Below are 56,663 nucleotides of genomic sequence, written 5' to 3'. Positions count from 1 at the left end.
GCATCTTGGCCTCATCGGCCCAGCCCAGCATCATCTGGTCGAATTCGGACAGCGGATGGCGCACATCCATCAGCAGCACCAGGCCCCGCAGCGACTGGCGGTTACGCAGGTAGTTGGACAGATGGGACTGCCACTCGCGCTTCACCTTGTCCGGCACCTTGGCATAGCCATAGCCGGGCAGGTCGACCAGATGGCGGCCCGTTTCACCGATGGTGAAATAGTTGATCAGCTGGGTGCGGCCGGGGGTCTTGGAGGTACGGGCCAACGCCTTCTGCGAAGTCAGCGCATTGATGGCGCTGGACTTGCCGGCATTGGAGCGACCCGCGAAGGCCACTTCGGCACCCACGTCCGTCGGGCACTGGGCCAGAGTCGCGGCACTGATCAGGAAGCGCGCCTGACGATAATGGAGCTTGGGGGTCGAAGGAGCTGATTCGGCCATGAGAGTTCTGAATACCTGTTGAAGGCGGACGTCTCGCCCGCGCGACATCACGAGAGAGCAGAAGAAACGACCGGTGTAACGAAAAGAGTGCCGCACGCCCTGTCATCGGCGCTGCAACTTGCCGACGACAGCGGGAAGATGCACTGGATTACTGCGATGACACGACTGGCGACAGGCACGCTCACGCGCCCTGAGGGGATTCGCTATACTGCCTGCAAGGTCAGCATGGCGATCATGAGGCCTAGTGTACCACCCCGCTCTCACGGGCTGCGAGAGTGGGGTGCACTTCTCACCGCGCGCAGCACGGCGCGGGCACCGGGGAAATGACAGAGGCCACCATCCACGCCGGATGATACAAGCCCCGAACGGGCCTCTTCGTGAAACAGGGACCAGTGAAATGGATGAGCTGATGAGACCAAGGCAGACCCCCGAGCGCCCCTTGCGCCTGCTGCTGGCAATTGCTGCCACGACGTTGGCCGCCACCTTGCCGACGGGGGCCGCCGCCGAGTCGCTGGTCGGCGATGCCGCGGCAGGCAAGGCCAAGGCTGCCGTCTGTGCTGCCTGTCATGGCGCCCAGGGCATCTCGCCGACGCCGGCCTTCCCCCATCTTGCTGGCCAGCAGGCCCACTACCTGCGCAAGCAGACGGCCGACATCCGGGATGGCCGCCGCTCGGTGCCGCAGATGGCCGGTATCGCCGACAACCTGAGCGATCAGGACATCGCCGATATCGCGGCCCATTACGCCGCGCAGCCCGCCAATCGCGGCCAGGCCGAGCCAGAGGCGGCCCGTGCAGGCGAGGTGCTGTATCGGGCAGGCTCGCTCGAGCGCGGCATCGCGGCCTGCACAGCCTGTCATGGCCCGCGCGGTGAAGGCATCGACTCAGCAGGCTATCCGGCGCTGGCCGGGCAATTCCCCGCCTATACCGTGACTGCCCTCAAGGCCTTCCGTGACGGCAGCCGCGACAACGACCCGAACGCCATCATGAGCAGCATCGCCGCGCGCATGAGTGACAGCGACATGCAGCAGGTGGCCGAATATCTCCACGGCCTGCGCTGAGGCATCCGTTCAGCCGGGTATCGCGTATGACTGACTTGATGACGATCGGCACCAGCACGCCGTTCACGGGGCGTGTTCGAGCGACGCCTTGTTCTGGGCGTGATCGAACGGCGTTCATCCAACGGTCAACCTTGTCACGCTAGGCTGGCCCGAGAGTGATCCGCCGTGTCCCGCCCGGCAGTCTCGACAGCAGTGGTGGCTGACACGCATACTCGATGCATCACTAATGTTGCCGGGTATCATGCCCGGGCATGCCTCAATCCGATGGAGATGTTCCATGAAGTGGAAACCCCTACTGACTCTGGTGGCGGGCCTTGGCCTGTCAGCAAGCGTGTTCGCCGCTGAAGCTGGCAAGGACTATCAGGTACTCGACGAGCCGGTGAAGACCGACGCGCCGGCGGGCAATGTCGAAGTGGTCGAAGCATTCTGGTATGGCTGCCCGCACTGCTACAAGCTGGAATCCAGCCTCGAGCCGTGGGTCGATGAGCTGCCGAGTGACGTGACCTTCAACCGTCTGCCGGCCACCATGGGGCAGGACTGGGTCAAGCATGCCTATGCCTTCTATGCCGCCAAGGACCTGGGCATCCTCGACGAGACTCACAAGGCCTTCTTCGATGCCATCCATCAGGACCACCAGCGTCTGACCGACCCGGATGATATCGCCAAGTTCTACAGCGACTACGGCGTCAGCGAAGAAGACGCCAAGCAGTCGCTGACGTCCTTCGGCGTGAAGAGCCAGGTCAATCAGGCCCACGCCCAGATGCGCGCCTACAAGATCATGGGCGTACCGGCACTGATCGTGGATGGCCGCTATGTCATCTCGCCGAGCACGGCTGGCTCACTGCAGAACATGCTCAAGATCACCGACGAGCTGGTCGAGCAGGTGCGTGAAGAGAAAGCCGGCAGCAAGGACGCCGCTTGATGGCAGCGGCTGCTGACCCAGTGGCCGCCAGCGCCGCGGGAGGTGCCGGACTCGACGAGACGGCACCTCCCCTGCGTCTGCTGACCTTCAACATGCAGGTCGGTATCCATACCGCGGCGTGGCATCACTACGTCACCCGCGGTTGGCAGCATGTGCTGCCACACCCGATGCGCCGCAAGCGTCTGGAGCTGATCGCCGCCGCCATCACGCCCTACGATATCGTCGGGCTGCAGGAAGTCGACGGTGGCAGTTTCCGCTCCGGCAACGTCAATCAGGTCGATTCACTGGCCGAGACGGCCGAATTCCCGCATCGCTATCAGCAGCTCAACCGCAACCTGGGCCGCCTGGCTCAGCACAGCAACGGCCTGCTGTCGCGCCTGCCGATCAGCCATCTCGAAGAGCACAGCCTGCCCGGCACCCTACCGGGACGCGGGGCCATCCATGCCCGCTTCGGCGAGGGCGAACACGCTCTGCATGTCTTCGTGACCCACCTGGCACTCGGTGCCCGTATCCAGCATCGTCAGCTGCAGTACCTCGGCGAGCTGATCGCGCCCCTCAAGCATGTCATCGTGATGGGCGACCTCAATTGCACGCTGGCCCAGCTTCGTCAGCACAAGGCGTTCAGCGAGGCACTCGACTCCCGCCCCAGCAAGGCCATCAACAGCTACCCGGCCTGGCAGCCACGCCGTGGGCTCGACCATATCCTGGTCTCCTCGACGCTGCGCTTGAGCCACCCGACCACGCTGTCGCACCTGTTCTCCGACCATCTGCCGCTTGCGGTAGAAGTCCATCTGCCAGCCGCATGCCGCAAGGCGATCGGGCTCGCCTGACGCCTGTCTCTCTTGCATAGGCATCTCTGACGCCTGCCCCTCGGCTATCGCCCCTCTACTGCCTGGCTCTCCCACCTGGCTCTCCCACCTGGCTTTCCCGCCTGGCTTTCCCGCCTGGCTTTCCAGACCCAGGCTTCCCTCAGCTACGGCCTGCCGGCAGCTGTCTGCGCCATGACGCTTGCCCCTGCTGCCGCGTCTGCGGCGCATCGCTTGCGGACTGTTGGATGCGCATGACGCGATCTGCCGCGCCCTTACTTGCCCGTTTCCTTGCCTGCCTGCCGGTATTTCTTCGCCTATCTCACTGTAAGCAAAGACAAAAACCGCCTGTCAGACCAATGATCCATTTGTTGTTGCGGCGCCGCTCGCTACTCTTTGTCTGCCAATGACGTGGATTAATCGTTGACTTAGCGATGACTGATGGCATGCCGCATCCGAGCGACGTCACTTACAGGGATGAAGCGTGGAATAGCGTTGTTCAAAGCGATGCCATCACGGCTTGCTGGACACCGCGACTGACCACAACATGAGCAACATCTGAATTGGCGACCTTGCCAGCAATCGCTTGCAACACAAGCGCTTGGCAAAGACACAGCAGACGCTGTCGGCAAAGCAACAACAACACCAACAATCATCACCTGCTACCCGCAGGCCAAGGGGACTCCATGTCTGCCAATGCCTCTACCCCCGGCTGGCTCACAGGGCTCGACCGCATGACCGAGGGGCTGGGACGCTGTGTGTCCTGGCTGGTCGTCATCATGATGCTGGTCGAATTCACCATCGTGATGCTGCGCTACGCCTTCAACATCAACAGCATCCCCATGCAGGAATCCGTGATGTACATGCACGCGGCCGTCTTCCTGCTCGCCGCCAGCTACACGCTCAAGCACGACGGCCATGTGCGGGTGGATATCTTCTATCAGCGCATGTCGCACCGCGGAAAGTCGTGGGTCGATCTCGGCGGCACCCTGTTCCTGCTGTTCCCGGTGATGACCTTCATCCTGCTATCCAGCCTCGGTTACGTGGGCGATTCCTGGGGCATCAAGGAAGCCTCACCCGAATCCGGCGGCCTGCCGGGCGTCTACCTGCTCAAGACCCTGATTCCGGCCATCGCCATCCTGATGATGCTGCAAGGCGTGGCGGAAGCCGGCCGCCATCTGCTGTTCCTGATGGGCCGCCTGCCCTCTCCGCATGCGAGCGATGACACCCCTGACCACGATGAGGAGCTGGTGTAATGCTCGAGATCATGCCACTGCTGCTGTTCGTGTGTATCTGTATCGTCTTGATGCTGGGCTATCCGGTGGCGCTGTCACTGGCCGGTACCGCGCTTGCCTTCGCCGGACTCGGCATGGGGCTGGATGCGCTGGGCATTACCCAGGGCGTATTCGATGCCAGCTTCCTGTCCGCGATGCCCAATCGCCTCTACGGCACCATGACCAACCAGACCCTGCTGGCCGTACCATTGTTCGTGTTGATGGGCGTGCTGCTGGAGAAGTCCAAGGTCGCCGAGACGCTGCTCGACGCCATGGCGCTGATGTTCGGCTCGCTGCGTGGCGGGCTGGGGATTTCCGTGACCATCGTCGGCATGCTGCTGGCCGCCTCCACCGGTATCGTCGGCGCAACCGTCGTCACCATGGGCCTGCTGTCACTGCCGACCATGCTCAAGCGCGGTTACGACCCGTCACTGGCCACCGGCGCCATCTGTGCCACCGGCACCCTGGGGCAGATCATCCCGCCGTCCATCGCGCTGGTCCTGCTGGGCGACGTGCTGTCTTCCGCCTATCAGCAGGCGCAACTGTCGATGGGCATCTGGAGTCCGAAAACCGTCTCGGTGGGTGACCTGTTCATCGGCGCGCTGATTCCGGGCCTGATTCTGGTGCTCGCCTATATCGTCTACATCGCCATGGTCGCCTGGCTGAAGCCGGAGAAGGCGCCGGCCGTCGAACGTGATGCGCTGATGGAAGAGCTGGGGCATACCGGCAGCATCTTCTGGCTGCTGATGAAGGGGCTGGTGCCACCGATCGTGCTGATCGTCTGTGTGCTCGGCTCGATTCTCGGCGGTCTCGCGACCCCGACCGAAGCCTCTGCCGTGGGCGCCTTCGGTGCCCTGATGCTGGCCCTCGCCAATCGCAAGCTGAGCCTGAAGACCCTGACGGAAGTGGTGCGCTCCACCACCAATGTCACCTCGATGGTGTTCCTGATCCTGATCGGTGCGGCGCTGTTCTCGCTGGTGTTCCGCGGCTTCGGCGGCGAAGAGGTCGTCACCGAGATCTTCGAGAACATGCCCGGCGGCGTCATCGGTGCCACCCTGGTGGTGATGCTGGTGATCTTCCTGCTCGGCTTCATCCTCGACTTCATCGAGATCACCTTCGTGGTGGTGCCGATCGTCGGTCCGGTGCTGCTGGCCATGGGCCTCGACCCGATCTGGCTGGGCATCATGATCGCCATCAACCTGCAGACCTCCTTCCTGACACCGCCCTTCGGGTTCGCGCTGTTCTACCTGCGCGGCGTGGCGCCCAAGGAAGTCAGCACCAGCCAGATCTACAAGGGTGTCGTGCCGTTCATCCTGATCCAGCTGTGCATGCTGGGCGCCCTGGCCGCCTTCCCGGGGCTGGCGACCTGGCTGCCGGCCCAGTTCTAGGCCACGAGTGACGAGACAGCACAAGGACAGAGCAAGGACAGAACAAAGACAGAGCAGCAACTGAATTGGCGGGGCCTGCCCCGCCAGCTGATGGGAGAGCCGCCAGTCGGCTCATGCAGATGCATCATATCCGGGGGCCGTTCGCGGCCCACCTCTTGCCCAGCGCCAGTTCATGACCGGTGCACAACAACAATCGGGCACTTCAAGGAGCATGCCATGCAACTCAACAAACTCGCCTTCGGCATCGCCGTCGGCACCATGACCGCCATGGGCACCCTGCCGGCCGTCGCCAATGCCGCCGATACCTTCACCTGGAAGATGGTCACCTCGTGGCCGAAGAACTTCCCGGGGGTGGGCCAGGGGCCGGAACGCCTCGCACGTCTGGTCGATGAGATGTCCGACGGCCGTCTCAAGATCAAGGTCTATGGCGCAGGCCAGCTGGTCCCGGGCTTCGAGGTCCTCGACTCCGTGTCTTCCGGTACCGCGCAGATCGGTCACTCGGCTTCCTACTACTGGAAAGGCAAGGCGCCGGAAGCCCAGTTCTTCGCTGCCGTGCCCTTCGGCATGACCGCACAGGAAATGAACGCCTGGCTGCATTACGGCGGTGGTCTGGAGCTGTGGAACGAGGTCTACGACAAGTTCGGCGTCGAAGTCATGGCGGGCGGCGCCTCGGGCGTGCAGATGGGCGGCTGGTTCAACAAGGAGATCAACTCGGTCGCCGATCTTGATGGTCTGAAGATGCGTATCCCGGGTCTGGGTGGCGATGTCATGCAGCAGATGGGCGTGGCGACGGTCAGCATGCCGGGCGGCGAGATCTTCACCTCGCTGCAGTCCGGGGCCATCGATGCCACCGAGTGGATCGGCCCGTACAACGACCTGGCCTTCGGTCTCTATCAGGCCGCCAAGTACTACTACTATCCGGGCTGGCACGAGCCGACCGTCACCTTCGAGGCCATCGTCAATGACGACGCCATGGCCGAGCTGCCCAAGGACCTGCAGGCCATCCTGCGCTCCGCGGTACGTGACGTGAACCAGGACATGCTCGACGAGTACACCGCGCGCAACAACGACGCCCTCGAGACACTGCTCAACGAGCACAAGGTCGAGCTGCGCCGTTACCCGCAGGACGTGCTCGACAAGGCACGCGAGCTGTCCGGCGAAGTGGTCAAGAAACTCGGCGACTCCAACGATCTGGCCGGTCGCATCTACGAGTCCTACACCACCTTCGAAGGCAAGGTCGAGAAGTGGCATGAGGTGTCTGAGCAGGCCTACCTGAACGCGCGCAACCCGGAAGGCGTGCAGTAAGACTGCGTTACCTGCGCCGCACTCCCGCGAGACGGCGCAGTCCCGTCATCCAATGCTTGCAGCCGCCCCTTCGGGGGCGGCTTTTTTGTGTCTGTGCGATCAGCTCTCGAGCAGGAAGGTCACTGGCCCGTCATTGAGCAGCGAGACCTGCATGTTGGCGCCGAAGCGTCCGGTCTCGATTCCCACCCCGAGCTCTCGCCCGCGCTCACGTGCCTTGTCGACCAGATAGGTGAACAGCCGCTCGCCCTCCGCCGGTGGCGCCGCCGAGGAGAAGCTGGGGCGCATGCCGCTACCGGTGTCCGCCGCCAGCGTGAACTGCGAGACCAGCAGCAGACTGCCACCCGCCTGCTGGACATTGAGGTTCATCTTGTCGTTCTCGTCAGCGAAGACCCGGTAATGCAGCAGCTTGTGCAGCAGCTTGTCGGCACGCGCCTCATCATCGCCCTTCTCGACGCCCACCAGTACCAGCAGACCGCCCTCGATGGCGCCGACGCTCTCGCCCTCGACCACGACTTCCGCCCGTGTGACGCGCTGGATCAATGCTCGCATGCCGCTTGCTCCTTCAAGAGATGAATGATGTTTCATGACATTTCGTGTTCGGGAGCATACCAGACGCGAACGCCCCGCAGACTGGGCCTGCGGGGCGCGACAGGTGCTACTTGAGCGGACGAGCTGCCAGTTGGCGAGCTTCTAGTTGGCGAGGCTCGGCAGGAACAGCGCGATCTGCGGGAACAGCATCAGCAGCACCGTCGCCAGCAACAGCAGGACAATGAAGGGCGGCGTCCCCCGGATGACCTCCATGTACGGTTTTCGGAATACCGCCACCGCCGTGAAGATGTCGCAGCCGAAGGGCGGGGTCGCCGAACCTATCGCCGCCTGCAGGGTAACCAGAGTGCCGACCAGCACCGGGTCCAACCCGGCGGCATCGACTGCCGGCGCAAACACCGGCGCCAGAATCAGGATCACCACGATGGGGTCCACGAACATGCAGCCGACGAAGTAGGCCGCCGCGATCACTGCCAACAGCGCCAGCGCGTGCTCCGACAGGTAGGGGATGTAGCCGCCGAGGATGGCATCCGGAATCTTGGCGAAGGAGATCATCCACGAGAAGCCCGCGCCCGCCGCCACCAGGATGAACACCACCGCGGTGATCAGCCCCGTGGAAAAGGCCACACTGGGCAGGTCCTTCAGGGTCACGCCGCGATAGATCAGCATCTCGAGAATCAGCGCGTAGATCACCGAGACCGTGGCGGCCTCCGTCGGCGAGAACATGCCCGAGTAGATGCCGCCGATGATGATCACCGGGAAGCCCGCCGGCAGGCTGGCGCGTTTCAAGGCCTTGAGGCGTGCGGGCCAGTCCGCCTTGGGCTGCGGGGCGATGCCCAGCTTCCACGACTTCCACATGCAGTAGAGCGAGAACAGCACCAGGATCATCAGCCCCGGGCCGATACCGGCGATGAACAGGTCACCCACCGAGGTACCGGTCGCCACGCCATAGATGATCATGCCGATGGAGGGCGGGATCAGCAGCGCGATATCGGAGGCATTGATGATCAATGCGATGGTGAACTTGTCACTGTAACCGGCTTCCAGCAGCCGCGGGCGCAGCGGGCGCCCCATCGCCACCACCGTAGCCTGGGTGGAGCCGGACACCGCGCCGAACAGGGTGCAGCCCAGCGCGGTGGTCACCGGCAGGCCACCGCGCCAGTGGCCGACGAAGCGCTCGACCAGATCCAGCAGGCGCTGGGCAGTGGAGCCCTTGAGCATGATATCGGCCGCCAGAATGAACATCGGCACCGCCGTCAGCACCACCGGCTGCAGACCGCCGATCATCTGCTGGATCACCAGCTCCGGCTTGAGGAAGGGAAAATCGCTGAACAACAAGAAAAAGGTGCCGACGCTCAATGGCACCATCATGGGTACCCCAAGCAACAGCAGCCCCACCATCACGAGCAGAATCCACATCGCAGCTTCCGTCCCTGGGTCAATGAAGTGTGATCAATCGTCTATCGAGACATCGAGAAGACATTCCCGACGCAGTGGCTAGAGCGCGCCGCTGCCGTCGACTTCCTCGTTCTCGTCCATCTCCGCCGTACGCCATGACAACCAGGCGCCCTGCGCCAGCAGGTTGCGCAGGATCGCCATCAGGTACTGGAGCGCCCCGAGCGCCAGTCCCAGCGGGACCACGGCATAGAGCGCCGCCAGCGACCAGCGCAGCGACGGCGTGACACGCCCGGACTTGGCCAGGCTCTGCAGATAATCCACCGCCAGCCAGGCGAGGTAGGCCAGCAAGGCACTGGTGATGACCTGTCCGGCGATCAGCAGCACCTTGCGCAACCACGGCGGCATGAAGTCCAGCAGCGCCGTCACGCGGATATGCCGCCCGGCGCGCGCGCCGTAACTGATGCCGAGGAAGGTCAGCCATAGCTGCAGGATCTGCATCAGCTCTTCGGTGAACGGCAGGCTGTAATTGAAGACGTTGCGCCCGATGACGTTGGCGATACTGGCCGTCGCCATGCCCAGCACGCACAGGGCGATCAACCAGCGCTCGACATGCGCCAGGCCCTGATCACCACGTTCGAACCAGGCGGCCAGACGGCGCAGCGGCGCAGGCAGATGTGCGAGGGGGTCCTGAGCGCCATTCGTCTCGGCCGGGGCGGGGCGGGTCTCGTCAGAGGAGGGAGACTTGGAGGGGGGCGAGTTCATGAAGCGGCTTCCTGTTGATGTGGCATCCTGCCAGATAGGCTTTCTACCAGACGTCATGAGCGCAGTGGTTTGCGCCAGACGGCCTGCATTTGCCAGTACGATCCATTGAAATTTTCCGCGGCACTGTCGTGATTTTCACTTTGGCTACTCTTGTTCTAGCTTTATTAGCGGCGCTTGAAATCAGTATGCGGCCGACGCGCGGCATGTCGGTCTGGCGAGCGACGGACAGAGCCTCAAGCACCAGAGCTCGAGTACCAGAGCCTCATGCGCACAGGCTCAGCCTATTCATAATAAATTCTAATCATACTATCCAATTTGGTAATTTTTTTATTATATTAAGAATGGCAATATTATCTAAATGATGCAAGTTGCACGCCGGGTACGCCCAGAGCCGCCCGACGCTGATGGAAATCACACAAGGAGAACAAGATGACGATGCAATGGAACCCGTCACCCGAGCAGAATCGCGAGACGTCCAGGACTCCTGTTCCCCTTTCTCGTCTCGCCGCGTTCATCAAGGGAGGCGCCCTCGCGTCCGGCCTGGGCATGGCGGCGCTGGCCTCCGCGGGCGTGCAGGCGGACACCTGGCGTTTCGCGCTGGAGGAGGTCTCCGGCAGTGTGCAGGATGCCTACGCCCAGGAATTCAAGAAGCGTATCGAAGAGGCCTCCGGTGGTGACATCGATGTCGAGATCTACCCCTATGGTGCACTGGGTACCTCCTCACAGCTCACCGAACTGGTGCAGAGCGATGCCATCCAGCTGACCTTTGCCTCACCGGGTCACCTGGCCTCGGTGATTCCGGAGTCGGGCGTCTTCACGCTGCACTTCCTGTTTTCCGACGACAATGCCGTCAATGAAGAGGTGCTCGGCAACTCCAAGGCCATCGACATGCTGTCCGAGGCCTACACCGAGCAGAACCTCCAGCTGCTGGGCGTGATTCCGGAAGGCTGGATGGTGTGGACCGGCAACCGCGACATCAAGACACCCGAGGACATGGAAGGCTTCAAGATCCGCACCATGACCTCGCCGATTCTGGTCGAGAGCTATCGCGGCTACGGTGCCAACCCGACGCCGATGCCCTATTCCGAGGTCTACTCCGGCCTGCAGCTGGGCCAGATCGACGGCCAGGTGAACCCGGTGTTCGCCATCCAGGAAATGAGCTTCTACGAAGTTCAGGACTACATGATCCAGGCCAAGCAGGCGCAGTTCATCACCACGCTGGTGGCCTCCAGTGACTTCTATTCCGGACTGGATGACGAGCAGCAGCAGATGCTCGACAAGGTCACCAACGAGATGCGTCCGTACATCTTCGAGAAGCAGGAGGAGTACAACGCCGACCGTCTGGAGAAGATCAAGGAAGATAGCGACATCGAGATCATCACGCTGACCGATGAGCAGCGCGAAGCCTTCCGCCCCGTCGGCGAGAAGGGCTGGGAAGTCTACCGTGAGCAATCCGGTGAGCGTGGCAGCAAGATCCTCGACACCCTGCAGGCCGACATCAAGGCTGCCGAAGGCAAGTAAGCCCAGGCAAGCGCGTCAGCTCCGCCAGGTAGATAGCAAGGATCGAAAGAGTGATAGAAAGTTAGAATGTTAGAAAGACGAGCATGAAGAAACGCCCCTGCCGGGACTCCCGGCAGGGGCGTTTTTCGTGGTGTCTCGATAGAGGCGCAAGACGCAAGACGATAGCGATGCCGCGACAGATGGGCCAGATAGGCTAGATGGGCCAGATAAGCTAGAGAGGGGCTAGAGGGCCCAGATGGAGAAAGCGCGCTACTGCCCCAGCAGCTGGGTACGGAAATCCTGCTGGGCCGGTTCATCGCCCAGCCAGATCGCGAACAGGCCGTTGGCCAGCGCCAGTGAATCGCTTTCGAAGATGACCTGACCGTTCAGCACCAGCGACAGCGTGCCTCTGCCGCCACCGGCGGACAGCCATTGCAGCGCATAGCGATCCCCCGGCACGACGTCCTGATAGGCACGATTGAAGCGCGTCAATTCAGGCTCGATCGCCGCGAAATCCGCCGCTGACAGATTCTTGCGCACGCCCTTGGTGGTCGCCTTGGCGAAGTCCTCGGCATCGATGGCATGGAAGTACTCCAGCACCAGGCGACGCGAGACATCCTTGAGCGGCGCCGGGCGCGGGCGACGCGCATCCTGATAATAGGCGCCAACATAGGCGTCCCACAGCAGGTAGGTGAAGAGCCCACTGCCAATCAGCGTCAGCGGCTGGCCGGACTGTGTGGCCACCTGATCCGCGAAGGTCACCCCCTTGATCTCGACGGCGAGCGCCGCCGGGCTGCTGGTGGCAAGCAGCGCCCCCATCACGCCCGCGGCCAGCCAGCGCGGCGCACTCGCCACCGGCAGGCTGACGACACGCAAGGCGGCGTTCAGGCTGCAAGCGGCGCCACGGACAGCTGACACGGACAAGCGATACAGCGGCGATATAGGCATGGCATCTACTCGTTGGCTGGCAATGATCAAGGGGAGCTTGCGGGGTTCATCACTACTGCAGACCGGGTTTCACAGGCTGGCTCTGGCTGGCTTACCACAGGGCGTGGAAATGATGCACCGGCCCACGGCCCTTGCCGACGTTGAGCTGATCGGAGGCGCGCAGCGCGCCCAACAGCCATTCGCGTGCCTCGACCACCGCCTGCGGCAACGGCAGGCCTTTCGCCAGTCGCGCCGTGATGGCAGAAGACATCGAGCAGCCGGTGCCGTGCAGATTGTCGGTCTCGATACGCGGCGCGCACAGCCATTGCTCGCCGGCATCGCTGACCAGCAGGTCATCACAGGCCTGCCCCTCAAGTGCCCCGCCCTTGATCAACACCGCCTTCGCGCCTCTGGCACGCAGCTCGCGGGCGACCTCGGGCATGTCGGAGCGCCCGATCAGGCGCCGCTCACCCAGCAGCACCGCGGCTTCATGCAGGTTGGGCGTGATGATATCGGCCAGCGGCACCAGGTGCTCGGCCACCGACTGGATGGCAGCATCATTGACCAGCGCATCACCACTCTTGGCGACCAGCACCGGGTCGAGCACGACCCAGCGCGGGCGACGCTGCTGAAGTCGGTCGGCGAGCATTTCCACCACCAGCGGATCGGCCACCATGCCGATCTTGGCGGCGCGGATATCGAGATCATCCAGCACGGCGTCCAGCTGAGCGGCGATGAATTCCCGCGAGACCGCCTCCACGCTGCGCACACCGCAGGTATTCTGCGCCGTCAGCGCCGTGATCACGCTGGCCCCGTAGGCGCCCAGCGCAGAGAATGTCTTGAGGTCCGCCTGAATGCCGGCTCCCCCGGAGGGGTCTGAGCCCGCTATCGTCAGGACGCACGGAATATGCATGCAGGAAGCTCCCGAAATATGGCTTTGACGTGCCAACAGCATACCCGAGCTGAGGAGGGAAGAAAGCCACCCCCAGCGCCCTGCCACCGTGAAAAACAGAAGAAAGTGATATGAATGAAGTGGCCCTACTGTCATTGCCGGCATTGACCTCGCTCGCCGTGATCTCGCTGGCCAGCGCCACCCTGCTGCCCGGCGGATCGGAGGCGGCCTTCGCGGGGCTGTGGTGCCAGGGGCACGCGCCCTGGGCGCTATGGATCGCGGCGACGCTGGGCAACACGCTCGGCAGCCTGATCAACGTCGCCCTGGGGCGTGGCGCCCGCCGTCTGCGCACACGGCGATGGTTTCCGGTCTCGCGGCGCGCATTGGCGCGCGGCACCCTGTGGTATCGCCGCTTCGGCGCCTGGAGCCTGCTGCTGAGCTGGGCCCCGCTGATTGGCGACCCGCTGACGGTGCTGGCGGGGGTCTTCCGGCTGGCGTGGTGGAAAAGCATCGTCCTGATCGTGATCGCCAAGGGCGGACGCTATGCGCTGTTGCTGCTGGCAGCCGACCTGTGGCTGACGCCCTGGTGCCAATGACCGCCGCACGGCTGCTGCTCCTGTTCCTGACCTCACCCTCGTCTTGGTCCCTGCCGCCTCAGTCAGTCGCTTGAATGAGATCGCAGACACGCAAGGCGAGGATGCGTGCTATGCTGACAAGCGCCATGCTGCACCGCACAATAAAAGCACTTCGATTGCTTTTCACCAGTGCCTCATTGCCTTGATCAGGTGCTTCATTGCCCTTGATATGCACCTCGTCACCCTTTCGCCGCCTCCACGAGTCCACGCCTCCCCCATCACATGGCGTCTCGCTCGCGACGGTCCCCCTGACCTCGGGCATTCCCCGGCGGAGTGCTGCACTGCTAGAGAGGAGAAGGTTTCATGCGTGATACATCCTGCGACTTCTGCGCCGATGCGCTCAATATTCTGGTGCTGCAAGGCGGTGGCGCGCTCGGCGCCTACCAGATCGGCATCTTCGAGGCGCTGGCCGAAGCCGGCATCCAGCCCGACTGGGTGGTCGGCACCTCGGTCGGCGCCATCAATGGCGCCCTGATCGCCGGCAATCCGGAGGGCGAGCGCCTCAAGGCCCTCGAGTCATTCTGGTATGGCATCGCCCAACCCGCTGCCAGCATGGGCCCCGCCTTTCATCCGTGGGAGCGCAGTGTCGCGCGTACCTCCGCCATGCTGTGGGGCATTCCGGGCTTCTTCCGCCCGCGCCCACTGTGGACGGTACCGATCTGGCAGAGCTTCTTCGGCGAGCCGCCCAGCCTCTACGACACCGAGCCGCTGGGCGACACGCTCAATCGGCTGGTGGACTTCGAGCGCCTGGATGCCCGCCACCCGGAGAACGTTCGCCTGTCGGTCGGGGCGGTGAATATCGGCAGCGGCGCGCTGCGCTACTTCGATTCCTCGCATGAAGCGCTGGACCACCGCCATATTCTGGCCAGCGGCGCCCTGCCACCGGCCTTCCCGCCGGTGTGGGTCGATGGCGAAGCCTATTGGGATGGCGGCCTGTACTCCAATACGCCCGTCAGCTGGGTGCTGTCGGAGCGTCCGCATGGCGAGACGGTGGTCAACTGCTACGTGATCGACCTGTGGAGTGCCGATGGCAAGGTGCCGGAGACATTGCAGGAGGCGCAGCTGCGCGAGAAGGATATCCAGTATTCCAGCCGTGCCGGCGAGCACCTCAATCTGCTGGAAGAGAATCAGGCGCTGCGCATGGGAATCGAGAATCTCGCCGACCATCTGCCGGAGGAGCTGCGCCAGTCGCCGAAGATCCAGCGCATTCTCGCCATGACCCAGCAGCCCTCGATCAACGTGGTGCGTCTGCTGGCCTCGGCGCGCCCGGGCGAGACCTCACTGAAGGATATCGACTTCTCGCGCGCGACCATCGACTCGCGTCGCGACAGTGGCTATCAGGACATGCAGGAAGTGCTGAGCCGCTGCAGCCAGTTTGCGCCGCTGCCGGAGGATATCGGGGTCATCGTGCGCAACTTCACGCGCAACGCCGAGGGCGAGCTGGTCAGCCTGTCGACGCCTGATGCCAGCCCCGTCGACGATGACCAGGCGAGCATCACGGCAGAGGACCTGCCCAGTCAGGCGACCGGCAGCTGAGCAGCGCTGACGACGATTCAGCACGATCTATCCACACCCCATCGCAGCCGTCACGCGCTGGCGGCGCACCAGGCGGGTGTGGATAACCCGGTGTCGGCAAGACGCCACCCGCCGGGTGGCCTCACCCGCGAGGCTGCGCGGCCCCCAGCCGTGAACACTCCTCGCGGGTAAGCTCGCGCCACTCCCCCGGCGCCAGCCCCTCGAGACTCAAGCCCGCCACCGACTCACGGTGCAGCCACACCACGCGATTGCCCAAGCTACGCCACAGTCGCTTGACGTGGTGATGGCGTCCCTCGTGCAGCGTCAGGCGTGCCTGGTTCGCGGTGAGAAACGCAAGCTTTGCCGGCAGTGTCGGGCGCGGATCATGTTCGAGCAGCACCCCCTGGCGAACCTGTGCGATGGCGCTTTCCTGTTCGGCCTCCGTCAGGGGCCGCTCCAGCCCCATGCGATAGCGCTTGGCGGGGCCCTCGAGCCCGGCATCGCTGATGCGCGCCGAGACATCGCCGTCGTTGGTCAGCAGCAGGGCACCGGTCGTCGCACGGTCGAGACGCCCGACATGGTGGATCTCGGCCAGCCAGCAGCTGTCCTCGCCGCGTACTTCAAGCGTCTCGCGCAGCACATCGATCACGGTGGGGTGTTCGGGGTCATGACAGGCCGTCACGACTCCGGCGGGCTTGTTGAGCAGGATATGACGCGGACGCCGCGCGATCTGCAGGCAGACGGTCGCGTCACTCGCTGACAGGTGGATGTCATCGAAGGGGCCGACCTCATGCAGCGGGTCGCTGATCGTCGCGCCGTTGACCCGCACGCGCCCCGCCGCCAGCGCCGAGAGCGCATGACGACGGTTGAGCTGTGGCTGACGTGTCAGCCAGCGGTCCAGCCGCATGACCTAGTCCGCCGCCTTGAGCTGGGCTTCCATCTCTTCCAGCGCTTCCTGAGCCTCGAACCATTCGGCTTCGGCCTCATCGAGGCGACTCTTGATCTCGCCCTGGCTGGCCAGCAATTTGGTCAGCTCCGCCTTGCGGTCCGCCTCGTAGAGCGTGGCATCGCCCAGCGCTTCCTCGATCTTGTCCAGCTCGCCCTGCGCCTTGCTCATCTTCTGCTCGGCCTTGTCGCTGACCTTCTTGAGCGGACGCAGCTTCTCGCGCAGTTCAGCCGCCTGACGGCGCGCCTCCTTGCGGTCCGGCGTGCGCGTGCTGTCAGTCCCCGCATCGGCATCCTTCTGGGCGCGCGCTTCCCGCCGCTCGCCCTCGACCCGCGCCTTGAGCCAGGCACGGTAGTCATCCAGGTCACCATCGAAGGGCGTCACGCGACCATCGGCGATGCACCAGAATTCATCGACGCAGGCACGCAGCAGGTGGCGGTCGTGGGAGACCAGAATCACGGTGCCCTCGAAGGTCGCCAGTGCATCAGTGAGCGCCTCGCGCATGTCGAGGTCCAGGTGGTTGGTCGGCTCATCCAGCAGCAGCAGATTGGGCTTCTGCCACGCGATCAGCGACAGCGCCAGACGCGCCTTCTCGCCACCGGAGAACGACTCCACCGTGGCGTAGACCTCATCGCCGTGGAAGCCGAAGCTGCCGAGGAAGGTGCGGATCTCCAGCTCACCCGCCGACGGTGACAGGCGCAGCACATGATTGAAGGGCGTCGAGGACAGGTCGAGCCCGTCCACCTGGTGCTGGGCGAAGTAGCCGATGGCCAGATGCTCGCCGGCGGTCCGCTGGCCCTCGACCAGCGCAAGCTCGCCGGTGAGCGCCTTGATCAGCGTCGACTTGCCGGCGCCATTGGGGCCGAGCAGACCGATGCGCTGCCCCGGCAGCAGCGAGAAGCGCACCCCGGAGAGCTGCGGCGGCTGACCGGGATAGCCGATCACCGCGCGGTCCAGCCCCAGCAGCGGATGCGAGATCTTGTCGGAGCACGGGATGGTGAAGTGGAACGGGGAATCGGCTTTCACTGCCGCCGTCTCTTCCATGCGCTCCAGCATCTTCATGCGGCTCTGGGCCTGACGCGCCTTGGTGGCCTTGGCCTTGAAGCGACGCACGAAATCCTCGATCTCGGCGCGCCGCGCCATGGTCTTCTCGTGCTCGACCTGCTCGCGCACCAGGCGCTCGGAACGCGTGCGTTCGAAGCGGCTGTAGTTGCCCTTGTAGACCACCAGCTTGCGGCGATCGAAGTGGATGATGTGATCACACACCGCATCGAGGAAGTCGCGGTCGTGGGAGATCAGCAGCAGCGCGCCGGGATAACGCGCCAGCCATTGCTCCAGCCACAGCAACGCATCGAGATCCAGGTGGTTGGTCGGCTCATCCAGCAGCAGCAGGTCGGACGGCGTGAACAGGGTGCGCGCCAGATTGGCACGCATGCGCCAGCCACCCGAGAAGGCCGCCAGCGGCTGACTGAGCTGCGCCTGGCTGAAGCCGAGACCGACCAGCAGCTGCTCGGCACGCGCCCGTGCGGTGTAGCCATCGAGGGTGTCGAAGTGGGCGTGCAGCTCGGCCTGACGTTGGTGCTCGCCGCTCTCTTCGGCGGCTGCCAGGGCGCGCTCGGTCTCGCGCAGCGCGTGGTCCCCGTCCATGACGTAGTCGACGATCGGACGCTCCAGCGCATCGATTTCCTGCGCCATGTGCGCGACACGCACGCCACCGGCCAGCGATACCTTGCCGCTGTCGGGCGTCAACTCGCCGAGGATCAGGCCGAACAGGCTCGACTTGCCGGCGCCATTGGGGCCGACGATACCGGCCTTGTGACCGGCATGCAGCGTCAGGTCCGCTTCGTCGATCAGCGGTGCTCCGCCGCGTTGCAGGGCGAGCTGGCGCAGTGCAATCATGACAACCTCGATCAGAAAATACGGGGGACGTCGGGCTCCCGTTCACCGCCACCGACACGAGCGCTACGACTCAGCAAGCTGCTGGGCGCGACTCGTGAAGAGACATCATCGGTGACACATGAAGAGACATCATCGGTGGCACGTGAAGAGACATCATCCGTGACACATGAAGAGACATCATCCGTGACACACGAAGAGGCCGACTTGATGGGCGCATATTCTATCGGATTGTGGGACTACGCGCTGTCTCTGTATGCCCTGCCCGGCGAGGTCGGCTCTGCGGGCAACCCTCAGCCGACGCCGGACATGATGAGTACCTGCCTGCTGCTGCAGGACGAGGCAGGCCTCGATGTCTGCGAGCTGCTGTGGATTCACTGGCTGGCCGCCCACGGCATCGCCCTCGCCGCCTCGCCCACTCGTTTGCTGGAAGACGTGCGCGACTGGCAGGGCTGGATGACCGGCATGTTGCGCGAGCGGCGCCGCCAGCTGAAGCAGGAGCTGACGACGCTGCCCGCGACCCAGGACCCGGCCGCGGTGCAACGCCTGGGACGCCTCTATCAGCAGCTCAAGGCCTGCGAGCTTTCCGCCGAGCAGGAAACCCTCGCCCAGCTGGAAGGGCTGAGTCCTGCGCTGTCGTCAGCCGAAGGCGCGACCGGCCTGCGGGCGCCCTTCGCGCATGTCGCGGACCCGCTGCAGGCCTTTCAGCAATCGCTGGCCCTGCTGAGCGGCAAGACGACCCTCACCGTGGGGGACCACCCGTCGGCACGTGCCCTGCGCAGGCTGGCACTGGCCCGCGTGCCCGCCGGCGCCTGACAGCGCCAGCGAGATGCGGAACTTGTACGCGGCTGGTAGAGTCGGAGTAACACTAGTGCCCGAGGCAGGCCATGCCGCCTCGGTGCCAATTGCGTGTTTCGGGCCCGTCTCAGGCCCATTCCATCCTGAAGGAGTTTTCATGAAACAGCTGGTCAGTGCCGTCGCGCTCGGCGCCCTCCTGGTCACCCCGTTCAGCTTTGCCGCCGATGACAGCCTCGCAGACGAGCAGGCACAGCTCAGCTATGGCATCGGTGCGACTCTGGGCAAGAGCCTTTCCCAGGACATCACCGATCTGGATCTCGACGCCTTCACTCAAGCCGTGCGTGATGTCTACGCCAAGGGCGACATGAAGATGAGCGACCAGGAAATCGCGGATTCGCTTTCCCGCTTCCAGCAGAAGAAGATGGAAGAGCAGAAGAAGATGGTCGAGCAGGAAGCGACCGACAACAAGGCAGAGGGTGACAAGTTCCTCGCCGACAACGCCAAGAAGGATGGCGTGAAGACACTGGATTCCGGCCTGCAGTACAAGGTGCTGGAATCCGGTGACGGCGCGACCCCGTCCGCTGAAGATACCGTCAAGGTGAACTACGAAGGCAAGCTGCTGGACGGCACCGTCTTCGACAGCTCCTATCAGCGTGGCGAGCCGGTCAGCTTCAAGGTCAACCAGGTCATCAAGGGTTGGCAGGAAGCACTGCAGGAAATGAGCGTCGGCGACACCTGGATGCTCTACGTCCCGGCCGAGCTTGCCTACGGCAAGGCTGGCACCGGCGGCCCGATCGGCCCGAACGAGACGCTGACCTTCAAGGTCGAGCTGCTCGACGTGACCAAGGCCGACGCCAAGCAGTAATGGCGGCGTGAGCCTCCCCTGCTGGTAACCGGCAGGCACTGCTGCCGGTAGCAACGAAAGAGCCGCCCATCGGGCGGCTCTTTGCGTTTCTGGCAAGGCCGGATGAGGGCCAGTGGCAAGCTCATCCAAGCGCATGCTGCGCACAGGACAACGGTGCATGCCATCACTACGGCAATAGCTGATGTCCGCTGATTCTCCCCTCCAGAAGGCCCGATGCGGACGCCGCCAGCCTGTGGATAAATCTGTGGGGAAGCTATTGACCACAGGTTGACAACCGGCCTTTCCGGTGCCTGTCGCGGCAGTGATGCTGGTTGAACGCAAAGCAACCACTGACTTGATATTTTTAGTCGATATCGCGTAACAGTTTGTTTTTACTAGCCTTTATAAATCAGCACTTGACGGCACTGCGTTGCGCGTTCGAGGCGTCATGATTATCCACAAAATTTTCCTTGAGCGCTTGCCAACTTGTGGACAATGTGTATTTCACCCCTGAAAAAGGCCTCAAGACGCGGCTCGATCAGCGGGTGCCACTCAGCGCTCAATCAGCGGTCTCGCTCAGGACACGCGTCACGCCAGCGCGAACACCGGCCGGCCTCGGCGTGAAAGGAATACGATCGTAGATGCGTCCCTGGGCAGAGACGAGATAGAGCGCGGCGCCATGATCGATGGTGTAACTCAGCGCGGAGTCCTGTGCGTCGACACGCCGATAGCTGACGCCATAGCGCCGCGCCACATCGGCGAGTGCCGCCTGACTGCCGGTGATGCCCTGAAAGCGCGGCCCGAAGTGCCCGGTGTATTCGGCCAGCCGGGCAGGCGTGTCGCGCTCGGGGTCCAGCGAGACCATCACCGGCACCACGCGCGCCGCCGCCTGCGGTGGCAGTTCAGACATCACCTGACGCAGCGTCGCCAGCGTCATCGGGCAGACATCCGGGCACTGGGTATAGCCGAAGTAGAGCGCGACGACCGGCGTGGCCTGCGCGTCTGCGGCCTCGCCCATCGTCACCTCCGCGAGCGTGAAGTCACCCTGCTGTGATTCGAGCTGGATGGGGCCGCCCAGACTGGCCCAGGCCTGCATGCCCGCGACCGGTGCCAGGTCCTGCTGCGCCTGCTGCCAGGCGACACCGGCACCGATCACGGCCGCCAGGCCGACGGCACCCAGCAACCACCAGCGTCTGGCGACGCCCTTGTCCAGCTGATGGCTCTCTTGTTGTCGGCGAGTGCCTGCCTGCCCGTCCTGTGACTTTCGCTCTGCGCCCATCCCTGCCTCCCGGTGCCTTCATGCCTGAAACGATGTCCCTGCCGGCCGGGCTCAGCGCCAGCGGCTAGCTGCCCTGATGCGTCGGGCGGGTATCACTGCGAAACAATTGATCGACCGAGCTTTCGAGCTGCTCCGCCGTGGTGGCCTGCGGGTGGCTATCGAAATCGAACCAGCTGCCCAGTCGGCCACGCTCGGTGGTGACGATCACCTGCGCACGCCACGCCATGGTCGCGCTGCTGCAGAACCCCAGCTGCCCCTCCCCCTGCCAATGCTGGCGCTCGAGGCTCTGGGCATCGGTGGTGTTCAGCACGCTGCGCTTCACGCCCATGTCCATGTGGCGGCCGATGAAGTCCACCTCGACCCCCTCCGGTGAGACGCCTTCCGTCATCACGCGAATGCCCAGCGGCGTCAGCGGACTGATATCGCCCTCCAGCGCCAGGGTAATACGCCCGAAGCGGCCCAGCTCGGCAGTACAGGGGGCATGATTGAGCTCGCAGGACTGATTGGGCGCAAACCAGGTCACCTTGCCGTTGCTGCCGTCGCGTACCAGGTAATAGTCGATCAGGTAATACAGCGAGACCACGATGGTGATCAGCGTGACGATGATCAGCAGATTGAGCAGCCGCGGGCGGGCATTGTCTTCTTCTACGCGATACATGGCAGTTCCGGCAACGGTCCGGCAGCGCATCGACAGGCAAGGCGCCCCGAATGGGAAAGAAAGTGACGTGATGGGAATGGTCTGCGCTCAGCCACGGCATGACGCCAGCACGTGACCGGCGAACAAGACCTGAGTCCAAGTGCAGCGCTGAGCGAGTCATGACAAGCTTACCAGCCCGCCTCACCGCGGTAGCAGGCGAGACATCATGTCACGCGCACGCCACATCGCTCTCAAGGCATTCGCACTCAGCCCCGACAAGGAGTCAGCATGGCAAGTGTACAGCAGGCGCTCGGCCCCCTCTTCCTGTTGATCCTCGCGGGGGCGCTACTCGGGTGGAAGCGCTTCCCCGGCGAAGGCTTCTGGAGTGAACTGGAGCGTCTGATCTATTACGTGCTGTTCCCCGCCATGCTGGTGTCCACGCTGGCGCGTGCCGACATGGCCAGCGTACCGGTCGTGGCGCTGGCCAGCGTGATGCTGGGCGCGATGCTGCTGTTCGCCGCCGCGCTATGGCTGAGCTGGCGTCACGCGCCGGACTGGCTTAGCCGTCATATGGGCGACGCCGCCTCCTTTACCTCGCTCTTCCAGGGCAGCATCCGCTTCAACAGCTACGTCGGTGTGGCCGGGGCAGCAGCGCTGCATGGCAGTGCCGGGGCGACCGTCGCGGCCGTGGCGCTGGCGCTGATGGTGCCCGTCGCCAACCTGCTGTGCGTGATGGCCTTCATCGGGGCAGGCACCCTGGGCGAAGGCGGTCTGCTGCGCTCGCTCAAGGCGCTGACCCGCAATCCGCTGGTGCTGGCGTGTCTGGCCGGCACGGCGCTCAACCTGAGCGGCATCGGCTTGCCGGGCTGGAGTGGCGATGCCATCAGCCTACTGGGGCGCGCCGCCTTGCCGCTCGGCCTGGTCGCGGTGGGCGTGGCGCTGCGCCCGCGTGTGCTGGTGAGCAGTGGCAGCGTGGCGTGGCTGGCGAGCCTGCTGAAGCTGCTGGCGATGCCGGCACTGGTGGTCGTGCTCTGCCGCTGGTTCGGCCTCGAGGGAGTGGCGCGTGATGTGGCGATTCTGTTCGCGGCGCTGCCCACCGCGACCTCCGCCTATATTCTGGCCCGCCAGCTGGGCGGAAATGCCGAGCTGATGGCGGCGTTGATCACCGCCCAGACGCTGCTGGCGATGCTGACCCTGCCCCTGTGGCTGGCGACCTGAGCTCTTGTCGACCTGAGCTCCTATCGAGCTGTCGAGCTGTCGAGCTGTCGAGCTGTCGAGCTGACGACCGCACATCCGAACGCGACGTGAGAGCGCGCAGTGCGCGCAGCGCACAACAAAATGCGCAAAGCGCACAAGAAAAAGGGCATCCCCAGATGAGGATGCCCAAGACCGTGACTAGCTTGATGAGGAGAAACACCGTAGCGGGGGCCTGACTCCGCCGCTACGGCTGGGCTTGCGCCCTGCGATGTCTGCCCGGACACCGCACAAACAAGATAATCATTCTCATTTGCTTTTGCAAGGCAAATGCGAAGAATTTCTATTTAAGCTTTATCTTGTGCATCCTCGAGCGAGAACACCCTCAGCTCCGCATGCAATTCGACCTCCAACGCCGTCATGGCTTCCGCACGCGCCAGGCCATCACGCTCGGCGCGATACAGATGCGGCGTCATGGTCAGCAGGTCCCGAATCTGCTCATTGCTGGTCAATGACAGCCCCGCATGCAGATGCTCGACCTCGCCACTGATGGCGAAGCCAGCGGACTCGGCAGCGCTCAGTCCGGCCTCACCACGCGCGGGCTTCAGCTCGCGGTAGAGAATCTTGCGCAACGCCAGCAGATGCTCGGCCCCCGCTTCCAGTAACACGACGTAGCCACCGGGCTTGAGGACACGCGCGAATTCCTGCCAGACAGGGAAGCCGAAGGCGCAGATGACGACATCCACGCATGCATCTTCCAGCGGCAGGGCGGCGTTGGTGCCCACCAGCCAGGCGGCATCACGTGACTGCTTCGCCGCGGCCAGCACCGCGTGCTTGGAGATATCCAGCCCCGCCGCCGTCAGCGAGAGATTCTGCTCACCGGCAGCGCACGCCAGCTGACGCAGATAGAAGCCTTCGCCGCAGCCGGCATCCAGCACGGCCAGCGGCGCCTGAGTCGACTGGGCCGCTGCCAATGCCAGCACACGACTGGCCAAGGCTGATGCAAGAGGCTGATAGCCGCCCAACGCGAACAGACGCTGGCGGGCACTGACCATCGCCTTGCTGTCGCCGGGGTCCAGGCTGCGCTTGCGCTGCACCGGCAGCAGATTGACATGCCCCTGGCGTGCGATATCGAAGCGATGCCCGTCGGCACAGCACCAGCTCTGGCTGTCACGTACCAGCGGCTGGGCATCCAGCGGACAGGTCAGGGCCGTCAGCGGGGTCATGGTCGGGCGATCAGCCGAATCGGCGGTAAGCGTCGTCATGGTCAGCAACTCTCGGGACGAGGAAAGAAAGGGACAGCAAACACGGCAAGCGGCACAGACCGCCACGCAGGCAAATGGCCTTGGCACGCAGAACCGCGCCATGGCAATGGGCCTCACACGCAAGCGGCCACCCGAAGGCGGCCGCGATACAGCGTCATGAAGACGCCGCCACTGCGCACGAGGCGCTGATCAGTCCTGCTTGACGAAGATCAGGTCCCACACGCCGTGGCCGAGACGCTCGCCGCGCTGTTCGAACTTGGTCAGCGGACGGAAGTCCGGACGCGGCACGTAGGGTGCGGTTTCCGCCGGAGCGGTGTTGGCAAAGCCCGGTGCTTCGGCCATCTCTTCCGCCATCGCTTCGGCGTAGTTAGCCCAGTCGGTCGCCATGTGGAAGTGGCCGCCCGGCTTGAGCACACGACGCACCAGCTCGACGAAGGCCGGCTGAACGATACGACGCTTGTGGTGCTTCTTCTTCGGCCACGGATCCGGGAAGAACAGCTGGAAGGTGTCGGCACAACCGGCCGGCACGCAATCCGCCAGCACTTCCAGCGCGTCGTGACGATAGACACGCAGGTTGGTCAGGCCCAGCTTGTCGACATCATCCAGCAGCTTGCCGACGCCCGGCGCGTGCACTTCGATGCCGATGAAGTCGGTATCCGGGTTGGCCTGTGCCTGTTCACACAGTGACTTGCCCATGCCGAAGCCGACTTCGATCACCAGCGGTGCCCGACGCCCGAACAGCGCCTCGAGATCCAGCTCGCCCTGCTCGTGACGCAGGCCAAGGCGCGGGAAGACCTCTTCGAGCCCACGGGTCTGGGCCTGGGTCATGCGGCCACCACGAATCACGTAGCTCTTGATGCCACGCTTGCGGGCGACGGCTTCATCGGCAACGGAAGGGGTCGCTGGCGCGCTTTCGGTCTGCACGCTCTCGGGCTGCGCGCTCTCGTTCTGCACACTTTCTTGCTGCGCATCGTCAGCGGGAGCAGAAGTGGACGTGTCGTCCTGCGGCTTGGAAGTCTCGTCAGTCATGGGGTCGTCTTGGTCTTTGCATGAACGATGCGCGAGCATCGGATTCGAATGTTTCAGGGCTCAGCCGGTGATCAGGCCAGCGCCCGGTGAGGAAGCACGTGCCGTCAGGCGAGTCGGCATGCGGCCGGCCAGGAAGGCACCACGGCCGGAAATCACGGCCTGACGCATGGCATCTGCCATCAACAGCGGCTGGCGCGCGTGGGCGATGGCGCTGTTCATCAGCACGCCATCACAGCCCAGCTCCATGGCGAAGGCGGCTTCTGACGCCGTACCCAGACCCGCATCGACCAGCACCGGCACATTGGCGCGCTCGATGATCAGCGATAGGGTGTGCGGGTTGAGAATGCCGAGGCCGGAGCCGATCAGCGAGCCCAGCGGCATGATGGCGCAGCAGCCGATTTCCTCGAGCTGGCGCGCGACGATGGGGTCGTCGGAGGTATACACCATCACATCGAAGCCATCGGCGACCAGCTCTTCAGCGGCCTTGAGCGTCTCGACGATATTGGGATACAGCGTGTCCTGATCGCCCAGCACTTCCAGCTTGACCAGGTTGTGGCCATCCAGCAGTTCACGGGCCAGCTTGCAGGTACGCACCGCGTCACGCGCGTTGTAGCAGCCGGCGGTGTTGGGCAGGAAGGTATAGCGATCCGGTGACAGCACGTCGAGCAGGTTCGGCTCGTCAGCGTTCTGGCCCAGGTTGGTACGGCGGACCGCAAAGGTGACCACTTCCGCGCCGGACGTCTCGATGGCGGAGCGTGTCTCGTCCATGTCCTTGTACTTGCCGGTACCGACCAGCAGGCGCGAGGAGAACTCGCGACCGGCGACGATCAACGGGCTGTCGCCGGCGACCTGGGTGACGGGGTTGTTCAATGTCGGGGCAGAACTGTCTGTCATGATGACCTCATCGAGCTGGACGTGAACGCGCTGAGCGCGAGCGAGTAGTGAAAAGTGTCAATCCTGGAAACAGGACGGATCAGCCACCACCGATGGCATGGACGATCTCGATGCGGTCACCGGCATGCAGACGGGTGTCGGCGTGCGCGCTACGTGGCACGATGTCTTCATTGCGTTCCACTGCCAGTCGGCGGCCCTGGAGACCGAGACTCTCGACCAGAGCGGCAATCGTCGTGGCGTCCGTCACCACGTGGTCTTCACCGTTGAGCTGTATCTGCATGCTGTCCTCCCGCGAAAAGAGGCCGCTATTGTAGCGGCTTTACGTGGACAGGCGTAGGCACATCGTGCCGCGCCACCTGCCCTCAAGGAATTATTGTCTATGCGTCACAACGACTCCCACTCCCGCCACTGGTGGCTGGCCATGGGACTGGCCGGCATGTCCACCGTCGCGCTGGGAGCCTTCGCCAGTCATGGTCTGCGCGGCACCCTGAGCGCGGACATGCTGCGCGTGTTCGAGACCGGCGTCCGCTATCAGATGTGGCACGTGCTGGCGGCGGTCGGGGTACTCGCCTGGCGCTCGGTGCAGCCGCTGCGCGGCCAGATGCTGACGCTGGGTCTGTGGGCCGCCGGCATCCTGATGTTCTCGGGGTCGCTGTATGCGCTGGCGACCACGGCGCGTACCCAGCTGGGCATCATCACACCCATCGGCGGCCTGCTGCTGATCGCCGGCTGGCTGAGCCTGGCCGTCACCGGCTGGCGTCAGCGCGGCAGCGAAGAGAAGGACATCAACAAGCTGTAGCGGACTGGCCCAAGGCGTTGCCCACGACCGCCTCGGGGTCAGTCATCGCTGTCCGGCAAGGTATAGGTCGCGGTCACGATGGCGACCGGGTCGGTGTCACCGTGGCTGAAAAGCTCGATCTCGCCGACGGCCAGCCGCCGACCCAGCTTGCGGATACGCGCGGTGGCCATCAGATCGCGGTCGCCGCGCGCGCGACGCAGGAAGTGGATGCTGAGGTCACTGGTGACGGCCATCGGCTCCGGGCCGATCTCGCCGAGAATCGCGACATACAGGCACACATCCGCCAGCGCCATCATCGTCGGCCCGGACACACAGCTGCCGGGACGCAGATGCTCGTCCTCGATGGCCAGCCCCATGGTCGCCCAGCGATCGCCGACGGCCTCGATGGTCCCCAGACGCTGGGGGAAGACTTCATCGAGGAAATCCTCGATGGCGGCGGCGCTCATCACGGGCATGACATTCTCCTCGACACACTGGGTCCGATCGCGCGGTTACGCGGTTTCTGGGGCAAGGCTAGCGGCAAATGCGGTCTCGGGAAACATGCGCCTGGCAAAATAGTGGCCGGGCAATTCCTGCTCGGCGACAGACGACAACGGCGACCCAGGGTCGCCGTTGTCGTGTTCACTGTTTCCTGTCGTCAGCCGCCCTGCGATCAGCGCGCCTGCTGCTTTTTCTCGAGACGACGGCGATGCAGGACCGGCTCGGTGTAGCCGCTCGGCTGCACACGCCCCTGGAAGACCAGCTCGCAGGCGGCCTGGAAGGCGATGGAGCCCTCGAGGTCATCCGTCATCGCCTGATAGCTGGGGTCCGCGGCATTCTGGCGGTCCACCACGCCGGCCATGCGCTCCAGCGTGTCCTGCACCTGGGCAGTGTCGACGATGCCGTGATGCAGCCAGTTGGCGATGTGCTGGCTGGAGATACGCAGCGTGGCGCGGTCTTCCATCAGGCCGACATCGTGGATGTCCGGCACCTTGGAGCAGCCGGTGCCGTGATCGATCCAGCGCACCACATAACCGAGGATCCCCTGGGCATTGTTGTCCAGCTCGGCCTGGATCTCCTCGGCGCTCCACTGGGGATCGAGCTCCAGCGGGATGGTCAGCAGGTCATCGAGGCTGGCACGCGGACGGCTGAGCAGATCATGCTGCACGTCCTTCACCGAGACCTGATGATAGTGCAGCGCGTGCAGCACGGCGGCGGTCGGTGACGGCACCCAGGCGGTGTTGGCACCGGCGCGCGGGTGGCCGATCTTCTGCTCGAGCATCGCGGCCATCAGGTCGGGCATGGCCCACATGCCCTTGCCGATCTGGGCGCGACCGCGCAGGCCACATTCCAGGCCGACATCCACGTTCCATTTCTCGTAGGCCTGAATCCAGGCGGCGCCCTTCATGTCGCCCTTGCGCAGCATCGGGCCGGCTTCCATCGAGGTGTGCATCTCGTCACCGGTGCGGTCCAGGAAGCCGGTGTTGATGAAGGCCACGCGGGAACTGGCGGCCGCGATGCAGGCCTTGAGGTTGACGGTGGTGCGGCGCTCCTCATCCATGATGCCCATCTTGAGCGTGGAGTCCGGCAGCCCCAGCAGCTGCTCGACCCGCGCGAACAGCTCATCGGCGAAGGCGACTTCCTCGGGGCCATGCATCTTGGGCTTGACGATGTAGACGGAGCCGGTGCGCGAGTTGCAGATGCCGCCGCGGTCCTGCTTGTCGCCCTTGAGGTCGTGCAGCGCGATCAGGCTGGTGAAGATGGCATCCATGATGCCTTCCGGCGCTTCGCTGCCGTCCTCGAGCAGGATGGCCGGGTTGGTCATCAGATGACCGACGTTGCGAATCAGCATCAGCGAGCGACCATGCAGCACACGCGTGGTGCCATCGGCGCCGGTGTATTCGCGGTCCGCATTCAGCTTGCGCGTCATGCTGCGGCCATTCTTCTCCAGCGTCTCGGTCAGATCGCCCTTCATCAGGCCCAGCCAGTTGCGATAAACCGTCACCTTGTCTTCGGCATCGACGGCGGCTACCGAGTCCTCGCAGTCCATGATGGTGGAAAGCGCGGCCTCCATGATCAGGTCACTGACATTGGCGGGATCGGTCTTGCCGATGGGGTGCTCGGCATCGATCACAAGCTCGGCGTGCAGGCCGTTGTGGGCGAAGATGATCGCGCTCGGCGCGCTTTCATCGCCGCGATAACCGAGGAAGCGTTCCGGCGACTTGAGGCTGAGGTCACGTCCTCCGGCACGCACCAGCAGATGACCATCACGAATCGTATAGCCTTCGCTGTCGTGGTGACTGCCGCCGGCCAGCGGCGCGATGGTATCCAGCACCTGGCGCGCATAGGCGACGACCTTGGCGCCGCGCGCCGGGTTGTAGTCCTTGCCACGCTCGGCGCCATCTTCCTCGCTGATCGCGTCGGTGCCGTAGAGCGCATCATAGAGGGAGCCCCAGCGCGCATTGGCGGCATTCAGGGAGTAGCGGGCATTCATCACCGGCACCACTAGCTGCGGGCCGGCCTGCTGGCAGATCTCGCTATCCACGAAGGCGGTGCTGGCTTCGACCGTGTTCGGCTCCGGCAGCAGATAGCCGATCCTGTGCAGAAACGCCTTGTAGGCCTCGAGGTCTACCTTGCCCGGATGCTCGCGGTGCCAGGCATCGATCTCGCTCTGCAGCTGCTCGCGGGTCGCCAGCAGTTCGCGGTTGCGCGGTGCCAGCTCGTGCAGCAGTGAATCGACACCCGCCCAGAAGGTCTCCGGCGCGATCCCTGTGCCCGGCAGCGCTTCCTGCTCGATGAAGCGGTGCAGGCTGGCGTCGATGGCCAGGCGCTGAAGTTGAATACGGTCGGTCATGCGTTTGCTCTCCCTGAAAACGAATCGCTGGAAACCCTCAACGGCTGACAACACTGCAAGCAGTGGTGTTCAAAAGGATTTTCGCCAGACGGCACTCACTGGCGCGGCGTTTGACGCGACTGCTGACGCGCGGCCGCCCGACAAGCGTGAGCCATCGAGACGCCGAGCAGGAAGACGCTGTCACCTGCCGGGCGGGGACGAATCCCATCACCATACCCGATGGCGAGGCCGGCGAAAGGACTGCTATGACCAATGAACAAGCTCATGGAGCCCGATTACCCGCCCAGCGTTGATTCCGCGTCGCTGTTGTTGCTCGGCGACAGGCGGGGAAAACAGTGAAGAAACACTGTTCTTTGTGTAGCTCGCAGCCGCGCCAGCCGCTAGCATGGCAGCATTATGGAGATGACCATGCCCGATTTCAGTGAACTGCTCGACCACGGCCCCTTTATCCGCCTGCCTGACATGCTGCCGGGCCAGACGTCCAGTCCACTGGAGCGTTACCTGGGCCATTATGGTCTCGATGCGCTGCGCAGCGAGGACATCGCCGTGCATGCCGGCCACCTGGAGGCCGGGGGCTTTCGCCTGTGGGCCCAGCTGTGGACACCGCGCAAGCCGCGCGGCACCGTCTTCGTGGTCCACGGCTACTTCGACCACCTCGCCCTCTATCGCCATCTGCTGGCGCATCTGCTGCGCAACGGCTGGCAGGTCGCCTTGTGGGACCTGCCGGGGCATGGCCTGTCATCCGGCGAGCCCGCCTCCATCGATGACTTCGGCGACTATGTCGGCTGCCTGCAGGCCTTCCAGGATTACCTGGAAGACCACAGCCTGGCGCCGCACCCGTGGTTCGGCATCGGCCAGAGCACCGGCGGCTCGGTGCTGGCCACCGACGCCCTGATGCGCGGCGATGAATCGCGCTGGCAGGGAATCGCCCTGCTCGCACCGCTGGTACGGCCGTGGGGCTGGTCGCAGTCACGCTGGCTGCACAGCATGGCGCGCCCCTTCATCGATTCCATTCCGCGCAAGTACCGCGCGAATACCAATGATGTGGCCTTCTACGAGTTCCTCAGCACCAATGATCCGCTGCAGGCCGATCGCCTCGCGGTGAAGTGGGTGACGGCGATGCGGGAGTGGATTCCCCGTCTGCGCGCCCTGCCCCCCTGCTCACTGCCGACCCTGATCCTGCAGGGCGAGCAGGACACCACCGTCGATTGGCAGTGGAATCTCGGCGTACTGGCCAGCAAGTTCCCCAATGCGCGCATCTATCGCCACCCCGAGGCCCAGCACCATCTGGTCAATGAAGCCGAGCCGATTCGCAAGGAGCTGTTTGCCGAGCTGGACGCCTTCCTCGATGCCCTGTCGCAGCGCCCGTCAGACCTGCCGCAGCAGGGGCGCACGGCATGATGGCCATGCATCGCCTGCGCATGCTGGCCGCGACCCTGCTACTCTCCACGCTGGCGGGCTGCATGAGCCTGGACCAGGTGCCGCGTGCCGAACGCGACCCCATCTATGGTCTCGGCCAGAGCGCGGCGCGCCTGATCGCCGAGCAGCCCTGGACACCCCCGCTCGAACAACAGGTATTGCTGCTCGCGCCGCCCGAGGTGGATACCACGCTGCAGGCCAACCCGGGGGCGCTGAACGAGGCGCTGACCCGCGCACTGCTGGCGCTCAAGAACGGGCCTCAGGTGCTCAACTGGAGCACTGACCGCCCCGCCGTCGATAGCCGTCAGTGGCGTCTCGAGACCACTCTCGAGGCCAGCGGCGCCGCACTGACCCTGTCAGACCGCACGCTGCAGCCGTATCAGCTGCAGCTGACACTGGTCCGCAGCGCCAGTGCCGAGCGCAATGAGACGCGCACCTTCACCCTGAGCGGCGCCTTCGACCAGGCGGCCCTCGAGTCGCTGGCGCGCAATCACCCCGCGCCCTGAGCTCCGAGTCTTGAGCTCTAAGTCTTGCGCCCAGCTGCGCCGAGGTCCCCGCCACCTCTGATACACCCTTTACCGTTTTCTGCTTTTCCGGAGCCAACATGACCACCGCCAGTCCCCGTCGCTTTCTTGCCCACCTCTATCAGGATGGGCCGCATAACCCGTTCCCCGGCATCAAGGCGCTGGAACGCAGACTGGGACACGCGCTGCCATATCAGTATGGCTCCAACGAAGGGCTCGACATGCCGCACCACACGCTGGGCGGCACGCTGGGCACTGCCCTGGCCGACCTGAGCCGCAGCTATGCCGACGCCGATGCCTGGCAACTGCGCCAGCAACTGGCTGAGCGCCTGGGAGTCGCCTACGAGAACCTGCTGGTCGACGCCGGTGCCGACAGCCTGCTGGCACTGGTGATGCGCGCCACCGTCTGTACGGGCGAGCGCGTGATCACCAGCGCCGGCACCTATCCGACCCTGGCGTACTTCGCCCGCGGGCTGGGTGCCGAGGTCATCGAGGTGCCCTACAGCGAGAGCTTCGCCACGGCCGATGACGCCTCATCGTCGCGACTGGCACCGGACCTCGCGGCGCTGCTCGCCGCGGCAAGGCAGCATGAGGCCCGCGTCGTCTATCTCGCCAACCCCGATAACCCCAGCGGCCACCTGCATTCTGACGCCGATGTGCGCGCCTTGCGCGACGCCCTGCCGGAGAACTGCAGCCTGCTGCTGGACGAGGCCTATCACGACTTCCGCCCGGACGCCGCCCACGCCGACCATGCGCCGATGGCACGCACCTTCCGCCTGCGTACCTTCTCCAAGGCCTATGGGCTGGCGGGCCTGCGTCTCGGCTTCATGATCGCCGAGCCTGACGATGTCGCCATGCTGACCAAGGTGCGGATTCACTTCGCGGTCAGCGCCCCGGCAATGGCGGCAGGTGAGTTGCTGCTGGCGCACCCTGAAGAGGCGGCAGCGCATGTCGCCGGCGTGATTGACTGTCGCGATCGACTTGCCGAGCATCTGCGCTCGCTGGGCGCGGAAGTGCTGCCCAGCGCGACCAACTTCCTCTGCGTGCGCCTCAAGAGCGCCGAACTGGCAGCGCAGGTGCAGCAGCAATTGATGGCTCAAGGCGTGCTGATCACTCGCTCTCCGCATCCTTCGCTTGGCCATATCCTGCGCATCTCGACACTCGAGGACAGTCTGGTGCCGGGCCGTCTGGCGCGTCTCGAGCAGGCTATCGCCGAAGAGCGCCGTTCATGAACGATTTATCGTGAGGGCCTCGCGATGACGCTGGTCAGTCTCGCGGCTCGCGCCTTGAGCAGCCTCGCCGTGGTGGGCGCGAGCCTCTGGCTGGTGCCCGCACTGTGGTTCCGCCTGCCGGGGCCGGAAGGGCTGCGCACCACCGTGGCTGCTCTCGCAGCGGTGCTGGGGCTCGTGTGCGTGATTGCCCTGTGGTGGCCGCAGGCCAGCGCGATTCGCTGGCGGCTGATGGGCAGCTACCTGATGCTGCTGGTCGCAAGCCTTGCCTGGTGGGCCAGCATCACGCCACAGGCCGACCGCGACTGGGCACCGGAGGTGGCGCATCTGGTCGAGGGGCAGGTGGTCACGCCAGCACGGGACGAGGCATCGCCGGCAAGCGCCAGGGCCGAGGCTGCCACGCAGGGTGAAGTGCTGCATCTCGAGCAGGTACGCAACTTCGTGTGGCACAGCGCCGAGGATTACACGCCGCGCTGGGAAAGCCGCGACTATCCGCTGGAGGAGCTGACCTCGGTGGACCTGCTGACCAGTCACTGGATGGGGCCGCAGATCGCCCACACACTGGTCAGCTTCGGCTTTGCCGATGGCAGCTATCTGGCCTTCTCGGTAGAGATCCGCAAGGAGCGCACCGAGCAGTTCTCGACCCTCGGCGGCATGTTCAAGCAGTACGAACTGGCGGTGATCGCCGCCGACGAACGCGACATCATCCGCGTGCGCAGCAACATGCGCGGCGAGCAGGTACACCTCTATCGGGTGCAGATGCCGCGCGAGATGATCCGCGAGCTGTTGCTAGCCTACGTCGACGAAGCCGAGACATTGCGCACTCAGCCACGCTTCTACAACACCGCCACCAGCAACTGCACCACCCTCGTCTACGCGATGATGACGCGCCTGACCGACGGCCTGCCGCTGGACTACCGTCTGCTGCTCTCCGGTTATCTGCCGGAATATGTCGCGGACCAGGACGCCCTGAGTGACGCTGCGCCCTTCGCGGAACTCAAGGCCAACAGCCTGATCAATCCCGCCGCCATCGCCGCCGACGATCACCCGGACGGCGACTTCTCACGCCTGATTCGTGCAGGTATTCCCGGCGCGAACAGCCCCTCCTACTGAGCCCGAACAGGGCTGACATCCTGACCCGCCGACATCAGGCGCTGCGCTGCTGGGCGCCTGCCCCCGGGCGAGCCGGGTCCCTGCCCATCATGCGGTCCAGCTGGCGATAGCCGATGGCCTCCATCAGCTGCGGCCGCTGCACACCGTCCTGGTCGATCAGATCACTGAGTGTCAGCGCGACCCGCAGCACCCGGTGATAGGCGCGCGCCGAGAGATTGAGGCGTGACAGCACACCGGCCAGCCACTGGCGCTCGCCGTCTTCCAGCTGACAGGCGGCTTCCAGCGCGTGGGTATCCAGATGAGCATTCAGGCCGCCGCGTGCCAATTGACGCGCGCGAGCGGCCAGCACTCGTTCGCGCACGCCGGCCGAGGCCTCGCCGGGGGTGGCGGATGTCAGCTCCTCGGCGGGCAGGCCCGGCACCTCGACCTGCAGGTCGATGCGGTCCAGCAACGGGCCGGACAGACGCGCCTGATAGCGCTGGATCTGCGCTGGGGTGCAGCTGCAATTGCGGCGGCTGTCGCCGAGGTAGCCGCAGGGGCAGGGGTTCATCGCCGCGACCAACTGGAAGCGCGCCGGGAAACGGCGTTGATGGCTGGCGCGCGAGATCAGGATACGGCCACTCTCCAGCGGCTCGCGCATCACTTCCAGCACGCCACGGTCGAACTCCGCCAGCTCATCCAGAAACAGCACGCCATGATGCGCCAGCGACACCTCGCCCGGGCGCGGCTTGGAGCCACCGCCCACCAACGCGACCCCACTGGCCGTGTGGTGCGGGGCACGAAAAGGCCGCTGACCCCAGCGCTCCATGATCGGCAGACCACATACCGAGCGCACCGCCGCGACTTCCAGCGCCTCACCTTCGCCCAGTGGCGGCAAGATGCCGGACAGGCGACTGGCCAGCATCGTCTTGCCGGTGCCCGGCGGACCAGCGAACAGCAGGTTGTGGCCGCCGGCCGCGGCGATCTCCAATGCCCTGCGTGCCTGATGCTGGCCACGCACCTCGCTCAGGTCGGGCTCCGGCAGGCGCGCCTGAGGAATGATCGAACACACATGTGGCGTGAGGCGCTCGCGCCCCAGCAGGTGAGCCACCAGCTCCAGTAGATGACCCACCGCCAGTACTTCCAACTCCTCGGCGAGCGCCGCCTCGTCGGCATTGCCGCGCGGCACCACCAGCGCCCGCCCCGCCTTGCGACAGCAGAGCGCGGCTGGCAGCACGCCGGTCACGGCGCGGATGCTGCCATCCAGCGCCAGCTCGCCGAGGCACTCCATCGCTGCCACAGCCTCTTCCGGTATCTGCCCGGAGGCGACCAGAATCCCCAGCGCAATGGGCAGATCGAAGCGCCCACCTTCCTTGGGGAGATCCGCTGGCGCCAGATTGAGGGTGATACGGCGCGCCGGAAACTCGAAGCCGGCATTGAGCAGCGCACTGCGCACCCGCTCGCGACTCTCCTTCACCGCCGCTTCCGGCAAGCCGACGATGGACAGCCCCGGCAAGCCGTTGGAAAGGTGTACCTCGACCTGAACTTCCGGTGCCTCGAGACCAAGTGACGCGCGCGTGCGCAACATTGCCAATGACATGAGCCTTCCCTGCGTAATGCCGCCTCTCAGTTGCACGGCGCAATCGGAGCAGGCACTGGCCTGCCATGAGCGCGAAGGCACACACCGCTGCCAACCGTCCCAGCATGGCAAACCTCATACTCCCCAGAAGGCGAGCGCCTCAACGCTCGGGCGCTCGACAATTGCCGCAAGGCTTCGCATACCCCCACGACACTGCCATGCGCCGCCTGGAAATACGTGTTCAGGTGACGATTCTCGCGCCTATAACGTAAATTTCTTTACGCCTCAGGCTCACGTAATTACTGGATACGTAACAAACAGACAGACTGTGGATAAGATTACATAATCATTGCGTGTGGACATTTTTTGAGCGCTCAAAACTTCATCATTCAAGGCACTGATACCATCGACGATCAAGCGAGCCAACGTCGGACCAGGACGCCCACAGCCCGATCTCAACTCACAGGCACCAACCAACAGAAATTAAACTCAATAACTGCAGGCAGGGTGCTTGGACGATCGACTCAGTCGAGTGATGAAAGCCATGTCAGAGATCAGATTGAGCCAGAGGAGCTCATGAGGCGCCTGGCAGAGAGGAGTCAGAGAAGGTGCATGCGCTGCGTTCGAGGACTTTGCACGAGCATCGGGTCGTTGATGCCGGGGGTTGGCGCCTGAGGGCCTGGCGCTGGGTGACGGCTTATTGCTGTCTGGTGATTGAGAGCGTCTGGTGCCCTGCATCTGCGACTGCGACTGCGGCTGCAATCGCGGCTGCCATTCAGCTTCACCCACCGCGACGCGCCCGGGTGCTGATGATGCGGGTCGCTCGCCAGCATTGCCGACAAACGCTCGCGGCGAATTAAAAGTAGCGGTTTTGGCAGCACTTTCCACGCAAAAGCGCCTGTTTTGGCGCATTTCAGCGCCACTAGTCGCCACATGGCCATGGTGTGAGGCCGACTCGATACCTGCCTGCACCAAGAAAGTGCTCATACAGGGGCGATAGCGCCCTCGAGAGAGCCACAAGAGTGCCGCCAGACGGGGACTGCTGTATATTTGATCGGTTGTCCCGGCCTTGCCGGGATGACCGCCAAGCTGTCTCACGGAACGCCGCCGCTGCGCGGCAGAGAATCGTCCAACCCACGGAAAGGGCCAGCCATTCAGGACGACTTCGGCTTGTTTCAGGAGCACTACCCATGCAAGACATGCTTGCCCCGCTAGCATCCCTGGCGGATGTGATCGGCATGCTGGGCACCACTCTGGTCGTCGGCGCCTTCTTCCTGCTGCAGATAGGCAGACTCGATGCCCGCAGCCTGACCTACAACCTGATGAATCTGAGCGGGGCGATCCTGCTGTTGATCAGCCTGTGCATCAATTTCAACCTCGCCAGCTTCGTGATCGAGATCTTCTGGATCATCGCCTCAGTGGTAGGTCTGGTGCGCTGGATGCTGGGCACTCGCCCCCAGACTGCCTGAGGCCGCCCCTGAGAATCAGCGGCGCCCATGACGCAAAAAACCGCCACGCCCCGAAAGGGCGTGGCGGTTTTGGTTCAGCCGTCACCTGAGGGGATCAGGCGTCGCGCTGGCGCTCGATTTCCGCGGCGTGACTGGCGGCTTCACGCTTCGCTACCGCGGCTTCCCCCTCGTCATCCACTGGCGTGGCGGGCTCGGCAGCCGGTGCATTGCCCGCCACCAGCCCCTGCTTCTCCAGCAGTGCCTCGAGGGCGATGACCTGCTTTTCCAGCGACTCGACGCGGCTGCGCGTACGCGTCAGCACATCCATCATGATGTCGAAGTCTTCACGCGAGACCAGTTCCATGCGGTCGAAGGCACCGCGCATCACCCCTTGCACGGACTTCTGCAGCTCTTCCGGGCCATGCGAGGCATCCTGCAGGCGCTCACCGATCTGCTGGGCCATACGCCCGATGACGTCATTCTTGAACATGCTGCACCTCAGCCGTTGCGGGCCGGCGGCCGCGTCGTGCGGACTGCCGGTCAGAAAATGATGACACCCCTGTACATGGGGCCGTCGTGTCCTGCTGCAAGGATACGCAACCCTCGAGTCGGGTGCATGCCCCGCATCGTCCTGCACCAGACAATCCTCATCGGCAGGCACACACCTGCACCACATTAGCACTTGCCCCCACACCCAAAGGCGCAGAAACAGCACCATTACGGTGCATGCCAGGTGACCTTCGGATTCAGCCATCTTTGCATAGGCCGAAAGACTGTCAGTCATCCTGCGATAACCAGATGAGTTACAAGGATTTTCAGCCGCATGGCACATCTCGTGCGATGCACTTGTCAGGAACAGGCCGCCAGCTCATCTGACTGGCCATGCTTAACAAGAATGATCATTCCGGTAGCGAACGGGGGCAGCACATGAAACTGATCACCGCCATCATCAAACCCTTCAAGTTGGACGACGTGCGAGAAGCACTGGCCGACAACGGCGTGCAGGGGATTACCGTCACCGAAGTGAAGGGCTTCGGACGTCAGAAGGGGCATACCGAGCTGTATCGCGGTGCCGAGTACGTCGTCGACTTCCTTCCCAAGGTCAAGATTGAAGTGGCTGTCGATGACAACAGTGTGGAATCGGTACTGGACGCCATCACCCAGGCGGCCAACAGCGGCAAGATCGGCGACGGCAAGCTGTTCGTCACTCCGCTGGACGATGTCATCCGTATCCGCACCGGTGAACGCGGCGCCGACGCTGTCTGAGCCCCGCGCACAATAACAAGGAGAACCCCGCATGAACGAGATCATCGAGGTCAAGTACGCACTTGATACCTTCTACTTCCTGGTCTGTGGCGCCCTGGTGCTATGGATGGCAGCCGGCTTTGCCATGCTCGAGGCCGGTCTGGTCCGCGCCAAGAACACCACCGAGATCCTGACCAAGAACGTGGCGCTGTTCGCCATCGCCTGCACCATGTACATGGTCGTCGGTTACCACATCATGTACTCGAGCGCCGAAGGCGGCTTCCTGCCGAGCCTGGGCTTCCTGATCGGTGCCGAGAATACCGCTGAGGAAGCGCTCGCTTCCGGTGGCGACATCTACTACAGCGCACGTTCCGACTTCTTCTTCCAGGTGGTGTTCGTGGCTACCGCCATGTCCATCGTCTCCGGTGCGGTCGCCGAGCGCATGAAACTGTGGGCCTTCCTGGCCTTCGCCGTGGTCATGACCGGCGTCATCTATCCGGTGCAGGGTTACTGGACCTGGGGTGGCGGCTTCCTGAGCGCAGCGGGCTTCAGCGACTTCGCCGGTTCCGGCATCGTGCACATGGCCGGCGCTTCCGCCGCACTGGCAGGCGTGCTGCTGCTGGGCGCTCGCAAGGGCAAGTACGGCAAGAATGGTGAGATCAATGCCATCCCGGGCGCCAACCTGCCGCTGGCCACGCTGGGTACCTTCATCCTGTGGCTGGGATGGTTGGGCTTCAACGGCGGCTCCGAGCTGGTGCTGTCCAACATCGATGAGGCCAACGCGGTCGCTCAGGTCTTCGTCAACACCAATGCCGCTGCCTGTGGTGGTGTCATCGCCGCGCTGATCCTCGCCCGTCTGTGGTTCCGCAAGGCTGACCTGACCATGGCCCTCAACGGCGCGCTAGCTGGCCTGGTCGCCATCACTGCGGGTCCGCTGGCACCGAGCGTCGGTGCTGCCACCCTGATCGGCGCCGTCGGCGGTCTGCTGGTCGTGTTCTCCATCGTCGGTCTCGACAAGCTGAAGATCGATGATCCGGTCGGCGCCATCTCCGTGCACGGTGTGGTCGGTCTCTGGGGTCTGCTGGCCGTGCCGCTGACCAATGACGATGCCACCTTCTCCGCACAGCTGCTGGGCGCCGCCTCCATCTTCGCCTGGGTGTTCATCGCAAGCTTCGTGGTGTGGCTGATCATCAAGGCCATCATGGGGATTCGCGTCAGCGAGGAAGAAGAGTACGAAGGTGTGGATCTGGCCGAATGTGGTATGGAGGCCTATCCGGAATTCACCTCCAGCCGCAAGTAAGCCTGGACGCGACAGCACCTGCAGCATCAAGACTCCCGCCACCTGGCGGGAGTCTTTTTTCCTGACTGGATAAGCGGTGTATGCTTGAGTCAGAGACCGGCGTGACGAGCAGGCCTCGTTACCCGCACCATCACCCAAGGAGAGACACGATGAAACTGGTCACTGCCATCATCAAGCCATTCAAGCTCGACGACGTGCGCGAATCCCTGTCGGAGATTGGCGTGCAGGGTATCACCGTGACCGAGGTCAAGGGATTCGGCCGCCAGAAGGGCCACACCGAGCTGTATCGGGGTGCCGAGTACGTGGTCGACTTCCTTCCCAAGGTGAAGCTGGAAGTCGCGGTGGATGACGCCATGATCGATTCCGTGATCGAGGCGATCACCAATGTCGCCAACACCGGCAAGATCGGCGACGGCAAGATCTTCGTCTCGCCGCTGGAGCAGGTCATTCGCATCCGTACCGGCGAGACCGGCAAGGACGCCGTCTGAGCCTCTGGCGCAAGCCCCTGGCACTGACGTGCTGCCCCGACGGGTGACATGAGCACACAAAAAACCGCAGGCCATCGGCCTGCGGTTTTTTCGTTTCAGCACTTGTCGCTCATGCGTGATGCGCACGGATCACTTCTCGACGAAGGCACGCTCGATCACGTAGTCACCCGGCACGCCCATCTTCGGCGAGATGGCGAAGCCGCGCGCATCCAGCATGGCGCTGATGTCGTCGAGCATCGCCGGGCTGCCGCAGATCATGGCGCGGTCACGCTTCGGGTCCAGCGGCGGCAGGCCGATGTCCTCGAACAGCTTGCCGTTCTCGACCAGATCCGTGATGCGGCCCTGGTTGCGGAACTCCTCGCGCGTCACGGTCGGGTAGTAGATCAGCTTCTCGGCGATCTCTTCGCCCAGATACTCGTGCTTGGGCAGCTCTTCCGCGATCATGTCGGCATAGGCCAGCTCGGAGACATGGCGCACGCCGTGCATCAGGATGATCTTGTCATAGCGCTCATAGGTTTCCGGGTCCTGGATGACGCTCAGGAACGGCGCCAGACCGGTGCCGGTGGAGAACAGGTAAAGGTTCTCGCCCGGCAGCAGGTCGTCCAGTACCAGCGTGCCTGTCGGCTTGCGAGAGACCATGATCTGATCGCCCGGCTGCAGGTGCTGCAGGCGTGAGGTCAGCGGGCCGTCCTGCACCTTGATGGAGAAGAACTCGAGGTGCTCCTCGTAGTTCGGGCTGGCGATCGAGTAGGCGCGCATCAGCGGCTTGCCTTCGACTTCCAGGCCGATCATCACGAACTGGCCGTTCTTGAAGCGCAGGCTGTCTTCACGCTGAGTGCGGAAGCTGAACAGCGAATCGTTCCAGTGATGGACGTCGATGACTTCGGTTGTGGTCAGACTGCTCACCTGATGGCCTCCCGGGGCGTGGCCCCTCGAATTCGATATTCTTTATTGGCATAAACAAATAACAGCTTATGACCCAATGAACTATGCAGCGATTGTAGTCACTGCAGGGTTATGCGTTAAATGGTTTATCTGGATATAGGTTATCTAGTTTACCAATATTGGTTGCGAATGAATCGCATTTCAACCTTGATCGTGCAGGATTCGCCCGCTCTGACGGCGAATCCTGCGTTGCGTTCACTTTCGCCTCCTCATCTCTGCCCCTTCACTGCATGCCCCGGGAGGTCGAATGCGCTACAGCCTTCGCCAGCTGGCCGTCTTCGTGGCGGTCGCGCGGCATGACAATGTCTCGCTGGCCGCCGACAGTCTGGCCATGTCGCAATCAGCGGCCAGCACGGCACTGGCCGAGCTGGAGCGTCAGTTCGATTGCCGCCTGTTCGATCGCCATGGCAAGCGCCTGCGACTCAATGGTCTGGGGCGTGAGCTGCTGCCCAAGGCGATCGCGCTGCTGGACCAGGCCGAGGAGCTGGAGCAGCTGCTCGGTCAGCAGGACGCCACCGGCTCGCTGGAGATCGGCGCGACGCTGACCATCGGCAACTATCTGGCGCCACAGATCATCGGTGACTTTCTGCACCATCACCCCGCCAGCCGCGTCGAGCTGCACGTGCACAACACCCATCAGCTGATCGACAAGCTGGTGCACTTCGAACTGGACATCGGGCTGGTGGAAGGCGAGGTGGAGCATCCGCTGCTGGAGGCGACCCACTGGGTCAGTGATCGGCTGAGCATCTTCTGTGCGCCGTCACACCCGCTGGCACAGGGCGAGGTCACGCTTGAGCGCCTGCTGGCGGCACGCTGGATCATGCGCGAGCGTGGCTCCGGCACACGCGGCACCTTCGAGCAGGCATTGCGCCCACATCTGGACGGGCCTTCGACCAGCGTTTCCCAGCGCCTCGACATCATGCTGGAGCTGGAACATACCGAAGCCATCAAGCGCGCCGTGGAAGCGGGGCTCGGCATCGGCTGCATCTCGCGCCTCGCGCTGAGAGATGCCTTTCGGCGCGGCAGCCTCGTCGAGCTGCCCACTCCATGGCTGGAGCTGACGCGCGCCTATCGCTTCGTCCACCATCGTGACCGCTTCATCACCCAGGCGATGCGAGAATTCGTCGCCGGTTGCCGCAACCTGAGCGGCAGCGCCTCACGCAGTGACGAGATCATCCTGCCGCAGGTGCCGTGATTCGCACACGCTCGGCCTTCTGCAACCGAGCCTGCTGACACTACCACCTCACGTCATGAGGCTCACAACAATAGTGACTGCTCACACACAGACGCCGCCAGCGTTTCCGCTGGCGGCGTCCTGGTCTCTGCATGACGGGGGGTGTGATCAGTGAGTCAGGCCGGTGAAACGCGCCTTGATCTCATCAGCGCTCTCGTGGGAGAGGTCCTTGTCGACGGTTTCCGTCACCAGCTTGGCAACCGGCTTGTCGAGCTTGTCGCGCAGCGCCCCCAGGAACTTGGGAGCGGCGGCGATGATCAGCTGATCGAACTTGCCGTCATTGGCCGTCTGCTTGAGGTATTGCGCGACTTCCTTGGCGAAGAAGTCCTGATGCTTGTCAGAGGTCGCGCCATCATCGCCAGTCTGATGCAGGCTGCCGTGCCCGCCGCTGGATTCACCCTTGCCACCGGTTCTCAGGTCACCGGTATGCTGGCGGCTTTCAGGATGTACGAGGCTTTCCACTTCGGTGACCTTGCCAGCGGCACGGGCAAAGATACGTGCACGTGCGGCGTCGGCAGCAACGATGTAAGTAACCATTTACACACTCCCTGTCTCTCGTGAGGCGTCGTTGATGAAGAATGACGATCATCGCTTCGCTTTCAATTGACTACATGCTGGCACCCTTGCGCACATTCAACCCTTGCCGCTCATTTCCCGTACACCACCCCGCCAGCCCGACGCCTGAAGGTCGACAGGCAAGCGGATAACCAAAAACGCCAGGGCCGCCCCGAAGGGCGGCCCTGGCGTCTGATGCCTGTCACTCGCGACTGACAGGCCCGCGTGCTGACGGCCTTACCAGGCTTGCCAATCCAGCTCCTCCGATGCGACGGGTCTGGCAGCGCGGGGATTGGAGCCCTGTGCGGACAGGGTGCCTGCGCTGCGCGGCGCCATTGCGGGCGGCTGTGCAGGGCCATCCAGACGGAAGCGGCCCACCATCTCGGCCAGACGCGCCGACTGCTCGGAGAGCGCATCCGCTGCCGCGGCGGATTCCTCCACCAGCGCCGCATTCTGCTGTGTCACCTGGTCCAGCTCGGCCACGGCGCTGGAGACCTGTCCGACACCGTGATTCTGCTCCTGGGTGGCATGGCTGATCTCGCCGATCACCTCACTGACACGCATGACGCTGGCGACGATCTCGTTCATGGTGCTGCCGGCCACCCTGACCTGTTCGGCACCATTGCGCGTGCGCTCGTTGGCGGAGCTGATCAGCGTGGCGATTTCCCGCGAGGCCTCGGAAGAGCGCTGGGCGAGGGTACGTACCTCACCGGCCACCACCGCGAAGCCACGTCCCTGCTCGCCGGCGCGTGCCGCCTCGACGGAGGCATTCAATGCCAGCAGGTTGGTCTGGAAGGCGATGGAGTCCATGACACTGACGATCTCGGTGATCTTGCGCGAGTCGTCATCGATGCCCTGCATGGTGGTGACGACCTCTCCGATCACCTCGCCGCCGCGACGCGCGACCTCACTGGCCGACTTGGCCAGCCCGTCAGCTTCATGTGCGGAGTCCGCAGACTGGGCGACGGTGCCGGAAATCTGCTCCATCGAGGCCGAGGTTTCCTGCAGATTGGCCGCCGCCTGCTCGGTACGTGACGACAGGTCCTGGCTGCCCTGGCTGATCTCGGCGGCGGCGGTCTGCACCGCACCGCTGGCGAGACGAATCTCGCTGAGCACGCCATTGAGGGTCGAGACGAAGCGATTGAAGGCATTGCCGATCTCGGCGACTTCATCACGCCCGCTGACCTGAATGCGCCGCGTGAGATCGCCCTCGCCTGCAGCGATATCCACCAGCGCATCACGTACCAGCGCCAGGCCGCGCAGACTGCGGCTGGCGATCCACGACATCACGGCGGCCGCCCCCAGCAATACCAGCAGCGTCATGGCCAGCGTGGTCCACAGCTGGGCATAAAGCGGTGCATCTGAATCGGCCACATCCAGGGCCAGCGCCAGACGCCAGCCGGTATCTCCCAGCCCTGCCGAATCCAGCTCGGCACTGAACATGCGGTAATCACGCTGCTGGATATCGACCTCCAGTGCCGACTGGCCCGCGGCCACCAGGCGATTGCTGCTGGCCAGGGTCTCGGGCGTCAGGGCCGATGCGAGTGCACTCATCGGCTTGAGCACCAGGGCATCATCCGGGTGGGCGATCAGCGTGCCGGTATCGTCGATCAGGAAGGCGAAGCTGTTGGGCGTCGGCGAGAGTTCGGCGACCGTGCGGGTGATGAACGCCAGCGGCAGATCACCACTGACCACGGCGACCAGCCGTGAGCCGCGATAGACCGGCGCCGCCACGCTGATTTCCAGTTCGCCACTGGTGGCACCGACATAGGGCGCCGTGATGACGGGCTTGCCGGTCGCCACCGCCGCCTGATACCAGCCACGTTGGCGCGGGTCATAACCTGCCCGCCCCGGGCGCCCATCGAAGTAACGGAAGCGACCATCCGGGAAGCCGACATAGGTCTTGCTGAAGTCGCCCTGCTGCATCGCCTGGGTCAAGGCGGCATCGGGGAAGTTCTCGAGGCTACTGGCCGCGATGCCGCTCACCGCATTGATATGCACGCTGAACCACTGGCTCAACTGGGCGGCGTTCGATCTCAGCAACTGTTGCTGGTAGTCGCTCTCATCGGCATGCGTATTGCGGAACGTGGTCCAGGCATTCAGGCTGCTGACGACCACCAGCGCCACCAGCACTATCGCCACACAGGCTAACGTGATGCGCGCACGTAACGAGGCAAACATCGCCACTCCTTGGTTCAAATCCATCGGGAAGGGGGCCGGGGGCGCCAGCGCAGAGCGCGTCGGTCTGCCCCTCGGTGGCAAGGCATGCAGGCATGCGGTGTACCGGCGTCATCATCGGTACGTGCCGCCCTCTGTATCGGCATGCCCGGCCTTTCCTTTACCCCGCCAGCCACATGCAACGCTCCTCCATCGTCGCCGGAACCGACACTGGCGTCGCGACTCCCGGACATGACGTCGATGGCGAAGTGCGTGCTAACATCCGCCCAACGCGGGGTGCCGCCTGCCCGTCTGCCACCGCTCCCCTCATCCTGTGGTCTTTTCTCGGAGAAGTTTCGATGCGCAATCTGCTCCTGATGCGCCGCCCGCTGCCCCGGCGCGTGCTGGTCACCGCTCACCTGATGCTGCAGCTGGGATTGCTGGCGGCTGCCAGCGACTGGACGCTGCAGCACTTGACGCCCATCGGGCCTGACAACTCGCTGGTCGCGCAGTGGCCGGTACTGGCGCAGGGTGTCGGCGGTTTCCTGCTGGCCTTCGTGATGACGCGCCTGCTGTTCGAGTTGCTGATGGCGCCGCATCACCTGCTGAGCATTCGCGGGGCCAATCACACCCTGGATGCCGCGGCGCTGGTGACGCGCTCCATCTCGCGCCGCCCTGCGGTGCACGACAATGACGACAGCTGGGTCGGCAAGCCGCGCAGCGTCACCTGGCCGCGCGAAGGCGAAGAAGCGCCCGCTGCCACAGCGGCGACGGCGACATCTGCCGATACACCTGCCGCTGCATCGCCCAAGGCCGCGGCCAAGCCGCAGGAGCCAAGCCTGGGCAGCGATGAAGAGCTGCCAGACACCAACAGCAGCGAAGTACGCCGCACCGAGCCCAGCCTCTAAACGAGCCTCTTTATCCAGAGGCGTGAGATGATAGTAAGCGCCCACCGACTGGCCTTGCGACTCACACACGAAAACGCCGCGCGTGATGGATATCACGCGGGGCGTTTTCTGTTTACGGCTTACAGCATCCGTTCAGGCCGTGGCCTCAATGCCCCAGAATCTGGCTGAGGAACAGCTGGGTCCGCTCGGACTGCGGATTGTTGAAGAACGGCTCCGGCGCGTTCTCTTCGATGATCTGGCCCTGATCCATGAAGATGACGCGGTCGGCGACGGTCTTGGCGAAGCCCATCTCGTGGGTCACGCACAGCATGGTCATGCCTTCATTGGCCAGTTCGACCATGACATCCAGCACTTCCTTGATCATCTCCGGGTCCAGCGCCGAGGTCGGCTCATCGAACAGCATCACTTCCGGGCTCAGACACAGCGAGCGCGCGATCGCGACACGCTGCTGCTGGCCGCCGGACAGCTGACCGGGGAACTTGTGGGCCTGATCGGCGATGCGCACGCGCTCCAGGTACTTCATGGCTTCGGCTTCCGCCTCGCGGCGCGGCCGCTTCTGCACCCAGATCGGCGCCAGACAGCAGTTCTCGAGCACCGTCAGATGCGGGAACAGATTGAAGTGCTGGAACACCATGCCGACGTTGCGACGGATCGCCTCGATCTGCTTGATGTCCTGGGTCAGCGGCATGCCGTTGACCACGATATCGCCTTCCTGATGCTCCTCGAGATGATTGATGCAGCGGATCATCGTCGACTTGCCGGACCCCGAAGGGCCACAGATGACGATACGTTCGCCCTTGCGCACGCTCAGGTTGATGTCACGCAGCACGTGGAAGTCGCCGTACCACTTGTTGAGGCCCTTGAGCTCGATCATCGGGCGCTCATCGGCGCCGGTGTTGCCCTGCGAGGCGGATGTTGTCGTTGTCATGATGAAGATTCCTTGGCGCCGTGATCAGCGCTTCTTGTGACCGGTATGCAGCAGGCGCTCGAGATACTGGCTGTAGCGCGACATGCTGAAGCAGAAGACCCAGAAGACCAGCGCCACGAAGGCGTAGCCCTCGATGGAGTAGCCCAGCCATTTGGGGTCGGCGAGACCGGCCTGCACGATGGCGAGCAGATCGAAGAGCCCGATGATCAGTACCAGCGAGGTGTCCTTGAACAGGGCAATGAAGGTATTCACGATGCCGGGAATCATCAGCTTGAGCGCCTGGGGCAGCACGATCAGCCCCATGTTGCGCCAGTAGCCCAGCCCCAGCGCCATGCCGGCCTCGGTCTGTCCCTTGGGGATCGCCTGCAGGCCACCACGCACCACTTCCGCCATGTAGGCACTCTGGAACAGGGTGATGCCGATCAGCGCGCGCACCAGCTTGTCGAGATTGACCTCACCGGGCACGAACAGCGGCAGCATCACCGAGGCCATGAACAGCACCGTGATGAGCGGCACACCGCGCCAGAACTCGATGAACACCACACAGATGCTCTTCACGATCGGCATCTCGGAGCGACGCCCCAGCGCCAGCAGGATCCCCAGCGGCAGCGCCGCCACGATACCCACCACCGCCAGCACCAGTGTCAGCATCAGGCCGCCCCACTCGTGGGTACCGACGATCTCGAGGCCGAAGCTGCCGCCATGCAGCAGGAAGTAGGCAATGAAGGGGAACACCGCCAGGCTGACGATGGCGACCCAGCCCTTGGCCGGCAGCTTCGGAATCGCCAGCCAGGCGATCAGGGCCGCAAAGACGGCGAAGACGATATCGACCCGCCAGGTTTCCTCACTCGGGTAGAAGCCGTAGATGAACTGATCGAGACGCGCACTGATGAAGACCCAGCAGGCGCCCTCCCCCGTGCAGTCCTCTCGTGAGGTGCCGCTCCAGCTGGCATCGATCAGCGCCCACTGCAGGCTGGGCACCACCAGCAGATAGACCAGATACAGCGCGAACAGCGTGAACAACGTATTGATCGGTCCGGCGAACAGGTTGCTGCGCAACCAGGCCACCGCGCCGATGCTGTCGCTCGGCGCCGGACGGGAATCGATCATCTTCTCGGTGACCCGTGACAGGGTCTTTTCAATCGACATGGGCAGACCCTCAGCGCTCGACCAACGCCATGCGGGCGTTGAACCAGTTCATGAACATGGAGACCAGCAGACTGATGGTCAGATAGACCAGCATCGTCATGGCGATCACCTCGATGGCCTGACCGGTCTGGTTGAGCGTGGTACCCGCGAAGACCGAGACCAGATCGGGATAGCCGATGGCCGTGGCCAGCGACGAGTTCTTGATCAGGTTCAGATACTGGCTGGTCAGCGGCGGGATGATGACGCGCAGCGCCTGCGGCACCACCACCAGACGCAGTGTCATGCCACCGGACAGCGACAGCGCCCGTGACGCTTCGGTCTGGCCGTGCGGTACCGCTTCGATGCCGGAACGCACGATCTCGGCGATGAAGGCTGCGGTATAGACCGACAGCGCGACCCACAGGGCGAGGAACTCGGGGACGACCGTGATGCCGCCACGGAAGTTGAAGCCCTTGAGTTCCGGCAGCTCCCAGCTCAGCGGCATGCCCATCGCGAAGTAGGCCAGCAGCGGCGCCACGATGATCAGGCCGAGCGAGATCCAGCCCGCCGGCAGGCGCTGACCGGTACGGGCCTGACGCTGGCGGTTCCAGTAGCTGAAGATGCCGCTGGCGACGACGGCCAGCACGAACACCGCAATCACCACCGAGAAACCGCTGGAGGTGATGGGGGCCGGCACGAACAGGCCGCGCACGTTGAGGAAGAACGCCTCGCCCAGCGACAGCGAGCCACGCGGACTTGGCAGGGTTCTCAGGACGGCGAAATACCAGAAGAAGATCTGCAGCAGCAACGGGATGTTGCGGAAGACTTCGATATAGACCGCCGCCAGCCGCGAGATCAGCCAGTTGGGGGACAGACGCGCGACCCCCATGACGAAGCCGATCACGGTCGCGGCGATGACACCCAGCGCGGATATCAACAAGGTATTGAGCAGGCCGACGATGAAGGTATCGCCATAGGTGGATTGCTCGGAATAGTCGATCAGGCTCTGCAGGATGCCAAAGCCTGCGGTGTTGTCCAGAAAGGCAAAGCCGGTGGTGATGCCACGGCTTTCGAGGTTGGTCAGGGTATTGCTGACGATGATCGCCAACACACCGAACACGCCTGCCAGCATCAATAGCTGGAAGATCAGTGCCCGCTTGGCCGGGTCACGCCAGAATGGCGGCTTGACCGTGGCCGGCGGGCGAGAAGCAGGTTGTGTCATACAGGCAATCTCCGCCGGAAAGCTATGCGACTTCCGCCTGCCGTCCTATCGAACGGCAGATCAGTTATCTCTCGGCACTCGATGAATGGGTCACGAGGTACAGGCTGGGGCTCATTAACCGGGGCCCACATGACGCTGGCCAGAGGAAGTGGAGCAAGACGCTCACTTCCCCTGGCCAGCGTCCTTGCTCAGCCTGTCATGAGGGGCAAGGCCCACCCGCAGTACAGGGCGAGCCCGCGCATCAGCGAACCGGCGGGGCGTACTGGACGCCGCCATCGGTCCACAGTGCGTTTAAGCCGCGCTCGATACCCAGTGCGGAGCCGGTACCGACGTTGCGCTCGAACATCTGGCCGTAGTTACCGACCTGCTTGATGACCTGGTAGGCCCAGTCAGCCGGCAGCCCCATGGCTTCCCCGTAGTTGCCATCGGCACCGACCAGGCGCGCGACGTTCGGGTTGGTGTCCGACTTCTTCTCTTCGATGTTGTCGGAGCTCAGACCCATCTCTTCGGCGTTGATCTGCGCGAACAGGGTCCATTTGACGATGTTGAACCACTGGTCATCGCCCTGACGGACGACGGGGCCCAGCGGTTCCTTGGAGATGACTTCCGGCAGCACCATCGCGGATGCCGGATCGGAGAGCTTGATACGCAGCGCGTAGAGCTGGGATTGGTCGGAGGTCAGGACGTCACAACGACCGGCTTCGAAGCCCTTGACGGTCTGGTCGGAGGTATCGAAGACGACCGGCTCGAAGGACATGTCGTTCAGGCGGAAATAGTCCGCCAGGTTGAGCTCGGTGGTGGTGCCGGACTGGATGCAGACGGCTGCCCCGTCCAGCTCCTTGGCACTGGAGACGCCCAGGTCCTTGCTGACCATGAAGCCCTGGCCGTCGTAATAGTTCACGCCAGCGAAGTTGAGGCCCAGTGAGGTGTCACGGGTCGCCGTCCAGGTGGTGTTGCGGGACAGGACATCAATCTCGCCGGACTGCAGCGCGGTGAAACGCTCCTTGGCCGTCAGCGGTACATAGCGCACCTTGCTGGCATCGCCCAGCACGGCGGCGGCGACGCCGCGGCAGACGTCGACATCGAGGCCCTGCCAGTTACCGGCGTCATCCGGTGCCGAGAAGCCCGGCAAGCCGGTGCTGACGCCACACTGGACAAAGCCCTTTTCCTTGACGCTATCCAGGGTCGCGGCACTGGCGCCTGTCGCCATGGAGGCGGCCAGGACAGCGGCGCTAGCGATCAGCAGTGGCTTCTTGTTGTTATGCATCGTGATTCCCTCGCGAAAGTCTGGAGTCCGCTCGATCAGCCTCGAGTCAGAAGTGGTGCAATGCATTGCATGGCACCTACCGACAATAGCAAGCCGCGTTCCAATTTCCGCCTATCGCGTGATCCGCTGCGTTCAACGCTGAAAAAAGCGCTAAAACCCAGTGATATAGGCCAAAGCCTCGGAGTGGGGCGGCGGATCATTCCGCGCGATTGCCGCGCAGTTAGGCTCATGGCGAGACCAGTTCGCCTCATATCGGTGCAAAATAAAAACGGCCGTTTCATTGCGAAACGGCCGTTGGCGGTGCAGCGATGTGGCGCGAGTGGCAGATTGCGACCAATGTCTCGGTCTGCCTGACTCAACGCTTGTTCATCCCGTCAGGCACGTTTTCGTGCCTGATGGGACTCCCTTGCCACCGCAAGGTGCATGCAGATCACTTCTCCAGCAGGCGCTGCATGAAGGGCGGCAGCACCAGGGCGGCGCGATGGCCTTCGACGGTATAGAAGTCACGCGCGAAGGTGGCGGCAGCGGCATCTTCCTCGCGGAAGGACTTCACGTCACAGCCCTTGCCCGCCAGGGTGCAGCTCCACCAGCCGGACGGATACACCGGCTGCGGGAACGGCAGGGTCGCGACGCTATCAAAGCCCGCTTCGCCCATGTCGTTGCGCAGGTCCTTGATGATGGAGTCGGTGTGATAGAGCGGGGACTCGCTCTGCTGCACCATCAGGCCGCCCTGCTTGAGGATACGATGGCAGCGCTTGAGGAAGTCGGTCTTGAACAGACCTTCCGCCGGGCCGACCGGGTCGGTGGAATCGACGATCAGCACGTCGATGCTCTCGTCCGGGCAGTTGTCGACCCACTTGACGCCATCCTCGAACAGCAGCTCGGCGCGCGGGTCGTCATTGGACTCGACCAGCGCCGGGAAGAATTGCTCGGAGGCACGCGTGACCGCCGGATCGATATCGATCTGGGTGACCTTCTCCACGCCCGGGTGCTTGAGCACCTCACGCAGGGTGCCGCAATCGCCACCGCCGATGATGACGACACGCTTGGGGTCTGCATGAGCGAACAGCGCCGGATGCGACATCATCTCGTGATAGAGGAAGTTGTCACGGTCAGTCAGCATCACGCAGCCGTCCAGCACCATCAGGTTGCCGTAGGTCTCGGTGGCATAGACTTCGAGGTGCTGATAAGGGGTCTGCTCGTCATGCAGCTTGTGGCTGACCTTGAGCGAGAAGGCGCTGCCGTGGCGATCGAAGATTTCGGTAAACCAGGAGCCATCGAGACGTTCGGTCATGGGGGACCCTCGCATTGGATATCACAGACGGGATATCAAGGTATGGATAGAGACGGCACGATGGCCATCGGAAATTGCGCCAATCAGCACTGCGCCAGCGTCAGGCCGGCAGTTCACGGCCCGCATGACGACCACGCGGCGTGATGTCGTGATACGCGACATGCCGGGCAAGCGCCAACATGGCGCAGGCGCTGCACCATAGCCAAAGACGGCCGGAGTGGAAAGTGTTGATGCATGACAATTTCAGACAGGCCGCGTATCGATGACACGCGGCCCGGGGGAGAGGCTCAGCGAGAGGCCGGCCCGAGGCGGACCAGATGCAGAATCAGCCTGACGCACTGGAACACTCCCAGCCCGATGAGGATGCCGGCGAGGTCCGCCAGCGCATCCAGCACCTCAGCGCCGCGATAGGGAATCGCCAGCTGCAGACATTCGATGGCGACGCCCAGCAGCAGCAGGACCGGCAGGATGATCAAGCTGGTCAAGCCCGCCAGCCGTGTGGTCAGCGCTAGCAACGCGAAGGCGGAGAAATGCTGCAGCTTGTCCCAAGGGAAGGTCTGCTCCGGATGCGGCACGCCCGGGGAGAGCGTGCCGAACAGGATCAGCAACAGGCACAGCAGCGCCACGAATGCCCAACCGCGGCGCGGGATGAGACGCTGCTCGACCGGTGTCATGCTGACACCCCCGCTGGCCGGCGCCCTTCTGCTTGCTGCCCTGCCGCTTGCCACCTTCTATAGGCAGCAACAGGGGTGGCAACAGAGAAGGCCATGAAGGGCTCTTCCATCAGCCGCGGGCGACCGGTGTCGCATTGGCGGCGTCATCCTGATGGTAGGCCGGGCTCAGCTCGTGCAGCGCGTCCATCAGGGCATTGACGTTGCCCGGGTCGGTGAACTGGCTGATGCCGTGACCGAGGTTGAAGATGTGGCCCGGGCCTTGGCCGTAGCTGTCGAGGATACGCCCGACTTCGGCACGGATGGCGGCCGGCGTACCGAACAGCGCATTCGGGTCCAGGTTGCCCTGCAGGGCCACACGATGGCCGACACGCTCACGCGCATTGGACATCTCGGTGGTCCAGTCGAGGCCGACGGCATCACAGCCGGTGGCGGCGATGTGTTCGAGCCACTGGCCACCATTCTTGGTGAACAGGATCACCGGCACACGGTTGCCTTCGCTGTCCGGCTTGAGGCCAGCGACGATCTGCTCCATGTAGCGCAGCGAGAACTCGAGGTAGGCCGGCGTGGACAGGGTGCCGCCCCAGGTATCGAAGATCTGCACCGCCTGAGCACCCGCGGCAATCTGGGCGTTCAGGTAGTCGGTGACGGCCTGCGCGAGGGTGTCGAGCAACTGATGCATGGCTTCCGGATTGGAATACATCAGGCCTTTCACGTGACGGAAGTCCTTGCTGGAACCGCCCTCGACCATATAAGTGGCCAGTGTCCACGGGCTGCCGGAGAAACCGATCAGCGGCACGCGGCCGTTCAGCTCACGGCGGATGGTGGACACGGCACGCATGACGTAATCGAGATCACGCTCAACATTCGGCACGCTCAGCGCCGCGATTTCCTCGGCAGTCCGCACTGTCTTGCGGAATTTCGGGCCTTCGCCAGTCTCGAAGTAAAGGCCCAGCCCCATGGCATCCGGGATGGTCAGGATGTCGGAGAACAGGATGGCGGCATCCAGCGGGAAGCGCTCCAGCGGCTGCAGCGTCACCTCGCAGGCACGCGCGGTGTCCATGCACAGGTCCATGAAGCCACCGGCCTGACCGCGGACTTCGCGATATTCCGGCAGATAGCGGCCAGCCTGGCGCATCATCCAGACGGGAGTACGGTCGACCGGCTGACGGGCCAGCGCGCGCAGGAAGCGATCATTCTTCAAGGTCATCGGAATCACACATCAGCTCGGGGAATGTCTCGGCATTCTATCAGAGCCTGAGAAAAATCCCGCCCATCGTGGCGATGCAACAAATGCATTGGCAAATCGCCCCGCCTTTATAGTCCCTTTGCTGGCGTCATCCGGCCATTGTGGTGGTGGCGGCAACAACGCTTTTCCATACAGAGCGATGAGTCATCGGCCACAGACTGGTAAACTCGCCACATGACTGCATGCTGGCCGCCGGTATCTCGAGCGACTCATCGAGACATTGCCGGACCACCGCATGCCCGCGCTTTTTCAGCCCGGCGATTGTCCGGGCGTTCGAGGTGAACAGTGACCATTCGATTCATCGCCGCCTCGCGGCTGCCAACGCCCTGGGCGACCTTCACCATGCACGGTTTCGAGGATGAGACCACCGGCAAGGACCACATCGCCCTGACCCTGGGCGACATCGATGACGGTGCGCCGGTGCTGGGCCGCGTGCATTCCGAGTGCCTGACCGGCGACGCCCTCTTCTCGATGCGCTGTGACTGCGGCTTTCAGCTGCAGGAAGCGCTCAAGCGCATTGCCGCCGAAGGCCGCGGCGTGCTGCTCTATCTGCGTCAGGAAGGCCGCGGCATCGGTCTGCTCAACAAGATTCGCGCCTATGAGCTGCAGGATGGCGGCGCCGATACCGTCGAAGCCAATGAGCGCCTCGGCTTCGGGGCTGACATGCGCCGCTACGATATCTGTGTGCCGATGCTGGAGCATCTCGGCGTCAGCACTCTCAAGCTGATGACCAACAACCCGCGCAAGGTCGATGCCCTGACCCGTGATGGTGTCACCATCAGTGAGCGCCAGCCGATCACCACCGGCCTGAATCCGCACAACGAGCACTATCTCTCGACCAAGGCGGGCAAGCTGGGCCACATGATGGCACTGGACGATTTCACCCAGGCAAGCGACGTGGATATCGAGCGCAGCGAGTAGCCACGCAAAGGGGGGCCTGATTGGCTCCCCCTTCCTTATATAGGCAGATTGACTGGCTGGCGCAGCGAGCGTGACATGACGACGTCACCCGCCAGGGAGTAGGCTGGAGTCGAACCCGCGCCGGAGACATCGCCATGCGCAAAGACTCAACGGCTGCATCATCACAGCCTTCTTCATCGCAACCTCAGTCATCACAGCCTTCGTCAACACGGCCCGCCTCGACACCTCCTCAGGCATCCCCCTCTTCCAGCACATCGCCTGTCGATGACGCGAATTCACGCGACACCTCCGCGACGCCTGCTCTCTATACCCGGCTGGAGGAATGGCTGCACAGCGCCAGCCACGGCATCGGCGCCGTCATGGGCCTCGTCGGCATGATCGTGCTGATCGTGATGGCCAGCCTCGCCGCCGAAGTCGACCCCTGGAAGATCGTCAGCGTCAGCCTCTACGGCCTGACCCTGGTAGTGCTGTATGCGGCCTCGACGCTCTATCACGGTATCCGTCACCCACGCCTGAAATATGCCTTCCAGCTGCTGGATCACTGCGCCATCTATCTACTGATCGCCGGCACCTATACACCCTTCCTGCTGGTCAATCTTCGCGGCCCGACCGGCTGGACGCTGTTCGCCATCATCTGGTCGCTCGCGCTGGGCGGCATCTTCCTCAAGCTGCGCTGGCCTGAACGCTTCAGCGCCCTGCGCGTGAGCGTCTATCTGCTGATGGGCTGGTTGATCGTGTTCGCCTCGCCGATGCTGGTCGAGAAGCTCTCCGAGACGGGGCTCATCCTGCTGGTCGCCGGCGGCATCACCTATACCCTGGGCGTGATCTTCTTTCTGATGACGCGCCTGCGCTATCACCACGCCATCTGGCACCTGTTCGTGCTTGGCGGCAGTACCTGCCACTTCTTCGCTATCTATACCGCAGTGCTGCCGTATTCCGTATGACGTGATCGGGGCCGCCACGCTGGCCGGCGCTCTTGAGCACACCGGCTTGAGAACACAGGTTTGAGAACACGGCACTGAGAACACCGGCAAGCCACCTCAAAAAAGCGGGAAGGGTCATGACGACCCTTCCCGCTTTTTTTCGCGATTTTTTTGACGCTTCAGGGCTCGTCTCCCACAGGGCTATCTCCCTGAGGGGCGAAGACCGGCAAGCGATACCGGGTACCGCGCCCGACACCGTAACTTTCCAGTACCTGCTTGGCGGTCAGGTCGGCGAGATCGCGGGCGGCGGTAGGGTCGGAGGTATCGACCAGGGCGCGGTATTCGGCGCGCCCCACGCCCTCTTCGTCATCTCGCTCCAACAATGTCAGTACCAGCTCGCGCTGGCGGGCATTCAGCGGCGTACGCGCGTGCTCCAGCCACAGTCGCTCGGCACGCTGGACGCGCTGGTAATGGAAGGCCGTCCGACGACCGGCGTCGCGCAGACGCAAAAGCCACCACTCGGCCCAGACATTCATGTCACCGGGCGCTGCATCCTCCACCTCACCATTGAGCGCGCGGTCCAGCTGCGGCGGCAGCTGATGGCCGCTGGCCGAGGTCTGGGGCTTGCCGAGATAACGCTGCTCCAGCTCGCGCAATTCATCCTGATGCTCGAGCACCACCGAGAACAGCGCCTGGCGGCGCCAGCAGAGTTGCTCCAGCGCTTCCGGCTCCCAGCGCTCGGCGACCTTGCCGACAAACTCGCCCTGCTGCTGCAACGCGGCCAGGGCATCGATTCGTGTCAGCCAGCGCATCAGCAGCAAGCGCCCGATCAAGCCGTTGCCCAAGGCCAGCGGTGCGAGCGCCTGCCAGTGCGCATGCAGCTGCAGGGCATTCAACACCCCTGAGTTATCCACATCCGGTTCTTCCGTCGCCAGACGCTGCCAGAAGACATCCAGCTCCCGGTCCAGCGCATCGGGGTTCTCCGCCGGGGCGCGATAACGCAAGCGCTTGAGACCGTAACGGCCGCTGACCGCTTCGTAGCGCGCCTCGCGCCATGCACCGAGTGGCTGACCACTGCTGCGCGGCAGGAAAGGCCCCAGACGCCGATGCCACTCGAGCACCTGTTGGCGGGTCAGCGGCTGGAATGCCGTGCGCAC

54 protein-coding genes (2 of these 54 cut by a window edge) are annotated in these 56,663 nt (G+C 63.9%); 25 read left to right on the top strand and 29 right to left on the bottom strand.

Features of this window, described 5'->3' with window-relative positions; translation table 11 throughout:
• Window positions 1–439, bottom strand: partial view of a ribosome biogenesis GTP-binding protein YihA/YsxC gene (gene yihA, locus U0O11_RS00520; RefSeq protein WP_054556430.1) — the 5' portion only. The gene continues 251 nt to the left of window position 1, outside the view; the window shows 439 of its 690 coding nt (coding positions 1–439); the start codon lies at window positions 437–439; its stop codon lies beyond the left edge, outside the window.
• 439 nt (window positions 440–878) lie between these two features.
• Here yihA and U0O11_RS00515 point away from each other — a divergent pair, with 439 nt between their 5' ends.
• The 6 genes from U0O11_RS00515 to U0O11_RS00490 all read left to right on the top strand — a co-directional run bounded on the left by U0O11_RS00515 (window position 879) and on the right by U0O11_RS00490 (window position 7,191).
• On the top strand, window positions 879–1,496 hold the full coding sequence (locus tag U0O11_RS00515; RefSeq protein ID WP_442872643.1) for a c-type cytochrome: 618 nt from the start codon (window positions 879–881) through the stop codon (window positions 1,494–1,496).
• Window positions 1,497–1,773: 277 nt separating this feature from the next.
• A complete protein-coding gene (locus U0O11_RS00510; RefSeq protein WP_324691062.1) occupies window positions 1,774–2,418 on the top strand; it encodes a thiol:disulfide interchange protein DsbA/DsbL in 645 nt (214 codons plus the stop codon).
• The gene (locus U0O11_RS00505; protein ID WP_192839072.1) at window positions 2,418–3,248 is read left to right on the top strand and encodes an endonuclease/exonuclease/phosphatase family protein; all 831 of its coding nucleotides are present in this window, start codon (window positions 2,418–2,420) and stop codon (window positions 3,246–3,248) included. The genes U0O11_RS00510 and U0O11_RS00505 overlap by 1 nt, the downstream gene beginning before the upstream one ends.
• 662 nt (window positions 3,249–3,910) lie before the next feature.
• Window positions 3,911–4,480, top strand: a complete 570-nt coding sequence (locus U0O11_RS00500) for a TRAP transporter small permease subunit (protein WP_043333327.1) — start codon at window positions 3,911–3,913, stop codon at window positions 4,478–4,480.
• Window positions 4,480–5,886, top strand: a complete 1,407-nt coding sequence (locus U0O11_RS00495; RefSeq protein WP_324691059.1) for a TRAP transporter large permease — start codon at window positions 4,480–4,482, stop codon at window positions 5,884–5,886. Before U0O11_RS00500 ends, U0O11_RS00495 begins: the two co-directional genes overlap by 1 nt.
• 258 nt (window positions 5,887–6,144) lie before the next feature.
• Entirely contained in the window at window positions 6,145–7,191 is a 1,047-nt protein-coding gene (locus U0O11_RS00490) for a TRAP transporter substrate-binding protein (protein ID WP_240548770.1), read from the top strand.
• A gap of 99 nt (window positions 7,192–7,290) precedes the next feature.
• Here the strand turns inward: U0O11_RS00490 and dtd are convergent, their stop codons facing one another.
• From dtd to U0O11_RS00475, 3 genes are all read right to left on the bottom strand, one after another.
• Window positions 7,291–7,740, bottom strand: a complete 450-nt coding sequence (gene dtd, locus U0O11_RS00485; RefSeq protein ID WP_324691057.1) for a D-aminoacyl-tRNA deacylase — start codon at window positions 7,738–7,740, stop codon at window positions 7,291–7,293.
• A 141-nt stretch (window positions 7,741–7,881) separates the two neighbouring features.
• Window positions 7,882–9,156, bottom strand: a complete 1,275-nt coding sequence (locus U0O11_RS00480; RefSeq protein WP_324691055.1) for a TRAP transporter large permease — start codon at window positions 9,154–9,156, stop codon at window positions 7,882–7,884.
• 78 nt (window positions 9,157–9,234) lie between these two features.
• Window positions 9,235–9,897, bottom strand: a complete 663-nt coding sequence (locus U0O11_RS00475; protein ID WP_324691053.1) for a TRAP transporter small permease — start codon at window positions 9,895–9,897, stop codon at window positions 9,235–9,237.
• 429 nt (window positions 9,898–10,326) lie between these two features.
• Here U0O11_RS00475 and U0O11_RS00470 point away from each other — a divergent pair, with 429 nt between their 5' ends.
• Window positions 10,327–11,418, top strand: a complete 1,092-nt coding sequence (locus U0O11_RS00470) for a TRAP transporter substrate-binding protein (RefSeq protein WP_234368071.1) — start codon at window positions 10,327–10,329, stop codon at window positions 11,416–11,418.
• 249 nt (window positions 11,419–11,667) lie between these two features.
• On the opposite strand, the gene U0O11_RS00465 is transcribed toward U0O11_RS00470, so the two are convergent.
• Window positions 11,668–12,345: a chalcone isomerase family protein gene (locus U0O11_RS00465; protein WP_324691052.1), complete on the bottom strand. Its 678-nt coding sequence runs from the start codon at window positions 12,343–12,345 to the stop codon at window positions 11,668–11,670.
• Window positions 12,346–12,436: 91 nt separating this feature from the next.
• A complete protein-coding gene (gene thiD / locus U0O11_RS00460; RefSeq protein WP_324691050.1) occupies window positions 12,437–13,237 on the bottom strand; it encodes a bifunctional hydroxymethylpyrimidine kinase/phosphomethylpyrimidine kinase in 801 nt (266 codons plus the stop codon).
• 110 nt (window positions 13,238–13,347) lie between these two features.
• On the opposite strand from thiD, the gene U0O11_RS00455 reads away from it, so the two are divergent.
• Window positions 13,348–13,812: a YqaA family protein gene (locus tag U0O11_RS00455; RefSeq protein ID WP_438265439.1), complete on the top strand. Its 465-nt coding sequence runs from the start codon at window positions 13,348–13,350 to the stop codon at window positions 13,810–13,812.
• A 342-nt stretch (window positions 13,813–14,154) separates the two neighbouring features.
• Window positions 14,155–15,387 carry a patatin-like phospholipase family protein gene (locus U0O11_RS00450; RefSeq protein WP_131431122.1) on the top strand — a complete coding sequence of 411 codons (1,233 nt, stop codon included), beginning with the start codon at window positions 14,155–14,157 and terminating at the stop codon, window positions 15,385–15,387.
• 121 nt (window positions 15,388–15,508) lie between these two features.
• Here the strand turns inward: U0O11_RS00450 and U0O11_RS00445 are convergent, their stop codons facing one another.
• Both U0O11_RS00445 and U0O11_RS00440 read right to left on the bottom strand, forming a co-directional pair.
• Window positions 15,509–16,273: a pseudouridine synthase gene (locus U0O11_RS00445; protein ID WP_324691046.1), complete on the bottom strand. Its 765-nt coding sequence runs from the start codon at window positions 16,271–16,273 to the stop codon at window positions 15,509–15,511.
• Between the two features lie 3 nt (window positions 16,274–16,276).
• Window positions 16,277–18,211, bottom strand: a complete 1,935-nt coding sequence (locus U0O11_RS00440) for an ATP-binding cassette domain-containing protein (protein WP_324691044.1) — start codon at window positions 18,209–18,211, stop codon at window positions 16,277–16,279.
• A gap of 207 nt (window positions 18,212–18,418) precedes the next feature.
• On the opposite strand from U0O11_RS00440, the gene U0O11_RS00435 reads away from it, so the two are divergent.
• Both U0O11_RS00435 and U0O11_RS00430 read left to right on the top strand, forming a co-directional pair.
• Window positions 18,419–19,024, top strand: a complete 606-nt coding sequence (locus tag U0O11_RS00435) for a TIGR02444 family protein (RefSeq protein WP_324691042.1) — start codon at window positions 18,419–18,421, stop codon at window positions 19,022–19,024.
• Between the two features lie 139 nt (window positions 19,025–19,163).
• Entirely contained in the window at window positions 19,164–19,871 is a 708-nt protein-coding gene (locus U0O11_RS00430) for an FKBP-type peptidyl-prolyl cis-trans isomerase (RefSeq protein WP_043333314.1), read from the top strand.
• A gap of 538 nt (window positions 19,872–20,409) precedes the next feature.
• Here the strand turns inward: U0O11_RS00430 and U0O11_RS00425 are convergent.
• Window positions 20,410–21,129, bottom strand: a complete 720-nt coding sequence (locus tag U0O11_RS00425; RefSeq protein ID WP_324691040.1) for an SCO family protein — start codon at window positions 21,127–21,129, stop codon at window positions 20,410–20,412.
• Between the two features lie 64 nt (window positions 21,130–21,193).
• Complete coding sequence (locus tag U0O11_RS00420; protein ID WP_052384509.1) at window positions 21,194–21,787, bottom strand: hypothetical protein; 594 nt, start codon at window positions 21,785–21,787, stop codon at window positions 21,194–21,196.
• A 267-nt stretch (window positions 21,788–22,054) separates the two neighbouring features.
• On the opposite strand from U0O11_RS00420, the gene U0O11_RS00415 reads away from it, so the two are divergent.
• Window positions 22,055–22,984: an AEC family transporter gene (locus U0O11_RS00415; protein ID WP_216061138.1), complete on the top strand. Its 930-nt coding sequence runs from the start codon at window positions 22,055–22,057 to the stop codon at window positions 22,982–22,984.
• A 323-nt stretch (window positions 22,985–23,307) separates the two neighbouring features.
• On the opposite strand, the gene U0O11_RS00410 is transcribed toward U0O11_RS00415, so the two are convergent.
• From U0O11_RS00410 to thiS, 4 genes are all read right to left on the bottom strand, one after another.
• Window positions 23,308–24,225, bottom strand: a complete 918-nt coding sequence (locus U0O11_RS00410) for a putative RNA methyltransferase (RefSeq protein WP_324691038.1) — start codon at window positions 24,223–24,225, stop codon at window positions 23,308–23,310.
• A gap of 189 nt (window positions 24,226–24,414) precedes the next feature.
• Window positions 24,415–25,254, bottom strand: coding sequence for a tRNA (guanosine(46)-N7)-methyltransferase TrmB (gene trmB / locus U0O11_RS00405; RefSeq protein ID WP_082388702.1), 840 nt, complete (start codon window positions 25,252–25,254; stop codon window positions 24,415–24,417).
• Window positions 25,255–25,314: 60 nt separating this feature from the next.
• Window positions 25,315–26,148: a thiazole synthase gene (locus tag U0O11_RS00400; protein ID WP_052384900.1), complete on the bottom strand. Its 834-nt coding sequence runs from the start codon at window positions 26,146–26,148 to the stop codon at window positions 25,315–25,317.
• A gap of 79 nt (window positions 26,149–26,227) precedes the next feature.
• Window positions 26,228–26,428, bottom strand: a complete 201-nt coding sequence (gene thiS / locus U0O11_RS00395; RefSeq protein ID WP_324691035.1) for a sulfur carrier protein ThiS — start codon at window positions 26,426–26,428, stop codon at window positions 26,228–26,230.
• 99 nt (window positions 26,429–26,527) lie between these two features.
• Here thiS and U0O11_RS00390 point away from each other — a divergent pair, with 99 nt between their 5' ends.
• Complete coding sequence (locus tag U0O11_RS00390; RefSeq protein WP_043336980.1) at window positions 26,528–26,947, top strand: DUF423 domain-containing protein; 420 nt, start codon at window positions 26,528–26,530, stop codon at window positions 26,945–26,947.
• 38 nt (window positions 26,948–26,985) lie between these two features.
• On the opposite strand, the gene U0O11_RS00385 is transcribed toward U0O11_RS00390, so the two are convergent.
• Window positions 26,986–27,402, bottom strand: a complete 417-nt coding sequence (locus U0O11_RS00385) for a PaaI family thioesterase (protein WP_043336979.1) — start codon at window positions 27,400–27,402, stop codon at window positions 26,986–26,988.
• 197 nt (window positions 27,403–27,599) lie between these two features.
• A complete protein-coding gene (locus tag U0O11_RS00380) occupies window positions 27,600–29,780 on the bottom strand; it encodes a malate synthase G (RefSeq protein WP_324691032.1) in 2,181 nt (726 codons plus the stop codon).
• 408 nt (window positions 29,781–30,188) lie between these two features.
• Between U0O11_RS00380 and U0O11_RS00375 the strand changes: the two genes are divergently transcribed.
• From U0O11_RS00375 to U0O11_RS00360, 4 genes are all read left to right on the top strand, one after another.
• The gene (locus U0O11_RS00375) at window positions 30,189–31,181 is read left to right on the top strand and encodes an alpha/beta hydrolase (RefSeq protein ID WP_043336976.1); all 993 of its coding nucleotides are present in this window, start codon (window positions 30,189–30,191) and stop codon (window positions 31,179–31,181) included.
• Window positions 31,178–31,705: a hypothetical protein gene (locus tag U0O11_RS00370; RefSeq protein ID WP_324691030.1), complete on the top strand. Its 528-nt coding sequence runs from the start codon at window positions 31,178–31,180 to the stop codon at window positions 31,703–31,705. Before U0O11_RS00375 ends, U0O11_RS00370 begins: the two co-directional genes overlap by 4 nt.
• Window positions 31,706–31,803: 98 nt before the next feature.
• Window positions 31,804–32,955 carry a pyridoxal phosphate-dependent aminotransferase gene (locus U0O11_RS00365; protein WP_324691028.1) on the top strand — a complete coding sequence of 384 codons (1,152 nt, stop codon included), beginning with the start codon at window positions 31,804–31,806 and terminating at the stop codon, window positions 32,953–32,955.
• 24 nt (window positions 32,956–32,979) lie between these two features.
• A complete protein-coding gene (locus U0O11_RS00360) occupies window positions 32,980–34,065 on the top strand; it encodes an Lnb N-terminal periplasmic domain-containing protein (protein ID WP_324691026.1) in 1,086 nt (361 codons plus the stop codon).
• A 34-nt stretch (window positions 34,066–34,099) separates the two neighbouring features.
• Here U0O11_RS00360 and U0O11_RS00355 read toward each other — a convergent pair whose 3' ends face one another.
• Entirely contained in the window at window positions 34,100–35,644 is a 1,545-nt protein-coding gene (locus U0O11_RS00355) for a YifB family Mg chelatase-like AAA ATPase (RefSeq protein ID WP_324691024.1), read from the bottom strand.
• A 1,169-nt stretch (window positions 35,645–36,813) separates the two neighbouring features.
• Here U0O11_RS00355 and U0O11_RS00350 point away from each other — a divergent pair.
• Window positions 36,814–37,092, top strand: coding sequence for a CBU_0592 family membrane protein (locus tag U0O11_RS00350; protein ID WP_043331581.1), 279 nt, complete (start codon window positions 36,814–36,816; stop codon window positions 37,090–37,092).
• Window positions 37,093–37,186: 94 nt separating this feature from the next.
• Here U0O11_RS00350 and U0O11_RS00345 read toward each other — a convergent pair whose 3' ends face one another.
• Window positions 37,187–37,561: an accessory factor UbiK family protein gene (locus U0O11_RS00345; protein ID WP_192839057.1), complete on the bottom strand. Its 375-nt coding sequence runs from the start codon at window positions 37,559–37,561 to the stop codon at window positions 37,187–37,189.
• A gap of 437 nt (window positions 37,562–37,998) precedes the next feature.
• Here U0O11_RS00345 and U0O11_RS00340 point away from each other — a divergent pair, with 437 nt between their 5' ends.
• The 3 genes from U0O11_RS00340 (at window position 37,999) to glnK (ending at window position 40,104) form a co-directional block, all read left to right on the top strand.
• Window positions 37,999–38,337 carry a P-II family nitrogen regulator gene (locus U0O11_RS00340; protein WP_324691021.1) on the top strand — a complete coding sequence of 113 codons (339 nt, stop codon included), beginning with the start codon at window positions 37,999–38,001 and terminating at the stop codon, window positions 38,335–38,337.
• A gap of 31 nt (window positions 38,338–38,368) precedes the next feature.
• A complete protein-coding gene (locus U0O11_RS00335; protein ID WP_043331583.1) occupies window positions 38,369–39,616 on the top strand; it encodes an ammonium transporter in 1,248 nt (415 codons plus the stop codon).
• A 149-nt stretch (window positions 39,617–39,765) separates the two neighbouring features.
• Window positions 39,766–40,104, top strand: coding sequence for a P-II family nitrogen regulator (glnK, locus tag U0O11_RS00330; RefSeq protein ID WP_024951507.1), 339 nt, complete (start codon window positions 39,766–39,768; stop codon window positions 40,102–40,104).
• A 129-nt stretch (window positions 40,105–40,233) separates the two neighbouring features.
• On the opposite strand, the gene U0O11_RS00325 is transcribed toward glnK, so the two are convergent.
• Window positions 40,234–41,010 (bottom strand): ferredoxin--NADP reductase, encoded by a 777-nt coding sequence (locus U0O11_RS00325; protein ID WP_043331585.1) that lies wholly within the window; start codon window positions 41,008–41,010, stop codon window positions 40,234–40,236.
• A 286-nt stretch (window positions 41,011–41,296) separates the two neighbouring features.
• Here U0O11_RS00325 and U0O11_RS00320 point away from each other — a divergent pair, with 286 nt between their 5' ends.
• Window positions 41,297–42,244, top strand: coding sequence for a LysR family transcriptional regulator (locus U0O11_RS00320; RefSeq protein ID WP_107335730.1), 948 nt, complete (start codon window positions 41,297–41,299; stop codon window positions 42,242–42,244).
• A 147-nt stretch (window positions 42,245–42,391) separates the two neighbouring features.
• On the opposite strand, the gene U0O11_RS00315 is transcribed toward U0O11_RS00320, so the two are convergent.
• Window positions 42,392–42,820, bottom strand: a complete 429-nt coding sequence (locus U0O11_RS00315) for a host attachment protein (RefSeq protein ID WP_043331587.1) — start codon at window positions 42,818–42,820, stop codon at window positions 42,392–42,394.
• A gap of 255 nt (window positions 42,821–43,075) precedes the next feature.
• The gene (locus tag U0O11_RS00310) at window positions 43,076–45,019 is read right to left on the bottom strand and encodes a methyl-accepting chemotaxis protein (protein WP_284893031.1); all 1,944 of its coding nucleotides are present in this window, start codon (window positions 45,017–45,019) and stop codon (window positions 43,076–43,078) included.
• Between the two features lie 335 nt (window positions 45,020–45,354).
• Here U0O11_RS00310 and U0O11_RS00305 point away from each other — a divergent pair, with 335 nt between their 5' ends.
• Window positions 45,355–45,903, top strand: coding sequence for a hypothetical protein (locus U0O11_RS00305; RefSeq protein ID WP_284893029.1), 549 nt, complete (start codon window positions 45,355–45,357; stop codon window positions 45,901–45,903).
• Between the two features lie 145 nt (window positions 45,904–46,048).
• Here U0O11_RS00305 and U0O11_RS00300 read toward each other — a convergent pair whose 3' ends face one another.
• From U0O11_RS00300 to hemE, 7 genes are all read right to left on the bottom strand, one after another.
• Entirely contained in the window at window positions 46,049–46,777 is a 729-nt protein-coding gene (locus U0O11_RS00300; protein ID WP_043331784.1) for an amino acid ABC transporter ATP-binding protein, read from the bottom strand.
• Between the two features lie 78 nt (window positions 46,778–46,855).
• Complete coding sequence (locus tag U0O11_RS00295) at window positions 46,856–47,980, bottom strand: amino acid ABC transporter permease (RefSeq protein ID WP_043331588.1); 1,125 nt, start codon at window positions 47,978–47,980, stop codon at window positions 46,856–46,858.
• A gap of 10 nt (window positions 47,981–47,990) precedes the next feature.
• Window positions 47,991–49,181 (bottom strand): amino acid ABC transporter permease, encoded by a 1,191-nt coding sequence (locus U0O11_RS00290; protein ID WP_043331589.1) that lies wholly within the window; start codon window positions 49,179–49,181, stop codon window positions 47,991–47,993.
• Window positions 49,182–49,422: 241 nt separating this feature from the next.
• Window positions 49,423–50,448, bottom strand: a complete 1,026-nt coding sequence (locus tag U0O11_RS00285; RefSeq protein WP_153635024.1) for an amino acid ABC transporter substrate-binding protein — start codon at window positions 50,446–50,448, stop codon at window positions 49,423–49,425.
• A 430-nt stretch (window positions 50,449–50,878) separates the two neighbouring features.
• Window positions 50,879–51,742 (bottom strand): polyamine aminopropyltransferase, encoded by an 864-nt coding sequence (gene speE, locus U0O11_RS00280; protein WP_043331591.1) that lies wholly within the window; start codon window positions 51,740–51,742, stop codon window positions 50,879–50,881.
• 287 nt (window positions 51,743–52,029) lie between these two features.
• Entirely contained in the window at window positions 52,030–52,416 is a 387-nt protein-coding gene (locus U0O11_RS00275) for a VanZ family protein (protein WP_052384300.1), read from the bottom strand.
• Window positions 52,417–52,525: 109 nt separating this feature from the next.
• Entirely contained in the window at window positions 52,526–53,623 is a 1,098-nt protein-coding gene (gene hemE, locus U0O11_RS00270) for a uroporphyrinogen decarboxylase (protein WP_043331592.1), read from the bottom strand.
• A 324-nt stretch (window positions 53,624–53,947) separates the two neighbouring features.
• Here hemE and ribA point away from each other — a divergent pair, with 324 nt between their 5' ends.
• Both ribA and trhA read left to right on the top strand, forming a co-directional pair.
• Window positions 53,948–54,583, top strand: coding sequence for a GTP cyclohydrolase II (gene ribA / locus U0O11_RS00265; protein WP_324691010.1), 636 nt, complete (start codon window positions 53,948–53,950; stop codon window positions 54,581–54,583).
• A gap of 134 nt (window positions 54,584–54,717) precedes the next feature.
• Window positions 54,718–55,527, top strand: a complete 810-nt coding sequence (gene trhA, locus U0O11_RS00260; protein ID WP_324691008.1) for a PAQR family membrane homeostasis protein TrhA — start codon at window positions 54,718–54,720, stop codon at window positions 55,525–55,527.
• A 158-nt stretch (window positions 55,528–55,685) separates the two neighbouring features.
• Here the strand turns inward: trhA and U0O11_RS00255 are convergent, their stop codons facing one another.
• A protein-coding gene (locus U0O11_RS00255; protein WP_324691006.1) for a DUF4172 domain-containing protein crosses the window boundary here: on the bottom strand, window positions 55,686–56,663 show its 3' portion. It continues 324 nt past the right edge of the window; 978 of the gene's 1,302 nt are visible here — the last part of the coding sequence; its start codon lies off the right edge, out of view; the stop codon is at window positions 55,686–55,688.

It is taken from the genome of Cobetia sp. D5, from assembly GCF_035666195.1.
Taxonomy (GTDB): Bacteria; Pseudomonadota; Gammaproteobacteria; order Pseudomonadales; family Halomonadaceae; genus Cobetia; species Cobetia amphilecti.
The sequence above is the reverse complement of the archived record's forward strand: the minus strand, read 5'-3'. Positions and strand labels throughout refer to the sequence as shown.

Coding starts and splice junctions, on each gene's coding strand:
- U0O11_RS00510 (WP_324691062.1), top strand. CDS start 1,774: ATGAAGTGGAAACCCCTACTGACTCTGGTGGCGGGCCTTGGCCTGTCA.
- U0O11_RS00505 (WP_192839072.1), top strand. CDS start 2,418: ATGGCAGCGGCTGCTGACCCAGTGGCCGCCAGCGCCGCGGGAGGTGCC.
- U0O11_RS00500 (WP_043333327.1), top strand. CDS start 3,911: ATGTCTGCCAATGCCTCTACCCCCGGCTGGCTCACAGGGCTCGACCGC.
- U0O11_RS00495 (WP_324691059.1), top strand. CDS start 4,480: ATGCTCGAGATCATGCCACTGCTGCTGTTCGTGTGTATCTGTATCGTC.
- U0O11_RS00490 (WP_240548770.1), top strand. CDS start 6,145: ATGACCGCCATGGGCACCCTGCCGGCCGTCGCCAATGCCGCCGATACC.
- dtd (WP_324691057.1), bottom strand. CDS start 7,740: ATGCGAGCATTGATCCAGCGCGTCACACGGGCGGAAGTCGTGGTCGAG.
- U0O11_RS00480 (WP_324691055.1), bottom strand. CDS start 9,156: ATGTGGATTCTGCTCGTGATGGTGGGGCTGCTGTTGCTTGGGGTACCC.
- U0O11_RS00475 (WP_324691053.1), bottom strand. CDS start 9,897: ATGAACTCGCCCCCCTCCAAGTCTCCCTCCTCTGACGAGACCCGCCCC.
- U0O11_RS00470 (WP_234368071.1), top strand. CDS start 10,327: ATGACGATGCAATGGAACCCGTCACCCGAGCAGAATCGCGAGACGTCC.
- U0O11_RS00465 (WP_324691052.1), bottom strand. CDS start 12,345: ATGCCTATATCGCCGCTGTATCGCTTGTCCGTGTCAGCTGTCCGTGGC.
- thiD (WP_324691050.1), bottom strand. CDS start 13,237: ATGCATATTCCGTGCGTCCTGACGATAGCGGGCTCAGACCCCTCCGGG.
- U0O11_RS00455 (WP_438265439.1), top strand. CDS start 13,348: ATGAATGAAGTGGCCCTACTGTCATTGCCGGCATTGACCTCGCTCGCC.
- U0O11_RS00450 (WP_131431122.1), top strand. CDS start 14,155: ATGCGTGATACATCCTGCGACTTCTGCGCCGATGCGCTCAATATTCTG.
- U0O11_RS00445 (WP_324691046.1), bottom strand. CDS start 16,273: ATGCGGCTGGACCGCTGGCTGACACGTCAGCCACAGCTCAACCGTCGT.
- U0O11_RS00440 (WP_324691044.1), bottom strand. CDS start 18,211: ATGATTGCACTGCGCCAGCTCGCCCTGCAACGCGGCGGAGCACCGCTG.
- U0O11_RS00435 (WP_324691042.1), top strand. CDS start 18,419: ATGGGCGCATATTCTATCGGATTGTGGGACTACGCGCTGTCTCTGTAT.
- U0O11_RS00430 (WP_043333314.1), top strand. CDS start 19,164: ATGAAACAGCTGGTCAGTGCCGTCGCGCTCGGCGCCCTCCTGGTCACC.
- U0O11_RS00425 (WP_324691040.1), bottom strand. CDS start 21,129: ATGGGCGCAGAGCGAAAGTCACAGGACGGGCAGGCAGGCACTCGCCGA.
- U0O11_RS00420 (WP_052384509.1), bottom strand. CDS start 21,787: ATGTATCGCGTAGAAGAAGACAATGCCCGCCCGCGGCTGCTCAATCTG.
- U0O11_RS00415 (WP_216061138.1), top strand. CDS start 22,055: ATGGCAAGTGTACAGCAGGCGCTCGGCCCCCTCTTCCTGTTGATCCTC.
- U0O11_RS00410 (WP_324691038.1), bottom strand. CDS start 24,225: ATGACGACGCTTACCGCCGATTCGGCTGATCGCCCGACCATGACCCCG.
- trmB (WP_082388702.1), bottom strand. CDS start 25,254: ATGACTGACGAGACTTCCAAGCCGCAGGACGACACGTCCACTTCTGCT.
- U0O11_RS00400 (WP_052384900.1), bottom strand. CDS start 26,148: ATGACAGACAGTTCTGCCCCGACATTGAACAACCCCGTCACCCAGGTC.
- thiS (WP_324691035.1), bottom strand. CDS start 26,428: ATGCAGATACAGCTCAACGGTGAAGACCACGTGGTGACGGACGCCACG.
- U0O11_RS00390 (WP_043336980.1), top strand. CDS start 26,528: ATGCGTCACAACGACTCCCACTCCCGCCACTGGTGGCTGGCCATGGGA.
- U0O11_RS00385 (WP_043336979.1), bottom strand. CDS start 27,402: ATGCCCGTGATGAGCGCCGCCGCCATCGAGGATTTCCTCGATGAAGTC.
- U0O11_RS00380 (WP_324691032.1), bottom strand. CDS start 29,780: ATGACCGACCGTATTCAACTTCAGCGCCTGGCCATCGACGCCAGCCTG.
- U0O11_RS00375 (WP_043336976.1), top strand. CDS start 30,189: ATGCCCGATTTCAGTGAACTGCTCGACCACGGCCCCTTTATCCGCCTG.
- U0O11_RS00370 (WP_324691030.1), top strand. CDS start 31,178: ATGATGGCCATGCATCGCCTGCGCATGCTGGCCGCGACCCTGCTACTC.
- U0O11_RS00365 (WP_324691028.1), top strand. CDS start 31,804: ATGACCACCGCCAGTCCCCGTCGCTTTCTTGCCCACCTCTATCAGGAT.
- U0O11_RS00360 (WP_324691026.1), top strand. CDS start 32,980: ATGACGCTGGTCAGTCTCGCGGCTCGCGCCTTGAGCAGCCTCGCCGTG.
- U0O11_RS00355 (WP_324691024.1), bottom strand. CDS start 35,644: ATGTCATTGGCAATGTTGCGCACGCGCGCGTCACTTGGTCTCGAGGCA.
- U0O11_RS00350 (WP_043331581.1), top strand. CDS start 36,814: ATGCAAGACATGCTTGCCCCGCTAGCATCCCTGGCGGATGTGATCGGC.
- U0O11_RS00345 (WP_192839057.1), bottom strand. CDS start 37,561: ATGTTCAAGAATGACGTCATCGGGCGTATGGCCCAGCAGATCGGTGAG.
- U0O11_RS00340 (WP_324691021.1), top strand. CDS start 37,999: ATGAAACTGATCACCGCCATCATCAAACCCTTCAAGTTGGACGACGTG.
- U0O11_RS00335 (WP_043331583.1), top strand. CDS start 38,369: ATGAACGAGATCATCGAGGTCAAGTACGCACTTGATACCTTCTACTTC.
- glnK (WP_024951507.1), top strand. CDS start 39,766: ATGAAACTGGTCACTGCCATCATCAAGCCATTCAAGCTCGACGACGTG.
- U0O11_RS00320 (WP_107335730.1), top strand. CDS start 41,297: ATGCGCTACAGCCTTCGCCAGCTGGCCGTCTTCGTGGCGGTCGCGCGG.
- U0O11_RS00315 (WP_043331587.1), bottom strand. CDS start 42,820: ATGGTTACTTACATCGTTGCTGCCGACGCCGCACGTGCACGTATCTTT.
- U0O11_RS00310 (WP_284893031.1), bottom strand. CDS start 45,019: ATGTTTGCCTCGTTACGTGCGCGCATCACGTTAGCCTGTGTGGCGATA.
- U0O11_RS00305 (WP_284893029.1), top strand. CDS start 45,355: ATGCGCAATCTGCTCCTGATGCGCCGCCCGCTGCCCCGGCGCGTGCTG.
- U0O11_RS00300 (WP_043331784.1), bottom strand. CDS start 46,777: ATGATCGAGCTCAAGGGCCTCAACAAGTGGTACGGCGACTTCCACGTG.
- U0O11_RS00295 (WP_043331588.1), bottom strand. CDS start 47,980: ATGTCGATTGAAAAGACCCTGTCACGGGTCACCGAGAAGATGATCGAT.
- U0O11_RS00290 (WP_043331589.1), bottom strand. CDS start 49,181: ATGACACAACCTGCTTCTCGCCCGCCGGCCACGGTCAAGCCGCCATTC.
- U0O11_RS00285 (WP_153635024.1), bottom strand. CDS start 50,448: ATGCATAACAACAAGAAGCCACTGCTGATCGCTAGCGCCGCTGTCCTG.
- speE (WP_043331591.1), bottom strand. CDS start 51,742: ATGACCGAACGTCTCGATGGCTCCTGGTTTACCGAAATCTTCGATCGC.
- U0O11_RS00275 (WP_052384300.1), bottom strand. CDS start 52,416: ATGACACCGGTCGAGCAGCGTCTCATCCCGCGCCGCGGTTGGGCATTC.
- hemE (WP_043331592.1), bottom strand. CDS start 53,623: ATGACCTTGAAGAATGATCGCTTCCTGCGCGCGCTGGCCCGTCAGCCG.
- trhA (WP_324691008.1), top strand. CDS start 54,718: ATGCGCAAAGACTCAACGGCTGCATCATCACAGCCTTCTTCATCGCAA.